The 54,737-nt window shown below is 70.5% G+C and carries 59 protein-coding genes (2 of these 59 cut by a window edge); 31 read left to right on the top strand and 28 right to left on the bottom strand.

What is annotated here, in order from left to right; all coding sequences use genetic code 11:
- The 3 genes in view from IEY88_RS05780 to IEY88_RS05770 are tightly spaced (each overlapping or abutting the next) and all read right to left on the bottom strand, a layout consistent with a single transcriptional unit that may run on beyond the window.
- Positions 1-426 carry the 5' portion of an acyl-CoA dehydrogenase family protein gene (locus IEY88_RS05780; RefSeq protein ID WP_189153440.1) on the bottom strand. Its footprint begins 786 nt before the window's first position, so 426 of the gene's 1,212 nt are visible here — the first part of the coding sequence; it begins with the start codon at positions 424-426; the stop codon falls past the left edge of the window.
- Positions 426-1,430 carry a phosphotransferase family protein gene (locus IEY88_RS05775; protein WP_189153439.1) on the bottom strand — a complete coding sequence of 335 codons (1,005 nt, stop codon included), beginning with the start codon at positions 1,428-1,430 and terminating at the stop codon, positions 426-428. The genes IEY88_RS05780 and IEY88_RS05775 overlap by 1 nt, the downstream gene beginning before the upstream one ends.
- Positions 1,427-2,083: an HAD family hydrolase gene (locus IEY88_RS05770; RefSeq protein WP_229693110.1), complete on the bottom strand. Its 657-nt coding sequence runs from the start codon at positions 2,081-2,083 to the stop codon at positions 1,427-1,429. The genes IEY88_RS05775 and IEY88_RS05770 overlap by 4 nt, the downstream gene beginning before the upstream one ends.
- Before the next feature lie 145 nt (positions 2,084-2,228).
- Between IEY88_RS05770 and IEY88_RS05765 the strand changes: the two genes are divergently transcribed.
- From IEY88_RS05765 to IEY88_RS05755, 3 genes are all read left to right on the top strand, one after another.
- Entirely contained in the window at positions 2,229-3,728 is a 1,500-nt protein-coding gene (locus IEY88_RS05765) for a carboxylesterase/lipase family protein (RefSeq protein WP_229693109.1), read from the top strand.
- A gap of 3 nt (positions 3,729-3,731) precedes the next feature.
- Positions 3,732-4,991 carry an MFS transporter gene (locus tag IEY88_RS05760; protein WP_189153437.1) on the top strand — a complete coding sequence of 420 codons (1,260 nt, stop codon included), beginning with the start codon at positions 3,732-3,734 and terminating at the stop codon, positions 4,989-4,991.
- A gap of 212 nt (positions 4,992-5,203) precedes the next feature.
- Positions 5,204-6,409, top strand: coding sequence for a GGDEF domain-containing protein (locus tag IEY88_RS05755; protein WP_229693108.1), 1,206 nt, complete (start codon positions 5,204-5,206; stop codon positions 6,407-6,409).
- 50 nt (positions 6,410-6,459) lie between these two features.
- On the opposite strand, the gene IEY88_RS05750 is transcribed toward IEY88_RS05755, so the two are convergent.
- Positions 6,460-7,302: an alpha/beta fold hydrolase gene (locus IEY88_RS05750; protein ID WP_189153436.1), complete on the bottom strand. Its 843-nt coding sequence runs from the start codon at positions 7,300-7,302 to the stop codon at positions 6,460-6,462.
- 10 nt (positions 7,303-7,312) lie between these two features.
- On the opposite strand from IEY88_RS05750, the gene IEY88_RS05745 reads away from it, so the two are divergent.
- A complete protein-coding gene (locus IEY88_RS05745; RefSeq protein ID WP_189153595.1) occupies positions 7,313-7,777 on the top strand; it encodes a PPOX class F420-dependent oxidoreductase in 465 nt (154 codons plus the stop codon).
- Positions 7,778-7,888: 111 nt separating this feature from the next.
- Here the strand turns inward: IEY88_RS05745 and IEY88_RS05740 are convergent, their stop codons facing one another.
- The 3 genes from IEY88_RS05740 to IEY88_RS05730 all read right to left on the bottom strand — a co-directional run bounded on the left by IEY88_RS05740 (position 7,889) and on the right by IEY88_RS05730 (position 10,967).
- Entirely contained in the window at positions 7,889-8,533 is a 645-nt protein-coding gene (locus IEY88_RS05740) for a VOC family protein (protein ID WP_268241211.1), read from the bottom strand.
- Positions 8,534-8,552: 19 nt separating this feature from the next.
- On the bottom strand, positions 8,553-10,553 hold the full coding sequence (locus IEY88_RS05735; RefSeq protein ID WP_229693107.1) for a putative bifunctional diguanylate cyclase/phosphodiesterase: 2,001 nt from the start codon (positions 10,551-10,553) through the stop codon (positions 8,553-8,555).
- 72 nt (positions 10,554-10,625) lie between these two features.
- Positions 10,626-10,967 carry a hypothetical protein gene (locus tag IEY88_RS05730; RefSeq protein WP_030475304.1) on the bottom strand — a complete coding sequence of 114 codons (342 nt, stop codon included), beginning with the start codon at positions 10,965-10,967 and terminating at the stop codon, positions 10,626-10,628.
- 297 nt (positions 10,968-11,264) lie between these two features.
- Here IEY88_RS05730 and IEY88_RS05725 point away from each other — a divergent pair, with 297 nt between their 5' ends.
- Positions 11,265-12,026, top strand: a complete 762-nt coding sequence (locus IEY88_RS05725; protein ID WP_229693106.1) for a glycerophosphodiester phosphodiesterase family protein — start codon at positions 11,265-11,267, stop codon at positions 12,024-12,026.
- A gap of 54 nt (positions 12,027-12,080) precedes the next feature.
- On the top strand, positions 12,081-13,493 hold the full coding sequence (locus IEY88_RS05720) for an MFS transporter (RefSeq protein ID WP_189153433.1): 1,413 nt from the start codon (positions 12,081-12,083) through the stop codon (positions 13,491-13,493).
- Here the strand turns inward: IEY88_RS05720 and IEY88_RS05715 are convergent.
- Together IEY88_RS05715 and IEY88_RS05710 are read right to left on the bottom strand one after the other, a co-directional pair.
- Complete coding sequence (locus IEY88_RS05715; protein WP_189153432.1) at positions 13,490-14,368, bottom strand: hypothetical protein; 879 nt, start codon at positions 14,366-14,368, stop codon at positions 13,490-13,492. The two genes, IEY88_RS05720 and IEY88_RS05715, sit on opposite strands and share 4 nt — an antisense overlap.
- A complete protein-coding gene (locus IEY88_RS05710) occupies positions 14,365-14,712 on the bottom strand; it encodes a PadR family transcriptional regulator (RefSeq protein ID WP_229693105.1) in 348 nt (115 codons plus the stop codon). Before IEY88_RS05710 ends, IEY88_RS05715 begins: the two co-directional genes overlap by 4 nt.
- 995 nt (positions 14,713-15,707) lie before the next feature.
- Here IEY88_RS05710 and IEY88_RS05705 point away from each other — a divergent pair.
- Complete coding sequence (locus IEY88_RS05705) at positions 15,708-16,463, top strand: thymidine kinase (protein ID WP_189153431.1); 756 nt, start codon at positions 15,708-15,710, stop codon at positions 16,461-16,463.
- Positions 16,464-16,701: 238 nt separating this feature from the next.
- The gene (locus tag IEY88_RS05700; RefSeq protein ID WP_030466135.1) at positions 16,702-17,046 is read left to right on the top strand and encodes an RNA polymerase-binding protein RbpA; all 345 of its coding nucleotides are present in this window, start codon (positions 16,702-16,704) and stop codon (positions 17,044-17,046) included.
- A 70-nt stretch (positions 17,047-17,116) separates the two neighbouring features.
- On the opposite strand, the gene IEY88_RS05695 is transcribed toward IEY88_RS05700, so the two are convergent.
- Entirely contained in the window at positions 17,117-17,758 is a 642-nt protein-coding gene (locus IEY88_RS05695; protein WP_189153430.1) for a TVP38/TMEM64 family protein, read from the bottom strand.
- 30 nt (positions 17,759-17,788) lie between these two features.
- Between IEY88_RS05695 and IEY88_RS05690 the strand changes: the two genes are divergently transcribed.
- From IEY88_RS05690 to IEY88_RS05675, 4 genes are all read left to right on the top strand, one after another.
- Complete coding sequence (locus IEY88_RS05690) at positions 17,789-18,613, top strand: aldo/keto reductase (RefSeq protein ID WP_189153429.1); 825 nt, start codon at positions 17,789-17,791, stop codon at positions 18,611-18,613.
- An 8-nt stretch (positions 18,614-18,621) separates the two neighbouring features.
- Positions 18,622-19,209, top strand: coding sequence for an SMI1/KNR4 family protein (locus tag IEY88_RS05685; protein ID WP_189153428.1), 588 nt, complete (start codon positions 18,622-18,624; stop codon positions 19,207-19,209).
- Between the two features lie 3 nt (positions 19,210-19,212).
- Positions 19,213-19,647, top strand: a complete 435-nt coding sequence (locus tag IEY88_RS05680; RefSeq protein WP_189153427.1) for an SMI1/KNR4 family protein — start codon at positions 19,213-19,215, stop codon at positions 19,645-19,647.
- A 191-nt stretch (positions 19,648-19,838) separates the two neighbouring features.
- Positions 19,839-20,264 carry an MgtC/SapB family protein gene (locus tag IEY88_RS05675; protein ID WP_229693104.1) on the top strand — a complete coding sequence of 142 codons (426 nt, stop codon included), beginning with the start codon at positions 19,839-19,841 and terminating at the stop codon, positions 20,262-20,264.
- On the opposite strand, the gene IEY88_RS05670 is transcribed toward IEY88_RS05675, so the two are convergent.
- The 3 genes from IEY88_RS05670 to IEY88_RS05660 form a co-directional block, all read right to left on the bottom strand.
- A complete protein-coding gene (locus IEY88_RS05670) occupies positions 20,261-20,569 on the bottom strand; it encodes a DUF1540 domain-containing protein (RefSeq protein ID WP_089951850.1) in 309 nt (102 codons plus the stop codon). The two genes, IEY88_RS05675 and IEY88_RS05670, sit on opposite strands and share 4 nt — an antisense overlap.
- A gap of 108 nt (positions 20,570-20,677) precedes the next feature.
- A complete protein-coding gene (locus IEY88_RS05665; RefSeq protein WP_189153426.1) occupies positions 20,678-21,463 on the bottom strand; it encodes an amino acid ABC transporter ATP-binding protein in 786 nt (261 codons plus the stop codon).
- Positions 21,460-22,929 carry an ABC transporter substrate-binding protein/permease gene (locus tag IEY88_RS05660; protein ID WP_189153425.1) on the bottom strand — a complete coding sequence of 490 codons (1,470 nt, stop codon included), beginning with the start codon at positions 22,927-22,929 and terminating at the stop codon, positions 21,460-21,462. The genes IEY88_RS05665 and IEY88_RS05660 overlap by 4 nt, the downstream gene beginning before the upstream one ends.
- A gap of 67 nt (positions 22,930-22,996) precedes the next feature.
- Between IEY88_RS05660 and IEY88_RS05655 the strand changes: the two genes are divergently transcribed.
- Entirely contained in the window at positions 22,997-23,776 is a 780-nt protein-coding gene (locus tag IEY88_RS05655; RefSeq protein ID WP_189153424.1) for an alpha/beta fold hydrolase, read from the top strand.
- Here IEY88_RS05655 and IEY88_RS05650 read toward each other — a convergent pair.
- A complete protein-coding gene (locus IEY88_RS05650; RefSeq protein WP_189153423.1) occupies positions 23,760-24,512 on the bottom strand; it encodes a class I SAM-dependent methyltransferase in 753 nt (250 codons plus the stop codon). The genes IEY88_RS05655 and IEY88_RS05650 overlap by 17 nt on opposite strands.
- A 96-nt stretch (positions 24,513-24,608) precedes the next feature.
- Between IEY88_RS05650 and IEY88_RS05645 the strand changes: the two genes are divergently transcribed.
- The 3 genes from IEY88_RS05645 to IEY88_RS05635 all read left to right on the top strand — a co-directional run bounded on the left by IEY88_RS05645 (position 24,609) and on the right by IEY88_RS05635 (position 27,149).
- Positions 24,609-25,193, top strand: coding sequence for an NADPH-dependent F420 reductase (locus tag IEY88_RS05645; RefSeq protein WP_189153422.1), 585 nt, complete (start codon positions 24,609-24,611; stop codon positions 25,191-25,193).
- Positions 25,190-26,212: an LLM class flavin-dependent oxidoreductase gene (locus tag IEY88_RS05640; protein WP_189153421.1), complete on the top strand. Its 1,023-nt coding sequence runs from the start codon at positions 25,190-25,192 to the stop codon at positions 26,210-26,212. Before IEY88_RS05645 ends, IEY88_RS05640 begins: the two co-directional genes overlap by 4 nt.
- A gap of 145 nt (positions 26,213-26,357) precedes the next feature.
- Complete coding sequence (locus tag IEY88_RS05635; RefSeq protein ID WP_268241210.1) at positions 26,358-27,149, top strand: glycoside hydrolase family 20 zincin-like fold domain-containing protein; 792 nt, start codon at positions 26,358-26,360, stop codon at positions 27,147-27,149.
- A gap of 72 nt (positions 27,150-27,221) precedes the next feature.
- Here IEY88_RS05635 and IEY88_RS05630 read toward each other — a convergent pair whose 3' ends face one another.
- Positions 27,222-28,334, bottom strand: coding sequence for a glycosyltransferase (locus tag IEY88_RS05630; RefSeq protein ID WP_189153419.1), 1,113 nt, complete (start codon positions 28,332-28,334; stop codon positions 27,222-27,224).
- Positions 28,335-28,405: 71 nt separating this feature from the next.
- Here IEY88_RS05630 and IEY88_RS05625 point away from each other — a divergent pair, with 71 nt between their 5' ends.
- From IEY88_RS05625 to IEY88_RS05615, 3 genes are all read left to right on the top strand, one after another.
- Positions 28,406-29,851 carry a phenylacetate--CoA ligase family protein gene (locus IEY88_RS05625; protein WP_189153418.1) on the top strand — a complete coding sequence of 482 codons (1,446 nt, stop codon included), beginning with the start codon at positions 28,406-28,408 and terminating at the stop codon, positions 29,849-29,851.
- 134 nt (positions 29,852-29,985) lie between these two features.
- The gene (locus IEY88_RS05620) at positions 29,986-30,408 is read left to right on the top strand and encodes a peptidase inhibitor family I36 protein (RefSeq protein ID WP_229693103.1); all 423 of its coding nucleotides are present in this window, start codon (positions 29,986-29,988) and stop codon (positions 30,406-30,408) included.
- A gap of 198 nt (positions 30,409-30,606) precedes the next feature.
- Positions 30,607-31,512, top strand: coding sequence for an ArsR/SmtB family transcription factor (locus IEY88_RS05615; protein ID WP_229693102.1), 906 nt, complete (start codon positions 30,607-30,609; stop codon positions 31,510-31,512).
- Positions 31,513-31,613: 101 nt separating this feature from the next.
- Here the strand turns inward: IEY88_RS05615 and lnt are convergent, their stop codons facing one another.
- From lnt to IEY88_RS05590, 5 genes are all read right to left on the bottom strand, one after another.
- Positions 31,614-33,095: an apolipoprotein N-acyltransferase gene (gene lnt / locus IEY88_RS05610; protein ID WP_229693101.1), complete on the bottom strand. Its 1,482-nt coding sequence runs from the start codon at positions 33,093-33,095 to the stop codon at positions 31,614-31,616.
- Complete coding sequence (gene mptB / locus IEY88_RS05605; RefSeq protein WP_229693100.1) at positions 33,082-34,545, bottom strand: polyprenol phosphomannose-dependent alpha 1,6 mannosyltransferase MptB; 1,464 nt, start codon at positions 34,543-34,545, stop codon at positions 33,082-33,084. The genes lnt and mptB overlap by 14 nt, the downstream gene beginning before the upstream one ends.
- A gap of 67 nt (positions 34,546-34,612) precedes the next feature.
- Positions 34,613-36,172, bottom strand: a complete 1,560-nt coding sequence (locus tag IEY88_RS05600) for a sigma-70 family RNA polymerase sigma factor (RefSeq protein ID WP_189153416.1) — start codon at positions 36,170-36,172, stop codon at positions 34,613-34,615.
- Positions 36,173-36,264: 92 nt separating this feature from the next.
- On the bottom strand, positions 36,265-37,035 hold the full coding sequence (locus IEY88_RS05595; protein WP_189153415.1) for an SDR family NAD(P)-dependent oxidoreductase: 771 nt from the start codon (positions 37,033-37,035) through the stop codon (positions 36,265-36,267).
- A 46-nt stretch (positions 37,036-37,081) separates the two neighbouring features.
- Positions 37,082-37,663, bottom strand: a complete 582-nt coding sequence (locus IEY88_RS05590) for a TetR/AcrR family transcriptional regulator (RefSeq protein WP_189153414.1) — start codon at positions 37,661-37,663, stop codon at positions 37,082-37,084.
- A gap of 54 nt (positions 37,664-37,717) precedes the next feature.
- Here IEY88_RS05590 and IEY88_RS05585 point away from each other — a divergent pair, with 54 nt between their 5' ends.
- Both IEY88_RS05585 and IEY88_RS05580 read left to right on the top strand, forming a co-directional pair.
- The gene (locus tag IEY88_RS05585) at positions 37,718-38,740 is read left to right on the top strand and encodes an alpha/beta hydrolase (RefSeq protein ID WP_189153413.1); all 1,023 of its coding nucleotides are present in this window, start codon (positions 37,718-37,720) and stop codon (positions 38,738-38,740) included.
- The gene (locus IEY88_RS05580; RefSeq protein WP_308425956.1) at positions 38,737-39,213 is read left to right on the top strand and encodes a GNAT family N-acetyltransferase; all 477 of its coding nucleotides are present in this window, start codon (positions 38,737-38,739) and stop codon (positions 39,211-39,213) included. The genes IEY88_RS05585 and IEY88_RS05580 overlap by 4 nt, the downstream gene beginning before the upstream one ends.
- On the opposite strand, the gene IEY88_RS05575 is transcribed toward IEY88_RS05580, so the two are convergent.
- Complete coding sequence (locus tag IEY88_RS05575) at positions 39,206-40,045, bottom strand: helix-turn-helix transcriptional regulator (RefSeq protein WP_189153412.1); 840 nt, start codon at positions 40,043-40,045, stop codon at positions 39,206-39,208. The two genes, IEY88_RS05580 and IEY88_RS05575, sit on opposite strands and share 8 nt — an antisense overlap.
- Positions 40,046-40,146: 101 nt before the next feature.
- On the opposite strand from IEY88_RS05575, the gene IEY88_RS05570 reads away from it, so the two are divergent.
- Complete coding sequence (locus tag IEY88_RS05570) at positions 40,147-40,908, top strand: SDR family oxidoreductase (protein ID WP_189153411.1); 762 nt, start codon at positions 40,147-40,149, stop codon at positions 40,906-40,908.
- A 61-nt stretch (positions 40,909-40,969) separates the two neighbouring features.
- Here IEY88_RS05570 and IEY88_RS05565 read toward each other — a convergent pair whose 3' ends face one another.
- On the bottom strand, positions 40,970-41,260 hold the full coding sequence (locus tag IEY88_RS05565; protein WP_189153410.1) for a putative quinol monooxygenase: 291 nt from the start codon (positions 41,258-41,260) through the stop codon (positions 40,970-40,972).
- A gap of 87 nt (positions 41,261-41,347) precedes the next feature.
- On the opposite strand from IEY88_RS05565, the gene IEY88_RS05560 reads away from it, so the two are divergent.
- The 6 genes from IEY88_RS05560 to IEY88_RS05535 all read left to right on the top strand — a co-directional run bounded on the left by IEY88_RS05560 (position 41,348) and on the right by IEY88_RS05535 (position 45,493).
- Positions 41,348-41,851: a winged helix-turn-helix transcriptional regulator gene (locus tag IEY88_RS05560; RefSeq protein ID WP_189153409.1), complete on the top strand. Its 504-nt coding sequence runs from the start codon at positions 41,348-41,350 to the stop codon at positions 41,849-41,851.
- Complete coding sequence (locus IEY88_RS05555; RefSeq protein ID WP_189153408.1) at positions 41,848-42,510, top strand: GNAT family N-acetyltransferase; 663 nt, start codon at positions 41,848-41,850, stop codon at positions 42,508-42,510. Before IEY88_RS05560 ends, IEY88_RS05555 begins: the two co-directional genes overlap by 4 nt.
- Positions 42,511-42,514: 4 nt before the next feature.
- The gene (locus tag IEY88_RS05550; protein ID WP_189153407.1) at positions 42,515-42,871 is read left to right on the top strand and encodes a 5-carboxymethyl-2-hydroxymuconate Delta-isomerase; all 357 of its coding nucleotides are present in this window, start codon (positions 42,515-42,517) and stop codon (positions 42,869-42,871) included.
- A 127-nt stretch (positions 42,872-42,998) separates the two neighbouring features.
- Positions 42,999-43,313 (top strand): nitroreductase family protein, encoded by a 315-nt coding sequence (locus IEY88_RS05545; protein WP_373294021.1) that lies wholly within the window; start codon positions 42,999-43,001, stop codon positions 43,311-43,313.
- Positions 43,314-43,580: 267 nt separating this feature from the next.
- Positions 43,581-44,723: an MFS transporter gene (locus IEY88_RS05540; protein WP_229693099.1), complete on the top strand. Its 1,143-nt coding sequence runs from the start codon at positions 43,581-43,583 to the stop codon at positions 44,721-44,723.
- Entirely contained in the window at positions 44,720-45,493 is a 774-nt protein-coding gene (locus tag IEY88_RS05535) for a hypothetical protein (protein WP_189153406.1), read from the top strand. The genes IEY88_RS05540 and IEY88_RS05535 overlap by 4 nt, the downstream gene beginning before the upstream one ends.
- Here IEY88_RS05535 and IEY88_RS05530 read toward each other — a convergent pair.
- A complete protein-coding gene (locus IEY88_RS05530; protein ID WP_229693098.1) occupies positions 45,462-46,568 on the bottom strand; it encodes an acyl-CoA dehydrogenase family protein in 1,107 nt (368 codons plus the stop codon). The two genes, IEY88_RS05535 and IEY88_RS05530, sit on opposite strands and share 32 nt — an antisense overlap.
- Before the next feature lie 55 nt (positions 46,569-46,623).
- Between IEY88_RS05530 and IEY88_RS05525 the strand changes: the two genes are divergently transcribed.
- Entirely contained in the window at positions 46,624-48,207 is a 1,584-nt protein-coding gene (locus tag IEY88_RS05525; protein WP_229693097.1) for a CoA transferase, read from the top strand.
- Complete coding sequence (locus IEY88_RS05520; RefSeq protein WP_229693096.1) at positions 48,204-49,835, top strand: AMP-binding protein; 1,632 nt, start codon at positions 48,204-48,206, stop codon at positions 49,833-49,835. The genes IEY88_RS05525 and IEY88_RS05520 overlap by 4 nt, the downstream gene beginning before the upstream one ends.
- Here IEY88_RS05520 and IEY88_RS05515 read toward each other — a convergent pair.
- The 5 genes from IEY88_RS05515 to IEY88_RS45255 all read right to left on the bottom strand — a co-directional run bounded on the left by IEY88_RS05515 (position 49,825) and on the right by IEY88_RS45255 (position 54,306).
- The gene (locus IEY88_RS05515) at positions 49,825-50,604 is read right to left on the bottom strand and encodes a metal ABC transporter substrate-binding protein (RefSeq protein WP_189153405.1); all 780 of its coding nucleotides are present in this window, start codon (positions 50,602-50,604) and stop codon (positions 49,825-49,827) included. The two genes, IEY88_RS05520 and IEY88_RS05515, sit on opposite strands and share 11 nt — an antisense overlap.
- Positions 50,605-50,607: 3 nt before the next feature.
- Positions 50,608-51,411: a metal ABC transporter permease gene (locus tag IEY88_RS05510; protein WP_189153404.1), complete on the bottom strand. Its 804-nt coding sequence runs from the start codon at positions 51,409-51,411 to the stop codon at positions 50,608-50,610.
- Complete coding sequence (locus tag IEY88_RS05505; protein ID WP_229693095.1) at positions 51,408-52,061, bottom strand: ABC transporter ATP-binding protein; 654 nt, start codon at positions 52,059-52,061, stop codon at positions 51,408-51,410. Before IEY88_RS05505 ends, IEY88_RS05510 begins: the two co-directional genes overlap by 4 nt.
- 222 nt (positions 52,062-52,283) lie before the next feature.
- Positions 52,284-52,895, bottom strand: coding sequence for a TetR/AcrR family transcriptional regulator (locus IEY88_RS05500; protein ID WP_189153403.1), 612 nt, complete (start codon positions 52,893-52,895; stop codon positions 52,284-52,286).
- A gap of 10 nt (positions 52,896-52,905) precedes the next feature.
- The gene (locus IEY88_RS45255) at positions 52,906-54,306 is read right to left on the bottom strand and encodes a fatty acid desaturase (protein WP_189153402.1); all 1,401 of its coding nucleotides are present in this window, start codon (positions 54,304-54,306) and stop codon (positions 52,906-52,908) included.
- A gap of 135 nt (positions 54,307-54,441) precedes the next feature.
- On the opposite strand from IEY88_RS45255, the gene IEY88_RS05490 reads away from it, so the two are divergent.
- On the top strand, positions 54,442-54,737 hold the 5' portion of the coding sequence (locus IEY88_RS05490; protein WP_189153401.1) for an AIM24 family protein. It continues 376 nt past the right edge of the window; 296 of the gene's 672 nt are visible here — the first part of the coding sequence; its start codon is at positions 54,442-54,444; its stop codon lies beyond the right edge, outside the window.

Below are 54,737 nucleotides of genomic sequence, written 5' to 3'. Positions count from 1 at the left end.
GACCTCGGGTTCGGTCATGCAGAACGCGGAGCGGATCTCGCCGTCGAGCAGCGGCTGCAGCCACTGCTTCTTCTGCTCGTCGGTGCCGAACATGGTCAGCACTTCCATGTTGCCGGTGTCGGGCGCGGCGCAGTTGAGGGCCTCGGGGGCGAGGTGGGGGCTGCGGCCGGTGATCTCCGCAAGGGGCGCGTACTGCAGGTTCGTCAGGCCGGCGCCGTGTTCGGGGTCCGGGTGGAAGAGGTTCCACAGGCCTTGGCGGCGGGCCTCGGCCTTGAGCTCGGAGAGGATCGGCTGGCGTTCCCACGGGTCGGCGGCGTCGTGCAGTTGCTGTTCGAGGACCGCTTCGGCCGGGTAGACGTGCTCGTCCATGAACGTGAGGAGCTGGGCGCGCAGTTGTTCGGTCTTGGCGTCGTAGGCGAAGTCCATTAGAGCTCCTTGTGGGCGGCGGCGAGTCCCTGCCGCACGAGGGGAACGGTGAACGCGCCGAGCTTTTCGAAGCCGGCGCCGACGGTCTTGCCGCTGGCGAAGCGGAAGTGGATGCCTTCGACGATGACGGCGAGCTTGAAGTAGCCGAAGGCGATGTACCAGCCCAGGCCGGAGGTGTCGGTGCCGGTGGCGGCGGTGTAGCGGGCGACGAGCTCGTCGGCGGTGAGGAACCCGGGCAGGGAGGTGACGCCGCCGGTGATGGGGTCGTTGTCGGCGCCGAGGCCGGCCCAGTAGACGTAGAGCAGGCCGAGGTCGGCGAGCGGGTCGCCCAGGGTGGCCATCTCCCAGTCCAGGACGGCGCTGATGGCGAGCGGCTCCTGGGTGACGAGTGCGTTGTCGAGGCGGTAGTCGCCGTGGATGATCGCGGCGCGCGGCGAGTCGGGGACGGTGCCGGCGAGCTTGTCGCGCAGTTCGTCGACACCGGGCAGGTCACGGCTGCGGGAGGCGTCGAGCTGCTTGCCCCACCGCTTGACCTGCCGGGCCATGAACCCCTCGGGGCGGCCGAAGTCCTGCAGGCCCACGGAGGCGGGGTCGACGGCGTGCAGTTCGGCGAGCACGTCGACGAGGCGTTCGGACAGGGTGCGCGCGTCGTCGGGGGTGATCCACGGGCATTGGGACCGTTCGCGCAGGGCGGCGCCGGGCATCTCCTGCATGAGGTAGAACGGCGCGCCGATGACGGAGGTGTCCTCGACCAGCAGTTTCGCGCCGGGCACGGGGACGTCGGTGTCAGCGAGGGCGGAGATGACGCGGAACTCGCGGGCCATGTCGTGCGCGGTGGCGAGGACGTGTCCCAGCGGCGGGCGGCGCAGGACCCAGGTCTGGGTGCCGTCGCTGACGCGGTAGGTGAGGTTGGAGCGGCCGCCGCGGAACAGCTCGCCGGTGAGCGGGCCCGTGCCCAGGTGTGTGGCCAGGGCCTGCAGGTCGAGGCCGGGAAGGTCGGTCACAGGTTCACTCCGAGGGTGGCGAGGTGGGCGCGGGTGGTCTCGGCACTCGTGTGGCGGAAGGCGTGCATGCCGACGGCCTGGGCGGCTTCGACGTTGACGGGCGCGTCGTCGAAGAACACCGCCCGCGCGGCGGGCACGCCGACCCGCTCGAGGGTGTGGTGGTAGATGCGCTCGTCGGGTTTGCGCAGGCCGACGCGTCCGCTGATGACGACGGTGTCGAACAGCTCGAGCAGCAGGTCCTTCGGGTAGCCCTCGCCCCAGCTGTTGGACAGCAGCGCGGTGCGCAGGCCGGCGGCGCGGGCCTTGCGGACGAGCTCGACCATCGCCGGGTCCGGGGTGGCGCCGCCGAACATGCGCTTGAGAAGCCCGGTCTCGTCGATGCCCGCGCCGCTGGTGGTGATCAGCTCGGCGGCGAGCAGCCGTTCGAACTCCGGCACCGTGAGCTCGCCGGTCTCCAGGCGGAACACGGGGTTGCCCGGCAGGGCGTCGCGGCCGAGCCAGTCGCGCATGATGCGGCCGTAGACGTCGCGGTCGATGGCCTCGGCGTGCAGCCAGGCGCCGACGAACTCGGGCACGGAGACCGTCAGGACGCCGCCCCAGTCGAAGATCAGCGCGTCGACCAGGGGCTGCTGCGGAAGCGTTGTGTCACCCACGACCAGGAGGGTACCGACCGGTCGGTATGTCGGCAACCGGTGCCCGGCCCGTCCACCTTTCGATGTACCGCAGAAATCGTCTTTGGGTGGTTTTCGGGCACGCCGGATCTCGATACGTTCGAGTCCGAAGGGGGTCTGACAACTCATGACACGGATAGCGACGGCGGCATTGGCCGCCGCGATGACGCTCGCCGTCATCACAGCACCGGGTGCGCTGGCCGAGGGCGGCGGACCGGTCGTCAGGACCGACAAGGGCCTCGTGCGCGGGGCGGTGACCGAGCAGGTGCGGACGTTCGGGAACATCCCGTTCGCCGCGGCGCCGGTGGGTGAGAACCGGTGGCGGGACCCGCGGCCGGTGACGGCGTGGCAGGGCGTGCGGGACGCGACGACACCCGCGCCGTTCTGCGCGCAGAACTCACAGCTGGGCCAGCCGTCCTCGCAGGTCGAGGACTGCCTCTATCTCAACGTCACCACTCCGGCCTCCAGTGCGCGCAAGGCGCGGCCGGTGATGGTGTGGATCCACGGCGGCGGGTTCACGGCCGGGGCGGCGTCGATGTACGACGCGACGTGGCTCGCGGCCAAGAACGACGCCGTCGTGGTGACGGTGAACTACCGGCTCGGGGTGTTCGGGTTCTTCGGCCACCCCGGCCTCGCGGGGTCGGGGGCGTTCGGGCTCGCCGATCAGCAGGCGGCGCTGCGGTGGGTGCAGCGCAACGCGCGGGCGTTCGGTGGCGACGCGCGCAACGTGACGGTGTTCGGTGAGTCGGCCGGTGGGCTGAGCGTGTGTGCGCAGCTGGCGTCGCCGCGGGCGGCGGGGTTGTTCGCCAAGGCGATCATCCAGTCCGGGCCGTGCGGGCTGGCACTGCCGGCGACCGGCGCGCAGGGCGAGTTCACGCACGTGTGGCGCTCGCGTGCCGACACCGAGAAGGCAGGCACCGGGACGCTGGGCTGCGCGGACGTGGCGTGTCTGCGGGCCAAGCCGGTGTCGGAGCTGTTGGCGGTGCACGAGCTGTTCGCGTCGCCGTCGTTCGACACGGCGGTGCTGCCGATCGACCCGGTCGTGGCGCAACGCACGGGCCGCACGCACCGAGTGCCGACCCTGGTGGGGACGACGCACGACGAGATGACGTTGTTCGCGCCGTTGTTCTGGCCGCAGCCGGTCCCCGAGACCTCCTACGGCGACCAGCTGGCCGGGCTGTTCGGCGCGGACGCCGCCAAGGTCGGCGCCCGCTACCCGGTCAACGGCAACGGTGACGCCCGCGACGAGATCGCCCGGCTGCTGACGGACCGGTCGTGGGCCTGCACCTCGCAGGTGACACGCGAGCAGCTGGGCCGGCACAGCCGGGTCTCGGGCTACGAGTTCTCCGACCCGGACGTGCCGATGATCTTCCCGGGCTTCCCACCGTTCCCCGGCGGCTACAAGGCCTACCACGGCTCTGAGCTGCTGATGCTGTTCGACATGGGCCAGACGCTCACGCCGGCGCAGCGGAAGGTCTCGGACTACATGATCGCGGCGTGGGGCCGGTTCGCGCGCACCGGCGACCCGGGGTGGCGGGCCGCGGTGCAGTCACTCGCGCCCGGCTCGACCGGCCCGGCCGATTTCGCCCGGGATCACCAGTGCGGGTTCTGGTCGTCCATCCTGTAGCGCATGCCCGGCTACCGCGACCTCGCTCGCGATCGCGAGTTCCGCGCCCTGGTGGGGGCGCACGTGGTGTCGGTGGCCGGGGACCAGTTCGCCAGGGTGGCGCTGACGGTGCACGTCTACGACCGCACCGCCAGCGCCACCCTCACCGCGCTGACCTACGCGCTGACGTTCCTGCCGGACCTGATCGGCGGGCCCCTGCTCTCCGGGCTCGCCGACCGGTTCGCCCGCAAAGAGGTCATGGTCGCCGCCGACCTCGTGCGGGCGGCACTGCTGCTGCTCATGGCCGTGCCGGGACTGCCGCTGTGGGTGCTCGCGGCACTCGTGGTCCTCGTGCAACTCGCGGGCGCACCGCACGGGGCGGCACGGGCCGCGGTGCTGCCGCACATCCTGCCCGACGAGCGCTATCCGCTGGGCCAGGCGGTGATCGGCACCCTCACCCAAGCAGCACAGGTCGCCGGGTTCGTCTGCGGCGGCGCCCTGGTCGCCTGGCTCGGACCAGGCCCGGTGCTCGTCGCGGACGCGGTGACGTTCGGGGTCTCGGCGTTGCTGATCGGCCTCCACCTGCTCGACCGGCCCGCACCGGCACGCGCGCACGTGCGGGCGTGGCCGACGGACCTCGTCGGCGGCACGCGGCTGGTGTGGGGTGACCGGCGGCTGCGAGCACTGGTCGCACTCGCCTGCGTCTCGGGCTTCTACATCGTCGGCGAGGCCCTCGCGGTGCCATACGCCGCGAGCCTGGGAGCAGGGCCGGCCGCGGTGGGCCTGCTCTTCGGCGCCTACGCGGCCGGGGCGGCCGCGGGCATGCTGGTGGTCGCACACCTCGGCGAACGACTGCAGCTACGGCTCATGCCGTGGCTGGCCATCGCCGCGTGCGCGGTTCTCGTCCCGGCCGCACTGCGGCCGGGACTGGTCATCAGTACCGGGATGTTCGCGCTGTCCGGAGCGGCCAGCGCCTACCACCTGGTGGCGAACACGCGGTTCGTGCGCGCCGTACCGGACGAGTCACGGGGGCAGGCGTTCGGCCTGGCCGTCACCGCGCTGCGCGTCTCCCAGGGGATCGGGGTGGCGCTGGCGGGGCTGGCGGCCGAGACGATCGCCGTGCACCGGGTCGTCGCCGCCGCCGGAGCACTCGGGGTGCTCGCGGCAGGCGGTGCGGCGTACCTGTGGCGGCTCAGCGACGCCAGTCGGTCGGACGGGCCCAGTCAGTCGGGCGGTTCCAGTCGGTCGGGCGAACGGGACGGCCGGCGGCGGAGACACGGTTGATCATGACTGCTCCTATGGGTGTTCGTTGTGCGGGTAGTGCAAAGGTTTTTGGGGTGCGAACTGTGAGGACTACTCACGGTGAGGTCCCCCACATGGAGCCACGACTTTGCGTGACCCGGTAGCTACAGTGGTTGGTTCCTGGACGGTGGTGTGGGGGTGGCAGCGTGCCTTGGCTCGACCCGCGCCGGTGGAAGTTATGGTCGCTTCCTCCTGTGGTGCTGGCCTATGTCGCGACGGTGGTTGTTTCGGCGACCCTCGTCACGCTCGCCACCGCATGGCGTACCCCTGCCGAGGCCTTGAACTGGACGTGGTTCCTGCTGCTCGCCGGTGGTGCGGTCGTGCACCTCGAAGCGGCACGCGGAATCGAACGAATCCGCGAAATCGGCGCCGAGGGGTCACCACACGCCCACATGCAGTCCGTGTGGCTGTTCGCGGGCGTGCTCGTACTACCGATGCCACTGCTCGTGGCGCTGATCGTCATCAGCTACACGCACTCGTGGTTCCGGGTCTACAAGCGGCGGGCCGTCCTGTTCCGCAAGGTGTTCTCCGCGGCCACTGTCGTCCTGGGCAGTGCCGCGGCGCAACTCGTGCTGGCGTGGTTCCCCGACCGTGCTGTTGACGTTGACGGCCCGCTTGGCCTGTTGGCATTGGTTACGGCCGGATTCCTCTACTGGTTCATCAACTACGCGCTGGTCGTCACCGCGATCTTCGTGACGAACCGCCAGAACCCCGTCCGCACGGCCCTGGGCAACGCCTCCGACGTGCTGATCGTGCTCGCCTCCGTCGGCCTCGGCTCCGGGTTCGCGATCATCCTCAACTGGCGGCCGTGGCTCACACCGATGCTGCTGCTCACGGTCCTGGCCCTGCACATGGGCCTGCTGCTGCCGCAGTTCCGCGTCGCCGCCCGCACCGACTCCAAGACCGGCCTCGTCGACGCCACGTTCTGGCACGACGTCGCCGAACGCGAACTGCAGCGCGCCCGCCGCCTGACCTCCACCGTCGGCGTGCTGATCATCGACCTCGACCACTTCAAGCTCATCAACGACACCTACGGCCACCTCGCCGGCGACCGGGTGCTGCGCGCCGTGGCCGACGCGCTCAAACACTCCGTGCGCTCCTACGACCTCGTGGGCCGCTTCGGCGGCGAAGAGTTCGCCGTGCTGCTGCCCGGCGTCAGCAACAGCGAGGTCCGCGCCACCGCCGAACGCATCCGCTTCGAGATCGCGAGCCTGCACATCGTCGTGCTCGACCGCCTCGGCGAGAGCCAGGTCGTCGCCGGCCTCACCGCCTCCGTCGGCGCCGCCGTCTTCCCCGACACCGCGACCGAGCTCAGCCCACTGCTGCTGGCCGCCGACGAGGCCCTCTACCAGGCCAAGAGCAACGGCCGCGACCGCGTCGCCACCGCCCAGGTCTTCTGAGCACCAGGTCTTCTGACCGCACCGAGTCTTCTGGACACCAGGTCTTCCGGCTAGCGGGCGAGGAACGCCTCGACCTGCGCCGATACCCGCTGCGGATCCTCCACCCACGGGTAGTGCCCCACACCCTCGTGCACGTACAACGTCACGTCCGGGAACAGGTCCGCCAGCTCCACGCACCGCCGCACCGGCGAGATCGGGTCCTCCGAGCACGCGTACACCAGCACCGGGTGACCGAACTCCGCCAGCGCCCGCCGCAACACCCCCGGCACGAACGCGCCCTCGGCGTTGTAGCCCAGCGCCACCGGGTACTTCCACTGCCCCAGCTCCGCCTCGGCGTGCGCGCGGGCCCGCTCGTCCCACCGCGCGTACAGCAACGGCGACGCCGCCACCCGGTTCTCCACCGAATCGTCACCGGCCGCGGTGCGGGCCAGCGCCGTCGTCGCCGCCTCGAACCACGGCTCACCCACACGGGAGGCGAGGAACTCGTCCCAGTCGCTCTGCTCCGGCGACAACCCCACACTGCGCAACGCCGGCGTCAGCAACACCAGCTTCCCGACATGAGCGGGGAAGTCCGCGGCATACCCCATCGCGATCCCCGCGCCCGCCGAATGCCCCAGCACGTCCACCACGTCCAGCCCCAGATGCCGGCGCAGCACCTCCACGTCCCGCACCAGCATGTCCCGCCGGTACGTGAACGGATCCGCCGGCTCGTCCGACGCGCCCGTCCCCCGGTTGTCCAGCACCACCAGCCGCCGCGACGCCTCCAGCCCGCCCAGCGTCCCCAGGTACTCCGAAGCCCGGCCGGGACCACCCGCCAGCACCAGCAGCGGAACCCCCTCACCCAGTTCCCGGTAAGCGAGTTCAGTGCCGTCGAACGAGGTGAAGCGTGCCATGCTGCACATCATGCCGAAGATCGCCACGGCCGACCTCGTCGACCGGCCGCAGCTGCTCGAGTTCCTCGCAACCCGCCACCACGGCGTCCTCATCACCCACCGCTCCGGCGACGCCGGACTCCAGGTCTCCCCCGTCGCCTGCGGCGTCGACTCCCAGGGCCGCATCGTCGTCGCCACCTACCCCCAGCGCGCCAAGGTCCGCAACGCCCGCCGCGACCCCCACGTCACCATGTGCGTGCTCTCCGACGACTGGAACGACGCCTACGTCCAGATCAACGGCACCGCCGAGGTCCTCGACCTGCCCGACGCCCTCGACGACTTCGTCGAGTACTACCGCTGCATCGCGGGCGAACACCCCGACTGGGACGAGTACCGCGCCGCCATGCTCCGCCAGGGCAAGTCCCTCATCCGCATCACCATCGACACCTGGGGCCCCATCGCCACCGGCGGCTTCCCGCCCGAACTGGAGGCGTGAGCGACCCCCCCACCCCCCCACCCCCCCACCTCGGCGGCGACACGACGTACCTGCACTCAGGCCCCAGCGCCGCCACCGGTCTCGCCATCGCGTACCGAGACCCGAGACCCGCTAGCTAGACCACACGCCACCCCAGCCAGCCGGCTTCTCCAACAGCACGCACGAACCGCCGTGCGGACCCTCGATCGACGCCACCAACCCCGTCGGCACCGTCGTGGGCTCCAGCAGCACACGACCGTCCCACACCGACACCCGCGCACACGCCGCCACGACGTCGTCCACCGCGAAGTACACCTGCCAGCCCTGCGCACGAGACGTCGTCAAACGCCCCGCCACCGCACGAGGATCCCCGTGCCGCGCCGAAGTGAACACCACGAAGTCCTCACCCTCCGGCCGGCTCTCCCACCCCAGCTCCGCGGACCAGTAATCGTCCTGCGGCGACTCCGTCATCAACTCCACCCAGCACGGCTCACCCACGCGCGGCGGCGGAGCCCACGGACCGTGCAACACCCTGCCACCGTCCACAGAGGAATTCGCCCTCAGCTCCCGCGCCTCGTCACCACCGAAGAACACCCGCCAACCCTGTTCCCCCGCAACGACATGCGCCGCCAGCCGATCACCCACGAAACCCGAGAACGACCCACCCGGCTCCGCGATCACCGTCCACCCGAGCACACCGGCGAAAAAATCCACCGACACCTCAGGCTCGGCAACACTCAACTCGAGACGACGAAGACCACAAGACGACACAGGCATCCCATCGGGCGGGCGTGGATCAGGAGCGCGCCCCATCCTCTGCTCCGACCACCTGAGACGACAATGCGCCATTCGGCGGCATGCGCTCCGCACTCACCACATCACGCAACGGCACCGGCCGGCCCAGGTGGAAACCCTGCCCCACCCGCACCCCCAGCTCACGCAAAGCGTCCACCTGGGACGGACGCTCCACCCACTCCGCCACCGACGACAACCCCAGCCCGTTCGCGATCTGCACGATCCCCGACACCAGCACCGCGTCCGCCGCGTTCGTCTCGATGCCCTTCACGAACTCACCGTCGATCTTGATGCCCGTGATCGGCAGGTGCTTCAGGTGCACGAACGACCCGAACCCCGAACCGAAGTCGTCCAGCGTGATCCGGCACCCGAAACCACGCAACTGCGTCGCCAGCGTCACCGCCGCGTCCAGGTTCGTCACCGCCGCCGTCTCCGTGATCTCCAACCCCAGACGACCCGGCGCCACCCCGGCCGACCCGAGCTTGTCCAGCACGAAATCCCCGAAATCAGGATCCTCCAGCGTCCGGCCCGACACGTTCACGTTGAACCGCAACCGCGGATCCGGCCGCGCCACCAACGCGTCGATCGCCGTCGTCAACACCCACCGGTCCACGTCCAGGATCAGGTTCGACCGCTCCGCCACCGGCAGGAAGTCCGCCGGACCCAGATACGGCTCCTGCCCGTCCTCCAGCCGCAGCAACAACTCGTGCCCCAGCACCGCGCCGGTGTGCAGATCCACCATCGGCATCCCGTACAGAGCCAGACCCCCACCAGCCAGCGCCGCCCGCAACCGGTCCAGCACACTGACCCGCTTCACCGTGTCCGCGTAATGGTTCGGCTCGTACACCGTCACCCGGTCCCGGCCCGCCGCCTTCGACGCGTACAACGCCAGATCCGCGTTCGCCAGCACCAACTCCCACGAATCACCCGGACCGAACTCCGCCAGCCCCGTGCTCACCGTGATCCGCGCCGGAGTACCGATCCCCGCCAGCGGAAAACCCGCCACCGCGTCCCGCAACCCGTCAGCCACCAGAGACGCGTCCTTCGGCGACGCCCCCGGCAACACCACCGCGAACTCATCACCACCCAGACGAGCGATCAACCTGTCACCCAAACGGGACTGCAGCGCACTCGCCAACATCCGCATCACCCGGTCACCCACCGCATGACCACGCAGATCGTTGACATCCTTGAAGTTGTCCAGATCCAGCACCAGCAACGCACCGGAACCATTGTTCGCCAGCTCCTGCTCCAACGCCCGCGTCAACGCCCGCCTGTTCGGCAACCCCGTCAACGGATCCTGCTCGGCCATCCTCACGAGCTCGTCATGCACCCGCGACGACTGCGTCACGTCGTGCGCCGTCCCCAAAGCCCTCAACGGCGTGCCGTCGTCCCCCACGACGACCTCACCGAAGCACTCGAACACCCGCTCCTTGCCGTCCGGCCGCAACATCCGATGCGTGTACGTGAACACCGAACCCGTCTTCAGAGCCGCGTCCAGCGTCTCCTCGATCATCGGCAGATCGTCCGGGTGCACCAGCTGCGAGTACATCTCGAAGTCGAACGCCGTCCCCGCCGCGAAACCGAACATCTCCAGCAACGTGTCCGACCACGTCACCCGGTCCTCGCGGATCGACCACTCCCACGTCCCCATGCGACCCAGAGCCTGCGCCCGCCGCAACGCGTCCGCCTCCTGCGTCACCGTCAACTCACGATCACGCCACGCCGACACGTCCACGACCTCGTACATCAGGTCGTCACCCAGCCGCGAACACCGCACCTCGAGCCACTTCGGACCCGGCACCAGCACTTCCCGCACCGGCGCCGGCACCTCGGGCACCCCCGGCAGCAACGCGGGCAACGACCGCCCGTACGCCTGCTCCACCGGAACCCCCAGCACAGCACCCAACGCACGGTTGCACCACAACAGGTTCCCGCGCGAATCCGTCACGGCATAGCCGACACCCGCTCGGTCCAGCACCGTGCGGCAGTAGGAGGTCACGCGCGTCATGATCGTCCGATCACCGGACGTAAGCAACCCGCTACGCCGGTCAGTTCGCTGTTGTGCGAACGGCTATCGCAGCCGCTCCAAACCCTTCGCCGACTCCACCAGCTCCGCCGCCAGCTTCCTCAGCTCCTCGTTCTCGGCCCCGTCCTGCGCCGCCGTCACCACGTCCTCCGCGGCACACCGCAGCTGGAACAACCTGTCCTGCAGGTCCGCCAGCTCCGCGGTGCTGAGCACCACCGCGTCCTCCGGCAGACCACCCCGCTGCAACGCCGCCCTGCGCTCGTACGCGCGCTGACGACACGGCTGCGCGCAGTACCGCCGCGGCCGGCCGATCCGCCCGCTCCCGGGCAACCGCCTCCCGCACCACGCACAGTGCCTGGGCTCATCCGCCTCCATGGAGCGCTCCATGGCGCGCGACGGTAGCGAATGGTGGCGGGTGGTCTCCAGCGACGCGCCAGAAAGCCCGACCTTCGTAGGGAACCGGACAGTACCCGGCGGGCCGTTCGTGGCGCTTTTGGGTGGGGTTTGATCAACTTCCGTCGCTTCCCGCCCGCTCCTGTGCGAGTTCGGGCCGCAGTTCGCGCTGGGACGAACAGCCGATGGGTTTGACTTCAGGCAACACTGAAGCGATAGAGAAAAAGAAGATAGTGTGTCGCCACCCACTGTCCACCCCTGAGCCACTGCCGGAAGGCAGACTCACCCCACGTGACCCACCCCTACCTCGCAGGCCCGCGCCCCCGCGCCTTCGCCCACCGCGGCTGGCACGTCGACGACCTCACCGGCATGGAGAACTCCCTGAGCTCCTTCCGCCGGGCCGTGCAGGAGGGCTACCGCTACATCGAGACCGACGTCCACGCCACCGCCGACGGCCACGTCGTCGTCCACCACGACCACACCCTCGACCGCACCACCGACGCCCGCGGCATCGTCTCCGAACTCCCCTGGACCGACGTCAAACGCGCCAACGTCGGCGGCCGCGAACCCATCGCCCGCCTCGCCGACGTCCTCGAAGAACTCCCCGACACGTTCTTCAACATCGACGTCAAGTCCGAGAACGCCGTCGAACCCATCATCACCCTGCTGCGCAAAGCCAAGTCACTGCACCGCGTCTGCCTCGCCAGCTTCTCCGACAACCGCCTCGCCCGCCTCCGCAGGATCGCCGGACCCCAACTCCTCACCTCCATGGGCCCCCGCTCCGCCGGCGCCCTCTGGGCCGCCGGACGCCTCCCCCTCGCCGGACTCGCCGTCCGCGGCCAGGTCGCCCAGGTCCCCGTCAGCCAGGGACGCCTGCACATCGTCGACCGCCGCTTCGTCCGAGCCGCCCACCGCAGATCCCTCGAAGTGCACGTCTGGACCATCGACGACGCAGCCGACATGCGGGCACTTCTCGACCTCGGCGTCGACGGCCTCGTCACCGACAGGCCCGACGTCCTGCGCGAAGTTCTCCAGTCGCGCAACAGCTGGTAACAGGTTGGGCAGCCGATCATCGACCGTGTCGGCGGACAAGTACAGTCCGCCGACATGAAGAGCAAGGGCGACGACGCCACCGACGTCGACAACGCCGGGCGCCGCAAGAAAGAACAACGCGGCTGGGTCTGGTACGACGTGGCGAACTCCGTGTTCCCCACGTCGGTGATCACCGTCTTCCTCTCGCTGTACCTCACGAGCATCGCCACCAACGCGGCCAAGGCCGACACCGCGCTCAACGGGACCAACCCGTGCGCGAACGACAACGCCTTCGCCAACTGCGACGTCACGATCCTCGGACTGCAGTTCCCCTCCGGCTCGCTGTGGGGCTACCTGCTCTCCATCGCGACCGTCGTGCAGGTGATCGTGCTGCCCGTCATGGGCGCCATCGCCGACCGCACCCAGAACAAGAAGAAGATGCTCGGCTTCTTCGCCTTCACCGGCTCCGCCGCCACCATCGCGCTCGCCGCAGTCGAAGGCACCAACTGGAAGCTCGGCGTCGTCTTCTTCATCCTCGCCAACATCTGCTACGGCTCCAGCGTCGTCGTCTACTACGCCTTCCTGCCCGAGATCGCGACCCCCGACGAACGCGACGCCGTCTCCAGCCGCGGCTGGGCCTTCGGCTACCTCGGCGGCGGCGTCGCCCTCGCCATCCAGCTCGGCATCACCCTGTCCGCCGACTCCCTCGGCATCACCTCCGGCGACGCCGCGCGCATCGCGTTCGTCATCTCCGGCATCTGGTGGGCCGCCTTCACGATCATCCCGCTGCGCGCCCTCACCGAGCACCAGCGCCCGCACGGCGGCGAACAGGGCGCCTCAGTCGTCTCCGCCGGCTTCAAGGAACTCGGCACGACCCTGAGGCAGGCCAAGGCCTTCCCGCTCACGCTCGCGTTCCTCGGCACCTACCTCATCTACACCGACGGCATCGCCACCGTCGCCAATGTCAGCGCCCAGTACGGCAGCGTCGAGCTCAAGTTCACCCAGCAGACGCTGATCACCGTGATCCTCATCGTCCAGTTCGTCGCCTTCATCGGCGGCGTCCTGCACGGCTACGTCGCCAAGCGCGTCGGCGCCAAGAAGACGATCCTCGGCTCCCTCGTCGTGTGGATCGTCGTCATCACCGCCGCGTTCTTCGTCGAAGCAGGCGACGAGACCTCGTTCTACCTCGTCGCCGCCGGCATCGGCATCGTCCTCGGCGGCACCAACGCCCTGTCCCGCAGCCTCTTCAGCCAGATGGTGCCGCCCGGCCGCGAAGCCCAGTACTTCTCGCTCTACGAGGTCGGCGAACGCTCCACCAGCTGGCTCGGCCCACTGGTCTTCGCCGGCGTCGGCCAGGCCACCGGCAGCCTGCGACCCGCCATCCTCGCCCTGATCATCTTCTTCGTCGCGGGCTTCATCCTGCTGATCTTCGTGCCCGTCCGCCGCGCCATCAAGGCCGTCGGCAACGAAGAACCCGCACTCGTCTAAGCCACCCGCGGCGCCGCTTTCGGGCGGCGCCGCACCGGCAACACCACCGCCAGCACGAGCAGGACCGCCAGGAAACCGGCCGGCACCAGCAAGTTGCCCGAAGGCACCACCAGGTACAGCAACGACACCAGCTGCAGCAGTGCGAACAACGACAACGCCCGCCCCAGCACGAAGTCACCGCGCACGAACACCACCACCCGCACCACCACGGTGATCAACGCGACCGCGAACAGCCCGGTCGCCGCGGACAGCCCGCCGACCACCCCGACCAGCACCGCTCCCCCACCCCACCACACCAGCCTGCGCGCCGGCGGAACCGGCGCCTCCCGGTGAAAACCGAGACACAGGCACACGAACGTCACCAGCGACGGCAACTGGACCATCCCCCACCACACCGCGTAGCCGGAATCCTCCAGCGAACCCACCGCGATCACCACGAGCGACAACGGCACCGCCGCCGCGACCTTCGCGAGCGTGCGCCGCCCGCCCAGCAACGCCGCGAACGCCACGACCGGCGCCAGCTCCAGGAACCTCCACCACGGCTCCTGCGGCCCGGCCACGAGGCCCACCACCGCCGCCATCGCGTAGAACAGCCCGAGCAACAACCCGAGCATCCCCAGCGCCCGCACGACCTCGCCGCGCCACACCACCCTCGCCGGCACACCCGTGAACGCCGCCCCCGCCGCCAGGTGCGTGCGCACCGCGAGCCCGAGCACCGCCCACGTCTCCCCCCACCCCGGCCAGCTGTGCTCGAGGTCGAGGTCGTCGTCCCGCTCGGCCAGGAAGATCCCGACCATCTCCTCCTCGCGGTCCCGCCGATACCACCGCGGCAACACCTTCAGCAGCGCGCGGTACCGCCGCTCCAGATTCCTCACGCCCGACCCACCCACGCCTGCACCCCTCTCCCCCGCAGCACCGCGCTGGCCGCCCGCACGTTGGCACTCAACCGCGCGACCTCCGCCTGCAACGCCCGCACACCGGAGTCGGTGAGCTTGTAATAGCGCCGCAGCCGGCCCTGGTGCACTTCTTCTTTGTCGCGTTCGGCCAGCCCGTCGGCTACCAGCCGGTCCAGCACGCCGTACAACGTGCCCACCCTCAGCACCATCCGCCCCTCCGACAGCTGCTCGACCGCCTGCACGATCGCGTACCCGTGCAACGGCTCTTCCGCCAGTGCGGTGAGCACCAGGAAGCTCTGCTCGGACATGACCCGACCACTCATGTCTCGGAATATATCGCGGCGCGAGCTATATCGGGAAGCGGAACGACAGGGTGGAGTTGGTTTTAGTCGACACTGAAGGTATCGAGTAGGTCGAGTGATGGCGATGGTGCAATCGGTTCGTGGCGCGCTATTGGACGAGCGGCGTTGGGCGGTCGCGCGAGCACTGGTTCGAAGCTGCCGACGGGACCAGCCGGCACTACCCGGCAGCGAACTGTGCAACTCCCCTGCCTGCCACGCCTCCACCCACCGCACCCCATGCCCCGCCGCCTCGCCACTCACCGCCCCCGCCTTGCCGCGGCACCTCTGCCCTGCCGCACCCCTGCCCTGCCGCACCCCTGCCCCGTCGCACCCCTGCCCCGTCGCACCCCTGCCCCGTCGCACCCCTGCCCCGTCGCACCCCTGCCCCGTCGCGCTTCTCCCCTGCCGCACCCCTTGCCGTGACCCACGCGTTGCCCGCTGCACCTACCGCCGCCACCCTCACCGCCCCGCCACCCTCACCGCCCCGCCACCCTCACCGCCCCGCCACCCTCACCGCCCCGACTAGCCGTTGCACCCCTGCTCCGCCGCACCTCTTGCCCTGCCGCCCCGCCGAACTCACCGCTCCGCCTTGCTGCGGCACTCCTGCCCCGCCGCGCCTCTCCCCTACCGCACCTCTGCCCGCTGCACCTACCGCCCGCCGCGCCCTTGCCCCACCGCCGCGACTTTCCGTCGCACCCCGCCCACCGCAGCAGCTCGACCCGATCCCGAGACGAGACGTCTCATCTCGCGTCCCTGCAATCCTCCCCCGATCACGACGCCTCACCACCCTGAGTCGACCCGCTCCTCAGTCAACACTGAAACTATCGAGTGACCCGATCCCAGAAGATGTTTGAGGCGCCCCCACAGCGGCTATGTCGTCGGAAAACGGCTGGTCGCCCGCGACTCGCCCGGCGCCGGAGGGAGACAGACCGTGGGGATTCCTCATGATCGGGATCCAGGCACTAGGGTGACCCGCCGTGGACGCCCTTCCCGATCCGACAGACGCCCTTTCCGCTGTACCTGTCGCTGGTTCCCGGCGCTCGACGCCGGTGGTCGGGCACCTCAAGTTCTTCTTCGGTCCCATGGACTGCGGCAAGTCGACGCTGGCGCTGCAGATCGACCACAACAACTCCCGCCAGGGCCGGCGCGGGCTGCTGCTCGTGCGCCACGACCGGTCGGGGCGGCCGCAGATCTCGAGTCGCATCGGCATCACGCGCGAAGCCGCGGAGATCCGCGACGACGATCTCCGCCGGCTCGTGCGGGCGGAGTGGGCCGAGGGCCGGCGCGTGGACTACCTGATCGTGGACGAGGCGCAGTTCCTCACTCCCGGACAGGTCGAGCAGCTGGCGGAGCTCGCGGACGACGTCCAGGTCGACGTCTACTGCTTCGGGCTCGCCACCGACTTCCGGGGCGAGATGTTCCCCGGATCGCAGCGGTTGTTCGAGCTCGCCGACGAGTTGAAGGCGATCCAGGTCGAGGTTCTCTGCTGGTGCGGGGTGCCGGGACGGTTCAACGCACGGGTGCGGGCCGGCCAGGTGATCCGGGCCGGGGACACCGTTCTGGTCGCCGACACGGCGACGGACACGGAACAGCACCGATCGGGTACAGAGAGCAACGGTGTGGGCGACACCACGGAAACTACTGTGCGCTATCAAGTGCTTTGCAGGCGTCACTTTAGGTTGGGCGACCTAGGCCCTGACGTCGCACAAAGTGGTCAGCTTCGGTTGGCATAGGCGACTACCCACCGGGTCCGTTGGGCCATTAGAGTGATGCATGAGCGCAGGAGCTTGATAACGCGTCACGATCCTGTGGCGATCGCATCCATTAGTAGGAAGCCTTCGTTGACGAGTGAACGACGTCACTGTGGGCGACCATGAGAGCGAGCCGGAAACAAACGGAGCAATCCGGGCGTTGCACACGGTGAGCAAGAAGCCTGGGCCCCGGCCCTGAGCCGAGCGAAAGGACACCGCCATGGCCGACCGCGTTTTGCGTGGAAGCCGGCTCGGAGCAGTCAGCTACGAGACCGACCGAAACCACGATCTCGCTCCGCGCCGGGCAGCGCGGTACGCCTGCCCGAAGGGACACGACTTCGAGGTCCCCTTCTCCGACGACGCCGAGTTGCCGCCGACCTGGGAATGCCGCCTCCACGGCACCGAGTCGAAGATCATCGACGGTGTCGAGCCGGAGGTGAAGAAGGTCAAGCCGCCGCGCACGCACTGGGACATGCTCCTGGAGCGCCGGTCCATCCCCGAGCTCGAAGAGCTGCTCGACGAGCGCCTCGAAGAGCTGCGCGGACGCCGGACCCGCACGGCCTGATCCACACCAGACGCGTCAAGCCGTCCCGGTCTCCCGCCGGGACGGCTTTTTGCGCACCTCGTAAAGGCCTCTAGGAGGCCCGTACGGCCGATGTGATCAAGTTCCGGCCCCACCACAGGCCCACAGCCGCCAGCACGGCCCAGATCGCCAACGCGACGATCGAGCGCGGTGAGCCGAGATCGCTCAGCGCGTCCCCCAGCACCGCGGCGAGCACCGTCGAGGGCACCAGCCCGAGCGCCGTGCCGAAAGCGAAGTGCCTGCCGCGCACGGACGTCACGCCCGCACCGTAGTTCGCCAGTGTGAACGGCAGGACGGGCAACAACCTGATCACGAGCGTCGCCTCGACTCCCCGGCGCGCGAAGACCCGTTCCAGGACCTGCAGCCGCTCCCCGAGCCAGCCCTTCACCGTGTCGCGGCCGAGCCCGCGGGCGATCGTGAACGCGATCAGCGCGCCCGCCGTGAACCCGGCGATCGCCAGCGCGCTCCCCCACCCCACGCCGAACAGCAGTCCCGCCGCCGTGGCGAGGACCGGTTTCGGGAAGAACACCGCCGTGCCGAGCGCGCACACCGCCACGAACACGACCGGCGCCGCATTCCCCGCGCCGTCGACCAGGGCACGCAGCTCGGTGCCGTCGGGCAGGTCGACGAGCTGCGCCGCGACCGCCAGCGCGACGACGAGCAGCAGCAACACGATCAGGCCCGCACGTCGCATCAGACCAACGTACCCGGCAAGCTGGAGCGCATGACCGTGCTGCTGCCCTCCGGCGAGACCGTCCCCGCGCTCGGCATGGGCACCTGGATGATGGGCGACGACCCGGACCGGCGCGCCCAGGAGCTCACCGCGCTGCGGACCGGCCTGGACCTCGGTCTGACGTTGGTCGACACGGCCGAGATGTACGGCTCCGGCGCGTCCGAGGAGCTTGTGGGCGAGGCCGTCGCCGGTCGGCGCGACGAGGTGTTCCTCGTGTCGAAGGTGCTGCCGTCCAACGCCTCCGCCGCCGGGACGGTGCGCGCATGTGAAGCCTCACTGCGGCGGCTCGGCACCGACCGCCTGGACCTGTACCTGCTGCACTGGCGCGGCGGCGTGCCGCTGGCCGAGACGCTGGACGGGTTCTCGGCGCTGCTGGCCGCGGGCAAGATCCGCCACTGGGGCGTCAGCAACCTCGACCTGGACGACATGCGCGAGATCACCGCGTTGCCGGGCTCCTGCCAGACCAACCAGATCCTCTACAACCTCTCCCGCCGCGGCCCCGAGCACGACCTGCTGCCGTGGCACGCCTCCACCGGCATGCCGGTCATGGCCTACTCCCCCGTCGAACAGGGCAGGCTGCTCGGCGCCCCCGCCCTGGCCTCGGTCGCCGCACGGCACGGCGCCACCCCGGCCCAGATCGCACTGGCCTGGGTGCTGCGACTCCCCCACGTCAACGCGATCCCCAAGGCGAGCACGGCGGAACACGTCCGCGAGAACGCGCGAGCGCTCGAACTCCGCCTCTCCCCCGACGACCTCGCCGAGCTCGACCAGTCCTTCCCTCCCCCTGCTGGGCCGGAGCCGCTCGCCATGCTTTAGTTCCGCGGATGAGCTGGACCGACATCGAGGGCTGGGTCGGCGAGAACGCCCCGGTGCTGCACGCCGCGCTGCTCCCGCCGTCGTCCGCTGTGGACCTCACGGACGCGGAGGAGTCCATCGGGTACGCGCTGCCGGCCGACGTCTGCGCGTGGTGGCGCCGGTTCGGGGGCATCGGCGAGACGTACACGCACTGGCCGCTCATCCCGACGATGTGGCAACCGCACGGCCTCACCACCGCGCTGCGCCTGCGGACGCTGATGTCGGAGGCGATCAGCGGCATCGCCTTCACCACGCTCGGCGAGGAGAAGGACTACGAGGCCGTCGCCCTGCGGGAGCCCGCCGGAACGCCCTGTGTGGACATCTGGCTGCCCGCGTGGCTCCCCGTCGCCGCGGACGGGTCCGGGTGGGAGCTGTTCGTGGACCTGCGCGGCGGGCCGCGGCACGGGTGCGTGATGGAGTGGGACAAGTACAGCGGCGCGGACAGCGAACCGTTGTGGCCCAGCGTCTCCGCGATGTTCGACGACGCTTCGCGGTCGTTGCGCGGCGAGACCGGGCACCGCGTCGTGTTCGAGCGCAACGACTTCTACTGGGCGTGAACCGTGCGCGTCGAGGACACCTGGGCACGGCTGGAGGAACGACTCCGGGTCGGCGCCCCGGCGCTGCACGCCGCGTTGCTGCCGCCCGCCGACGTCCAGATCCCTGGACTGCCACCGGAGCTGGCCGCGTGGTGGCGGGTCTTCGGCGGGGTCGATCGCGCGGCGCTGGGCGACGAAAGCCCGCTCCTGCCGCCGTACTGGCATCCGCTTCCCGCGCAGGCACCGGCTGACGGCCGGGTCGCCATCGCCGTGGACTGCTACGAGCAGGACGAGCTGTTGTTCGTGGATCTCGGCGACGGGCGTGTCTTCTGCGACGAGATGCCGTGGTGGGACGGCGTCGGCGAGATGCTCGAGCGCGTCCTGCGGGTGTTCGAGTCCAGCCGCGACCCGGTGTACCGGCTGTTCCGCTACTCGGACGGCCACATCCGCTGGGAATGAGACGCGCGTCCCACTCCCACACCGGGTTCACGCCCGGACGGGTAGCGTGAGTCCCCGGTCTCAACACCAGCCACGAGGAAGCGAGGTGAGCGACACATGCCAGGCGACAGTAGCCCGCGCAGGTCTTCCCACCTCGCACGCTGGTAGTTCTGGCGTGTGACGCCACCCCTGCACGCAAGGGGAGTCACACGATGCACGTCTTCGACATGACGCTGCGCATTGCCGAGAGCATGGGCCTCGGCGCGTTGATCGGTTTCGAACGGCAGTACCGCTCGCGCATGGCGGGACTGCGCACCAACGCCCTGGTGGCGGTGGGTGCCGCGTTGTTCGTCCTGCTGTCCGCGCAGGGCTTCGACGGCCAGGGCGACCCCACGCGCGTCGCCGCGCAGGTGGTGTCCGGCATCGGGTTCCTCGGCGCGGGCGTGATCCTGCGCGACGGGCTCTCGGTGCGCGGGCTGAACACCGCGGCCACGCTGTGGTGCGCGGCTGCGGTGGGGTCGCTGGCGGGCGCCGGGCTGCACGTCGTCGCGGCGGCCGGCACGGTGGCGATCATCGCGGTCAACGTCGGCCTGCGGGAGCTCGGCCGGGCCGTCGACCGCAAGGACGAGGAGGCCTAACGCGGCTGGTACGTCAGGCAGTTCGCGTGGTGCCCGCCTTCGCCCTGGCCGACCCGCACGCTCTGCGCCGTGCACTCCAGCGAGGCGTTGTGCACGCAGTCGGTGCGCGAACAGGCGCCGACCTGGGCGACGACCTTGTCCAGGCCGCCCTTCGTGCCGAGCGGGATGAACGTGCCGCAGTCGGCCGCTCCGTTGTCACCGCGCACGGTGATCGCGAATGCGTGGCAGCCGTCGTGGTTGTAGGAGCAGTCGCTCACGGTGCAATCGTGGACTGCGGGCATCGCCGGGTTCTCGAGGGTGGTCATGTCCGCTCCTGCCGTGGTGGGAAAAGGTTCGGTGATCCGGACCATGCCACCACGGCAGGAGCGCCGCAATTCGGGAGGAATTAGGCGAGCCTATCCTCAAGAATCATTTCAGCCGTGGTCCAGAACGCGTCGCAGGAACCGCCGGGTGCGTTCCTCGCGGGGGTCTCCGATCACCTGACCAGGCGGTCCGTGCTCCACGATCACCCCGCCGTCGAGGAACAACACCTGGTCCGCGACCTTCTCGGCGAACCGGATCTCGTGGGTGACGATGACCATGGTCCACCCTTTCGAGGCAAGGTCTTTGATCACCGCGAGCACCTCCCCCACCAGTTCGGGGTCGAGTGCGGAAGTGGGTTCGTCGAACAGCACCACGCGAGGTTTCAAAGCGAGCGCACGGGCAATACCCACACGTTGTTGTTGTCCGCCGGAAAGTTGATACGGGTACGAATCAGCTTTGTCCGCGAGGCCCACCTGGTCGAGCAGAGCCCGCGCTTCCGCCACCACCTCCTCCACCGGACGCTTTTGGGCGACGACCGGGCCCTCGGTGAGGTTCTGCAGGACGGTGCGGTGCGGGAAGAGGTTGTGCGACTGGAAGACCATGCCGCTCTGGGCACGCAGGCGCGCGCTCTCGTCTCGGCCCGCCTTGCCCGGTGGCAGGGCGGAGAAGTCGACCGACACGTCGTCGATGCGGACGACGCCGCTGTCCGGGGTGTCGAGGGCGTTCAGCGAGCGCAGGAGCGTGGTCTTGCCGGAACCGGACGGTCCCAGCAGGACGGTGGAGGTGCCGCGCGGGGTGGCGAAGTCGATGCCGCGCAGCACGTCGAGCGAGCCGAAGGACTTGCGCAGTCCGGTCACGTCGACGCGGATGTCGTCTGGGCGGATGTCGTCGGTCATGCGATCACGTACCTGTTCAGCCTGGTCTCCAGTCGTTTCTGCGCGGCGGACAGCGCCACGCAGACCACCCAGTAGTAGAGCCCCGCGAACGAGTACAGGGCGAGGAACTCGTTGCTCTCGGCCGCGGCCAGCTGGGACTCGCGGAAGAGCTCGGTCAGCAGCACGACCGAGCCGAGCGAGGTGTCCTTCAGCAACGACAGCAGCGTGTTCGACAGCGGTGGCACGGCGGTGCGTGCGGCCTGCGGCAACACGATGCGGCGCAACGTCTGCGCGTAGCCGAAGCCGATCGTCGACGCCGCCTCGAACTGGCCGCGCGGCACGGACAGGATCGCCGAACGGATCACCTCGGCCGCGTACCCGGCGACGTTCAGCGAGAACGCGACGACCGCGGCGGTGAACGGCGGGAACTTCAGGCCGATCTGCGGCAGGCCGTAGAAGACGATGAACAGCTGCAGCAGCAACGGGGTGCCGCGGATGATCGAGATGAACGCCCGCGCGAGCCCCGACAGCACCCGGTACGGCGAGATCCGGGCCAGCGCCACCAGGAGTGCCAGCGCCAGGCCGATCGCGAACGACAGCGCGGTCAGCGGGACGGTGACCTTCACCAGGCCCACGAACATCGGCCACGCCGTCGCGCGCAGGATGTCCCACGTACTGCGCTGGCCGCGTCCCTCCGAAAGGTCCGCGGCACCGCCGTTCTCGACGGACACGTCGGCCTTGAAGTATTTCTGCGAGATGCCGCGCAACGTGCCGTCGGCCTTCAGGGCGTCGATCGCCTGGTTGGCCTGCGCCAGCAACGCGGAGTCGGCCTGCCGCAGCGCGAGGACCTGCTCGCTGCCCGCTTGTCCGGCGTCACCGGCGATCTCGACGTCCTTCGAGCCGGTGGTGGCGAGGTAGTCGAGGACGGCGATGTTGTCGTTGACGATGGCGTCGACGCGGCCCTGCTGCAGCAAGGCGGCGGCCTGCGCGAAGCCCTCGACGGCCTCCACGTTCGCGCCGGCGTCGCGGGCGACCTTCGCCCAGTTGCTGGTGCTGGACTGGGCGGTGGTCTTGCCGCTCAGGTCGGCGATCGACTTGATGCGGTCGTCGCCGGTGCGGCGCACGATCACGCCGCGCGAGTAGGTATACGTGGTGGACAAGCCGTATTTCGCGGCCCGTTCGGGGTTGCGCGACACCTGGTTCGCGATGAGGTCGATCCGTCGCGCGTCGAGGGCGGGGAAGATCGCGTCCCACTGCGTCTCGACGAACTCCAGCCGCCAGCCGGCCTTCGCGGCGATCGCCTTGACGACCTCGATGTCGTACCCGGTCAGTTCCTGGGTCCGGGGGTCGTGGAAGGAGAACGGCGGATAGGTGCCCTCGGTGCCGACGCGGACCAGCGGTGGTTGCTCTTGTTGCGCGTTCGCCGGTGCGGGGACGACGATCAACAGCAGCAGGAGCAGCACCGCGCCCCTGAACACTTGTCGCATCGGGGCAGGGTAGAGCGAACCGGGCAGGCGGTGCTGAAGATCCACTATGCGGGACGGGGTGTGCGGCATGACCACGGTGACCACCGCGGAAGGGCAGCTGGTGTCCTACGTGGACCACGGCGGTGACGGCCCGGCCGTCGTGCTGCTGCACAGCTTCCTGATGGACGCGACGATGTGGGCACCGCAGGTCGCGGCGCTCGGCGACCGCTTCCGGCTGATCGCGATCGACGAGCGGGGCCACGGCGGCACGCCCGCGACCGGGCCGTTCGACCACTGGGACGTGGCCCGCGACGCGCTCGCGGTCCTCGACTCGCTCGAGGTGGGCGGCGCGGCGGTCGCGGGCACCAGCCAGGGCGGGTTCGTGGCACTGCGGATGGCGTTGCTCGCGCCGGGGCGGGTCACGGCGCTCGCGTTGCTCGGCACGTCCGGTGAGACCGAGGACGAGCAGATCTCCGCCGCGTACCAGCAACTCGCCGAGGTGTGGATCGCGCAGGGGCCGGAGACGGTGATCGAGGCGGTCGCGAAGATCTGCCTGGGCGAGTACGACCCGTCGGCCTGGACGCCGAAGTGGAGCGCGGTCGAGCCCGAGCGGCTGCGGCTGATCATGAACGCCCTGGTCGGCCGCGAGAGCGTGCTCGACCGGCTGCCGGAGATCGGCGTGCCGGCCCTCGTGCTGCACGGCACCGCCGACCTCGCCTACCCCGTCGCGAAGGCCGAGGCCCTGGTCGCTGCGCTGCCCGAGGCCGAGCCGCTCGTGCTCGTCGAGAGCGGCGCGCACTTCCTGAGCCTCACGCACGCCGCGGACGTGAACCCGCACCTGGAGCGGTTCCTCAGCGCGACCCTCTGACGGCCCACGCCTTGGCGGTGAGTTCGATCGGACCGTGCTCGGGCAGCCGGGAGCGGAGCAGGTCGCGGACGGCGCCGAGCTGCTCCGGGGGCAACGTGGCCGCGTAGGCGGGCGCCGCGCCCGCGCCGCCCAGGAACGGGCTCCAGAAGTCGTCGAAGTCGCGGAACACCGTGGGCACGACGATGCCGGTCACCTCGACGTCACGCAGCCCGGCGCCGGCCCACAGCGCGCGCAACGGGCCGGGCGCGCTCACACTGCTGAAGCGCAGGCCCTCGTCGCGTGAGGCCGCGGCGGGGTCGACGTCCTTCGCGGCGTCCCAGAACAGCCGCATCATCCGCATCCCGCTCGTGTAGTCCCACAGGTACGAACCGACGTACGGCGCGGCCTGTGCGAACTCCCCGACCGCCTGGACCACGTCCGGCACGAACGTGAGGACGAGCCCGCTGACCACGACGTCGGCAGTGCGTCCACCCAGGTCGGTGGCGGTGCCGGCCTCGAACGTCGCGCCCGGCACGCGTTGCCTCGCCAGGTCGAGGAATCCCTCCGACGGGTCGATGCCCGTGATCGCGGCCGGCTGCGCGTGCGCCAGCACGGTCCCGGTCAGCGCGCCCGTACCGCAGCCGACGTCGAGCCACGTCCGGCCGGGCGGCACGCCCAGCCAGCGCAGGAACTCGACCGCGACCGGCCTGCTCCACCGGCCCACGTAGCTCTCGTAGGCGTCGCCGAAACTCCACATGGCGTCGACGGTAACCCCGAGCGGACCCCGCGGAATTAAACGGGGGCTGGTCCGGTTAAGCTGGGTGATACGTCAACTAGCGAGGTCGGGTGGGCCATGAAGATCGCTGTTCTGGGTGCGGGCCACGTCGGTCCCGTCATCGCGCGGCTCGCCCTGGCGGCGGGCTACGAGGTGGGGATCGCGGGCTCCGGTGACCCGTCGCGGATCGAGATGATCACCGACTTCCTCGCACCCGGCGCCGTCGCGCTGTCGGCCGCCGACGCGGTCGCGGGCGCGGACCTCGTCGTGCTGGCGATCCCGTGGCACCGGTTCCCTGCGCTCGAGCCGGGGATGTTCGCGGGCAAGGTCGTCATCGACTCGATGAACCACTGGCCGCCCGCCGACACTCCCCTCGGCACGAGCGAGCAGGTGGCCGCGCGGCTGTCGGGCGCGCGAGTCGTCAAGACCCTCAACCACGTCGCCTACCAGGACATGGAACCCGCGGGCGGGCGTGCGGTCGGCGTCGCCGGTGACTCGCCGGACGCCGTCGCGGCGGTCGCGTCGTTCCTGGGCCGCATCGGGTTCGACCCGGTGCCGGTGGGGTCCCTGGCCGCGGGACGGCTGCTGGAACCCGGCGGCCCGGTGTTCGGCGTCGCGGCACGCAGGCAGGAATTCGAGAACTTCGTCAAGGAGCAGTCATGACCACCACGTTCGGGCTCGACACGTTCGGCGACGTCACCCACGACGCCTCCGGCACCCCGCTGACGCACGCCCAGACCATTCGCAACCTGGTCGAGCAGGGCGTGCTGGCCGACCAGGTCGGCCTCGACTTCTTCGGCATCGGCGAACACCACACCCCGGACATGCCGTTGTCCGCGGCCGACGTGGTGCTCGCCGCCATCGCCGCCCGCACGTCGTCGATCCACCTCGGCTCGGCGGTGACGGTGCTCAGCTCGGACGACCCGGTGCGCGTGTACCAGCGGTTCTCCACGCTCAACGCCGTGTCGGGCGGCCGCGCGGAGATCATCCTGGGCCGCGGGTCCAGTGTGGACTCGTTCCCGCTGTTCGGGTACGACCTCGCGGACTACGAGGACCTGTTCGAGGAGAAGACGCACCTCTTCGCGGAACTGCTCAAGGGCGGCCCGATCACGTGGCAGGGCAAGACCCGCGCGGCGCTGCACGAGCAGGACGTGGTGCCGTACACCGAGCCGTTCCCGACGTGGATCGGCGTCGGCGGCAGCCCGCAGTCCGTCGTGCGCGCGGCCTCCTACGGCTTCTCGCTGATGCTCGCGATCATCGGCGGCCACCCCGGCCGCTTCGCCCCGTTCTCGGAGCTCTACAAGCACGCGCTGGAGAAGTTCGGCCGCGACCCGTTGCCGATCGGGATCCACTCCCCCGGCCACGTGGCGGAGACCGACGAGCAGGCCCGCGAGGAGTTCTGGCCGCACTACCTCGACCTGATCGGCCGGCTCGGCAAGACGCGCGGTTTCGCCACGCCGACGCCGGAGTCGTACGCGCACGAGGTGGGGCCGCACGGGGCGTTGTTCGTCGGCTCGCCGGAGACCGTGGCGGAGAAGATGGCGCGCACCATGAAGAAGCTCGACGCGAGCCGGTTCGACCTGAAGTACGGGATCGGCGGGCTGTCGCACGAGTCGCTGATGCGGACGATCGAGCTGTACGGGACGAAGGTCGTGCCGTTGGTGCAGGACATGCTCGCCTGAAGCGGGGCCGCTCACGCGGTGCGTGTTCGACCGGTGCCGACGCGCAGTGATGTGACCAGCACTACAGGCGCGGAAAGCACGTTCCGCGCCTGATCGCCGGAACTCACCTGATACACCCAGCGTTAGTTCGCTGGAGAGGAAACCGGTGATTGTTCCCATGCCCTCGAGCGCGCCCCGTCGCACGGGCTCGTTCGTCCTGACCGAAGACGTGACCGTCCGGGTGACCGGGCAGGCGCGCACCGCGGCCGCGATGCTGCGCGAGCACGTCTTCCGGCAGACCGGCTACCTGCTGGCGGAGTCGCCCGACGGAATGCTGATGGTGTCGCACGACCCGGCCATGCGCGGGCTCGGGCCCGAGGGGTACGCGCTGCTGGTCAGCAACGACGCGATCATGCTGCGCGCGGGCACCCAGGCAGGGCTGCGGCACGGCGTGCAGTCGTTCCGGCAGCTGATGACCGGCGACGGCACGGTCCGCGCGGCCGACGTGCGCGACTCCCCCGCGTTCGCGTGGCGCGGTGTGTCGAGCGCACTGCTGCCGCCCGCCGAGATGCGCAGGACGATCGACCGGATGGCCGCGTACAAGCTCAACGTGCTGCACGTCTTCCCCGACGGCGACCCGGACGCGCTGCGCGACCTGGTCGAGTACGGCCGCGACCACGGCATCACCGTGGTGCCCGAGCTCAGCCCGGCGACGGTCGAACTGCTGGAGCTGTTCCCGAGCCGCTGGGTGCACATCGGCACCGCGAAGCTGACGACGAAGTTCGCCGGGTTGCTGGAACGGCACGGCAAGCTGCCGGTGCGCTGGCACGCCGGGGACGCGGACGTCCTGGGCCCGCACGGGAAGCTCGCCGAGGGCGACGACGTCCTGCGCGCCATCGCGACCGCGGGCTGGGTGGGCGAACTGCACACCACCTCCGCCGTCGCGCCCGCCTGGTAGCTCGGTCACGGCCTGCCGCACGTGTTCGGCTCCGGTTCGGCACGTTGCTCGACGTGGCGGCGGGCGCCGGGGTCAGGCCCTCCCCCGCACCAGTTCCGCGAGCGCCTGAACGACGGCGGCCGGGTCCGGCATCCCCGCGATCTCGGACCTGACCCTTCCCGCCACCTCCCGCGCGGCCGGGTCGTCGAGCAGACGGCCCGCCGCCGCGGTGACGGCGTCCGCGGTGATCTCCGGCCCGACGAGCTTCGCGCCCGCACCGGTCTGCGCGAGCACGTCGGCGTTGACGAACTGGTCCGCGCCCTGCGGCAGCACGAGCTGCGGCAGACCGGCCGCCAGGGCGCCGAGCACCGTTCCGGTTCCGCCGTGGTGCACCACGAGAGCAGCCCTGCGCAGCACCTCCGCCTGCGGCACGAACCCCGCGACCCGCACGTTGGCCGGCACGTCCCCCAGCGGCGCACCCGGACCCAGCGCCACGAGGACGGTCACCGGGAGCCGCGCGAGGCCGTCGACGGCCTGCCGCAACACCTCCGTCGCGGTGTACGAAACCGTGCCAAGAGTCAGGTACACCAACGGTTTCGTGCTGTCGACCTCCGGCATCGGCACGTCCAGGTCGAACGCGGCCGGCCGCATCCGCAGCACGGTGGGCAGCGCCGCGACGACCGGGTCGCGCACGGTGTCCGGCCACAGGTCGACCACGACGTCGCCCAGCATCAGGTCGGCGGGCGCCGCACCGTCCCACAGCCACGCCATCTCCCCCGCGGCCATCCGCTGGATCTCGGGCGGCATCGAGCGCCCGATCACGTGCGAGACGAACGGGATCCCGGCATCGCGCGCGGCTTTCGCCGCACCGACGTCGCTCTGCTCGTAGACCACCAGGTCGGGCTTCACGCGCGGCAGCAAGGCGCTGAGGTCCGCGACCGTGGCGCGCGGGAGGACGTCCGCGAACATCGTGATCAGCAGGCGCGGGACGTCGGCGTCACCGTGCCGCCTGCGGGCCTCCGCCTCGGCCTCGGCGACCGAGATGCCGGACGCGTGGGCCTCGAAGCCCAGTTCGCGCGCCTTGCCCACGAAGCCCGGACCGGTCGCGAACACGACCTCGTGGCCGGCCTCCCGTGCCGCCCTGGCGAGCGGGACCAGCGGGAACAGGTGGCCGTAGGCGGGGCGGCACGAGAAGAGGATGCGCACCCCGCCGAGGCTAACGATCTTCCGGTTCCAGCGGTGCCGAAAAGGAAATCCGGATCGATACGCTCGGAGCCATGGACAGCAGCCGCCGGAACCGCGTGCGCCAGGCGTTCGACGACTTCTTCGCACCCGCCGAACCGAAGTCGCACAGCTGGGTGCTGGACCTGTTCCAGCACACGGCCGCGACCGTGCCCGCGTACCGGAAGCTGTTGCGGGACAACGGAATCGCGCCCGAGTCAATCCGGACGTTCGACGACTTCCAGCGGTTGCCGTTGCTGGACAAGGCAAGCTACCACGAGCGGTACCCGTTGCCGGAGCTGTGCCGCGAGGGGAACCTCGCCGGGTGCGACATGATCGCGGTGTCGTCCGGGTCCAGTGGCAGGCCGACGATCTGGCCGCGCGGCGTCGAGGACGAGCTGCACGTGGCGCGGCGGTTCGAGCAGGTGCTGGTGGACGGGTTCCACGCGGACGAGCGCAGCACGCTGGCCGTGGTGTGCTTCCCGCTGGGCACGTGGGTGGGCGGGCTGTTCACGCAGGCGTGCGTGCGGCACCTCGCGGCCAAGGGCTGCCCGATCACGGTGGTGGCGCCGGGGAACAACAAGGCCGAGATCCTGCGGGTGCTGCCGGAACTGGCGCCGCACTTCGAGCAGGTCGTGCTGCTGGGCTACCCGCCGTTCGTGAAGGACGTGGTCGACACCGGGCTCGCGGACGGTGTCGACTGGGCCGCGTACCGGATCAAGCTGGTGCTGGCGGGTGAGGTGTTCAGCGAGCAGTGGCGCGACCTGGTGTCGCGGCGCGCCGGCATCGCGGATCCGGCGGCTGACGTCGCTTCTCTTTACGGCACAGCGGATTCCGGTGTGCTGGGCAACGAGACCGCGCTGTCCGCGTCGATTCGCCGGTTCTTCGCCGACCACCCGGACCGGGCGCGCGAGGTGTTCGGCGACTCGCGGTTGCCGACGCTCGTGCAGTACGACCCGGCCAGCCGGTTCTTCGAGGTGCACGACGGCACGCTGGTGTTCACCGCGGACGGCGGGATTCCGCTCATCCGGTACCGGATCGCCGACGAGGGCGGGGTGCTCGGGCACGCCGAACTGCTGGAGCACTGCGCGCGGCACGGTTTCACTCCCCCGCCGGGGCCGGAACTGCCGTTCGTGTTCCTGTTCGGGCGGTCGCTGTTCACCGTGTCGTTCTTCGGCGCGAACGTCCATCCGGAGAACGTGACCGTCGGGTTGGAACAGCCGGGGATCAGCGACGTGGTCACGGGGAAGTTCGTGATCGAGTCGGTCGAGGACGAAGATCGCGATCGGCTGTTGCGGATCACCGTCGAGACCGCGCCGGGCGCCACGGCGGACGCCGGGGTGATCGCCGAGTCGATCAAGGTCCAGCTGCTGCGGCTCAACAGCGAGTTCGCGCACTACGTCCCGGCCGGGCGGCAGCTGCCCGAGGTCGTGCTGCGGCCGCACGGCGATCCCGAGCACTTCCCCGCCGGAGTGAAACACAGGTACACGCGACGAGCGTGAAAAGCGCTTTTGCACCACGGAGCAATAGCTTTTCCAGACTTCCCCGCTCTGCTTAAAGTGGCGTCGGCAGAAATCATTGTGGGACTGGGGAGGAAAATCCTTTGAGTTTCGTCCGACGTATTGTGCTGGCATTGATGCCGCTGACCATGCTCTTCACCCTCGCGCTCGCTGCCCCGAGCGCACAGGCGGAGGCTCCGGTCACCGAGGCCGCCGCCGTGGGGGCGGCGTACGACGCCGAGACCGGCGAGGCTCTCGCGGCCTGGGCCTGCAACACCGGCAACGTCTGCTTCTGGAACGACTTCGGCGGCACCGGCAAGCGCTGCATGTGGGACGTGGCCGACTCGGACTGGGCCTCGGGGACCTACAAGTGTTCTTGGTACGACACTGAGGTCAAGTCCGTCTACAACCGCGGCACGTCCTCCGCCAAGGGCGTCAGGTTCTACCGCGACACCGGCTACAACGGCTCGATCGGCTGCACGAAGCAGGGCAAGAAGGGTGACCTCGCCGGCACCTACAAGATCCGCTCGCACCAGTGGGTCAGCACCAGCTGCGGCTGATCCGGCCCTAGCAACGAGAACCGGTCGCGGGACCTGGTCCCGCGACCGGTTCTCGTTGCGCGAAATGGCGGATCGACACGCCCAGTAGCATTATGCGCGGTGACCTGGCCTGGGGAGGTTGCTGTGTTGCGCATCCATTTTTCCGAAGGTGATCTGGAGCGAACGCAGGTAGCAGAAAGGGTGGATCCGCTCTGGGAAATGGTGTTCAGCTGGCTTCGGCTGACCGAGTTGGACAGCGGGTTGTTGTTGCAGCCGTGGCTGCGGCACATCCGCCGCAACGGCGACCGGCAGGTGATCACGTCCGGCGTCCGCATGCTGTCCGTGCTCGCTCCGCTGGGGCCGTACTTCCCGGACTTCCTCACACCACCCGAGGGTGCGCAGGGACTCGGTAGCGCGCTGGCCGCGATCCGGTCCACACCCCAGCACCGGTTGCGGGAGGAGTTCGGGCGGCTGGAGGACGTGCGGCCGGTTCCCGAGTGGACGCGTCCGCTGGCGGCGGGCGACGGCGAGTCCCTGGTGGAGCTCACCGAGGCGCTCACCCGGTACCACCGCGCGGTCATCGAGCCGTACGGCGACCTGATCGACGAGGCCGTCGAGACGGATCGCGTGCACCGCAACGGACTGGCGTGCACCGTGGAGGGCTTGCTGCGGGGCATGTGGCCGTTGATGAACTGGCGCGCACCCGTGCTGGAGGTCCAGTACGCGCACGACCGCGACCTGTACCTCAACGGGCGCGGGCTGCGGCTGGTCCCGTCGTACTTCTGCCGCCGCACACCGGTCGCGTTCGCCGACCCGGGACTGCCGCCGACCGTGGTGTACCCGTTGCACCACGACTGGACCTGGCAGCGGCAGCTCGCGAGTGGACGGCGTGAGCAGGGCGCGCTCGCGGCGTTGCTCGGCAACACGCGGTCTGCGGTGCTGGCGGCGGTGGGTGCCGGGGCCACGACGACCGAGCTGGCGGAACGCCTCGGGGCGTCACCGTCGTCGGTCAGCAGGCACACGACGGTGCTGCGGGAGGCAGGGCTGCTGACGACGGAGAGGCAGGGGCTTTCCGTGCTGCACCAGCGAACGCTGCTGGGGTCGGCCCTGCTCGGCAAGAACTGAGTTCGCGCGAGACCGGAGCGCCGGAGAGGTGGTTGTGGTCGTGGGCGTGCGTCCCGGACTCCCTCGGGAGCTGGGAACGCACGCCCGTCGCGTGCGGTGGCTCAGTCCTGACCGGCCTGAAGGCTCGTGGCCCGTCGTGCTCGCTGTCGCGACCACAACCCGGCCACGCACGCGGCCAGTGCCAGACCGGTGAGCAGGACGTGGACGGCGCCGCCGAACCTGGTCGCGAACGTCAGGTCGGTGCGCAACGGCACGGTGTCCACCATCAGGTCGTCGGTGAACATCCCCGTCGACCGCACGATGCTGCCGTCCGGCCGCACGACGGCGCTCACGCCGCTGATCGCCGCGACCACGACGGCGCGGCCGTGTTCGATCGCGCGCAGGCGGGCCATCCCCAGCTGCTGGTAGGTCATCTCGCCGCGGCCGTACCAGGCGTTGTTCGTCGGCACGACCAGCAGCTGCGCGCCGTCCGCGGCGCTCTCGCGCAGCACGTAGTCGTAGGCGACCTCGTAGCAGATGCCGATGCCCACGCGTGTGCCCGCGATGTCCAGCACGCCCGGTTCGGTGCCCGCGTCGAGGTCGGGCTGGTCGGCGAACGGGGTGAAGACCCTGGCGAGCGGGCGCAGCGGGATGTGCTCGGCGAACGGGACGAGCTCCTGCTTCGCGTACGACGGGCCCGCGCCGGTCTCCGGGTCCCACGCGATGACGGAGTTCTGGCCGTTGCGCAGGGCGCTGACCAGGGTCGGCACGCCGAGGTCGGCGATGGCGGCGTCGAGCACCGGGTCGCGGTCACCGGTCCTGGTCGCGCTTTCCGGCCACACCGCGAGGTCCGGCCTGGGCAGTGCGCCGCCGCGGACCAGCGCGGCCAGTTCGGCGGTCTTGCGCAGGTGGTTGTCGCGCAGGGTGGCGCCCTCGGTGAGCAGGCCGAGGCCCAGGTCGGGGGCGTTGCCCTGCACGACGGCGACGGTCCGCCGGCCGGTCTGGGCCTCGATCGAGATCAACGGGCTCACGGCGAGCGCGGCGACGATCGGCACCAGCGCCCAGGCACGCGTCCAGCGGGGGAACCAGGCGGCCAGGCCGAAGCCGGTGAACACCACCGCGAACGTCACCAGCGGCGCGCCACCGATCACAGCGAGACGCGCGAACGGGCCGTCGACCTGTCCGAACGCGACACGGCCCCACGGAAAGCCGTTGAACGGGATCAGGCCACGCAGGGTCTCCTGCAGCACGAACAGCAGCGTCGCCCACACCGGTGCCGCGGGCAGCCGGTTGACCAGCGGGAACAGCGCGCAGACACCACAGATGAACAACGCCATCAACACGCTGAGCACCAACCAGGGCCACGGCCCGAAGTCGTTGCCCAGGAAGTGCTGGATCCACCACAGGTGCGGGAGGAAGAACGCGAGCCCGAACGCGAACCCGAGGCCGGCGCTGCGACGAGCGCCCGCACCCTTCAAGGCCAGCCAGAACACCACGAACGCGGGCACGGCGAGCCACCAGAGCGTGCGCGGCGGGAAGCTCAGGGCCAGTGCGCCGCCGGCCAGCGCCGCGGCGCCGTAACGGGCGAGGTCAGGCTTGCGCAACGGACACCCTCGCCCGGCGCAGGACGAGGTACGCGCCACCGGCCAGGGCGATCCCGACGACGTAGGCGCCGACCAGCTCCGGCACACGGCCCGCGAAGTTGCCCGCGAGCGGCGGCACCAGCAGCGCGAACACCCCGGCGAGCACGGCGACCCGGCTCCGCCACGTCCCCACCGGCAGGCACGCGGCCAGCGGCAGCACGGCCCACAGCAGGTACCACGGCTGGATCACCGGCCCCAGCACCACGATCAGGCTCATCATCATCCCCAGCGACGTCACCTCGGAGATCCGTCCGCGCAGCTGGCGGCCCAACAGCACCGCCATCCCGCACAGGATCAGCACGAGCCCCGCGATCCGTGCCGAGGAAATCATCGCTTGCCCGGCTTCCGGGCCGAACACCGCACCCGCCAGATAGCCGGGCCAGTTCGTCGGAGCCATCCAGCTGTTCACCTTGGACGGTGTGCCGAGCGCCCGCACCCAGCCGAAACCGGACCCGCCTGCCAGCGACGTCACGACCGACACGACCCCCAAGGCCACGACCATCGCGAACCCGGCCGTGACGAACCGGACCCAGCCACCGCCCAGCCTGCGCGCGAGTGCCGTGCCCACGATCGCGAGCGCCACCAGTGCGGGCAGCTTGACCTGAGCCCCCAACCCGATGAGCACCACACCTGCCGTGTACGGCCACCACTTCAGATCGGGCAGTGACTGCAACGCGACGACAGTGCCGGACAGCATGAGGCCGAGCATCAACGCGTCATTGTGGACACCGCCGACGAGATGCCACAGCACCAACGGGTTCATGACACCCAGCCACAACGCCGTGCGCTCCTCGACACCCGCCATCGCCGCGAGCTTCGGCACCGACCACACGACGAGCAGCAGGCCGAGCACGGCGACCAGCCGGTACAACCCGATGCCAAGGACGGGGTTGCCGCCGGTGATCTCGGTGATCGCCCGCTCGACCGTGGTGAACAGCGGCCCGTACGGCGACGGCGTCTCACGCCAGTAGACGCCGACCCGTGCCACCGCCTCCGCGCTCGCGCCCACCGCCGGGCTGACCACGTTGGGGTCGAGACCGTTCGCGGCCACCTCGCCCTGGGCCAGGTAGCTGAAGACGTCCTGGCTGAACAGCGGCGGGGCCACCAGCAGCGGCCCGCACCACCACGCCAGAGTCCGGCGCAGCCACCGCGGGTCCGGCCTGGTGCGTCCCAGCAGCGCCCACGCGAGCACGACCAGCCCGGCACCCGCGATCGCGACCCCCAACGCCACCGCGCCGCCGGTTCTGGCGCTCGTGGCCCACACCCCGGCGGTGAGCAGGAGCGCACCGCCGAAACCCGTCCAGCGCAACAGTTCCGGGGTGCCGGCGGTCGTGGTGGTGGCGACCGCGGTCGGCCAGCGGTACGTGACGGTCTGCACGGTGGAGACAGTGCTTTCCGGACAGATCGTCACGCGTCCGACTGTGGTCGCGTTCTCACGTACTACTTCAGGATGATCTTTTTTAAACCCCGGTCTTCGCTCAACTTCCGGCGAAGTCGTGCGTCATCCACACGGTTCCCTTGGCGTCGCGGATCACCACGATGCCGATGCGGGTGGACGACCTGCTCAGGATGTTCTTGCGGTGGCCGTCGTTCGGCGGCTTCTCGTCGATCATGCCCTGGGTCAGGCCGAGCGCCATCTTGGAGATCGCCTCGACGTTGTCCTTGACCGGGCCGCCCATGCCGACGTTCTCCGCGACCGAGCTCCACTTCACACCCGCCGCGGTGCTGCGCTCGCCCAGTCCGCTCTCGCCGGCGCACTGGTGCGACAGGCCGCAGCCGTTGCTCATCATCGCCCTGGTGTGCCGGTCGGCCGCGGTGACCAGCGCCGGGTCGACCGCCAGCGGCGCCAGGCCGGCCTTGGCCCTGGTCTCGTTGATCAGCGCCAGGACGCGCTCCTCCGGCGTGGCCACGCGCGGGGGCTCGGGCGGCGTTGTCGTCGTGGTGGTCGTCGTCGGCGTGGACGACGGTGCGCTCGAGGACGCGGCCGTGGTCTCCGGCGCCTGTGCGGAGGAGGTGCTGAGCGCGATGCCCTGGGTGGTGTTCGGCCCGGCGACGGCGGCCGGCGGGTCGGACGGCAGCAGCACCATCGTGCCGACCACGCCGACGAGCGCACACACCGCCGCGGCGCCCGCCACCGCGAGCACCGGCTTGGCGGTGAGCTTCGCGAACGCGCCGACCGGTTCGGCGAGGTGGGTGGGCGCGAGCCCGGAGGCGAGCGCCACGGTCTCCGGCGTGACGTCGGCGAGGCTTTCGAGCAGCCGGGGCAGGTAGGCGGCGGGGACCACGAGCAGCGCGGCGCCGGTGAGGATGCGTTCGACCGGCATCGCGTCGTCCACGCCCCGCCCGCAGCGGCCGCACTCGTCGACGTGCCGCAGGAGCCGCTTGCGCCACAACGGGCTGGGCTCGCCGCTCCAGCCCTGCGCGGCCCGGTCGAGGCCCGCGCACCGCGGTTCCACCGACAACGCGCGCACCAGGTGCCGGATCGTCTCCAGCCGGCCCTTCAGCCTGCCGACCCGCACCGTGACCGCGTGCGCGCCGAGGTCGAGCGCGTCGGTGACCTCGGCCCTGGTGAGCTGCCCGACGCGTTCGAGCGTCCACAGCGCCAGCAGCTCGCGGTCGGCCGGGTCGAGCCAGCGCGCGGCCTCGTCGACCTCACGGCGTTGCTGGGCGAAGTGCAACCGGGACAACGCGGTCTCCACGAACTCGGCGCCGGGATCGGCGCGGTCGTACTCCTCCAGCGAGGCCGGGGCCAGATCGCGGCGCCGGTAGTGCTCGCGGACCTGGTTGATGGTGACGGCGACCAGCCACGACCGGAAGCGGTCCGGCTCCCGCAGCGCGTCGATGCCGCGGATCACGCGGACCATCGTCTCCTGCACCACGTCGTCGACCTCGGAATCGGCGTGCAACGCCCGACCGGCGACGTTGTAGACCAGCGGCAGAGAACCCGCGATCACGGCGTCGAGCGCCGTCCGATCACCGGCCCGCGCGGCCTGCACCTGCTCCGCGTCCACCTGCCCCAGCCACTCCCGACCCGTCACTTCCGCACCCTTCGCCGACTGTTCCTGCACGCCATGGGAGACCGGCGAGTCTCACCTCAGGTCACAGAAACAGGGCCGTAAGGTGACTGGGGTCACACTGCGACCACCGCCACGCCCGTGCGGCCGCCGTCGACGTCCAGCACGATGCCGTGCACGAACTCCGCCTCGTCCGACGCCAGGTAGACGGCGGCCGACGCGATCGCGTCCGGGTGCCCGGACCGGCCGGCGGGCGTGCCGCGCATCATCACGTCGGCGATGTCGCGGGTCTGGGCGTCCCAGCCCGCCGAGGCGATGACGCCGGGTGAGATGGCGTTGACCCGGATGCCCTTCGGACCGAACTCCGCGGCCCACGCCCTCGTGAGCGTCTCCATCGCGCCCTTGCTGGTGCTGTAGATCGCCCCGCTGGGGACGCCCAGCCGGGTGATCCACGAGCCGAGGTTGAGGACCACGCCGCCACCGGCGCCGATCATCGCGGGGGCGAGGGCCTGCGTCAGGAAGAACGGGGCCTTCACGTTGACGCCGAAGACCCGGTCGAAGGTCTCCTCGTCGGTCGTCGGCGTGGACGACGGCGGGTAGATGCCGGCGTTGTTCACGAGGATGTCGACGCGGCCGCCCAGCAGTGCGGAGGCCTCGTCGGCGAGGGCCTTGCTCAGGGCGGGGGTGCCGTCGAGGTCGGCGCGGGCGAAGTCGGCCTTGCCACCGTCGGCGCGGATCTCCGCGACCACCTCCGCTCCCCTGGTCTCGTCACGGCCGGAAACGACGACGTGCGCGCCCTCCCGGGCGAAGGCGACCGCGATGGAGCGGCCGATGTTGCTGGTGGATCCCGTGATGAGGGCCGTCCTGCCCTGCAGTCGCTGTGTCATGTCCTCGACGCTACGAGCACATTTTTGGACCTGCAAGTCCAGAAAATTAGCCGCGCAGATGCTCGAGCAACGTGTCCAGCACCGCCTCCAGGTGCGTGACGCTGCCGGTGTTCAGGAGAACCAGGACCCCGCCCTGCACGCCCGCGATGAACGCGGCGGAGACCCGGTCGGGGTCGAGGCCCTCCCGCACCAGCCCGGCCGCCTGCATCTCGGCGATCCCCTTGCGCACGTGGGACTGCCACTGGTTCAGCAGCGTGGCGATCACCTCCTGCGCGCCCGGCGTGCCGCCGACCTGCCCCATCAGCGTGCCGAGCGGGCAGTGGCGCCCCTGCGCGCGGTACCGGGCCACGACGGAGTCGCGCCACCGCTCCCAGGCGGCCCACGAGGTGAGCGCGCCGAGGTGCGGCTGCTGGTCGTCGAGCACGCGACCGGCCTCGTGCCGGGCCACGGCGAGGAAGAGCTCCTCCTTGCCGTCCGGGAAGTAGTGGAAGATCTGGCTCTTGCTGGTGCCGGTGATCGCGCGGATGTCGTCCAGGGTCACGCCCGCGGGCTCGTCACTGCGCAGGTAGGCCGCGGCGCCCTCGATGATGCGCTGCCGGGTGGCGCGCCCCTTCGTCGTCAGTGCCATGACGTCGAGACTAGGTTTTCTGGACCGTCGAGTCCACTGTGGTTGACTGGGCCCATGCTGCCTTGGGAGGGACCGCTGGCCGGCCGGCTGGACCGGCACACGATCGACTCCGCGCTGCTGCGCGACAACCCGCTCGGCGACCCGCACGAGCGGCCGCTGTGGGTGTACGTGCCGCCGGGCTACGACTCCGGGACCGGGCGCTACCCCACCGTCTACGTGATCCAGGGCTACACCGGGCACGTGGCGATGTGGGCGAACCGGACGCCGTTCCGCCGGCCGTTCATCGAGACGGCGGACGAGGTCTTCGCCCAGGGGGCGCCGGGTTGCGTCGTCGTGTACGTCGACGCGTGGACGTCGTACGGCGGCTCACAGTTCGTCGACTCCCCCGGCACCGGCCGCTACCACTCCTACCTGTGCGACGAGATCGTGCCGTGGGTGGACGCGCACTACCGCACGATCCCGGACCGCGAGTCCCGGGCCATCTCGGGCAAGTCGTCGGGCGGGTTCGGCGCGATGATCACGCCGATGCTGCGGCCCGACCTGTTCGGCGCACTGGCCACGCACGCCGGTGACGCGCTCTACGAGCTCTGCTACCTCGCGGACTTCGGCAAGGCCGCACGGGCGTTGCGCGGCTACGACCACGACGTCCGCAAGTGGTGGGCGGACTTCCAGGGTCGCACCGCGTTCACGAAGCCCGAGGACATGGACCTGCTCGGGATCCTCGGTGTGGCGGCGTGCTTCTCCGCCGACGACGACGGCACGCCGCGGCTGCCGTTCGACCCGGTGTCCGGGAGGCCTGTTCCCGAGCTGTGGCAGCGCTGGCTCGACTGGGACCCGGTGCGGATGGTGGCCGGGCACGCGGACGCGATCCGCTCGCTGCGGGCCGTGTGGATCGACGCGGGCACGAGGGACGAGTACTTCCTCGACCTGGGCGCGGAGGCGTTCCGCGAGGAGATCGCGGCGGCCGGGCTCCCGGACGAGCGAGTCCACTTCGAACTGTTCGACGCGGGCCACGGCGCGATCGACTTCCGGTATCCGCTTTCCTTGGCGTGGCTGGCAGATAGGCTCGCTCGATGATCGCTGACGTCACGCTGCGCCCGGTCGAGGAAGCCGACTTCGACGCGTTGTTCGAGTTCATGCGGGACCCGGAGTCGGTGGCGATGGCCGCGTTCACCGCGGAGGACCCCGACGACCGCGCGGCCTTCGACGCGTGGCTGCGCCGCAACCTCGCGAACCCCGAGACCACGAACCGGGTGATCGTCGGCGACGGCCGGGTCGTCGGGAGCATCGCGAGCTTCGTGATCGAGGGCGACACCGAGATCACCTACTGGGTCGACCGCACGGTGTGGGGTCAGGGCGTGGCGGGACGTGCGGTCTCGTTGCTGCTGCGGGAAGTCACCGTCCGGCCGGTGCACGCGCGGGTCGCCAGTGACAACGCCGGTTCGCTGCGCGTCCTGACGAGGGCGGGCTTCGAGGTGGTCGGCACCGACAAGGGGTTCGCGGCGGCGCGGAAGGCCGAGATCGAGGAGACAGTGCTCGTCCTCAGCTGACGAACTTCTCCGTGCCCAGCACACCGAGCAGCTGGATCTTGTCGAACGCCTCGGTGCGCGGTGGCGCGGTCAGCACCAGCAGCGCCTGCGACTGGTCCTCGGTGAACAACGCCTGGCAGTCGACCTCGATCTCGCCGAGCTGGGGGTGGATCAGCACCTTGTGGTCCTCGTAGCGCTTCGAGACCTCGTGCCGTTCCCACAGCTCGGCGAACTCGGTGCTCTCCTTCCGCAGCGCGCGAACCAGCTCGCCCGCCCGTGAGCGCGGGCCCATCGAGGCGTAGGCGGCGCGCAGGTTCGCGACCTGGGTGCGGCTCTGCCGGTCGCGGTCGTGCTCGGGGTAGATCAGGCGCTCGTCCGGGTCGGTGAACCAGCGGTAGATCCCGCTGCGCGCGTGGCCGGTGAAGCGCGACGAGTCGCCGTACAGCGCCTCGGCGAACCGGTTCTGCACGAGGACCTCGGCGAGGTTCGACAGGATCAGCGCGGGCGTGTCGTTCAGCCGATCCAGCACCCGTTGCAACGCCGGTGCCACGTGGGTGCCGGTGGTCTGGGGCGACGGGGCGTTGCGCCCGGCGACGCGGAACAGGTAGTCGCGTTCGTCGTCGCTCAGCCGCAGCGCGCGGGCCAGCGAGGCCAGCATCTGCTCGCTCGGCTGCGGACCGCGTTGCTGCTCCAGGCGCGTGTAGTAGTCCGTGGACATGGCGGCCAGCGCCGCGACCTCCTCGCGCCGCAACCCCGGTGCCCGCCGGCGCGCGCCCACCGGCAGCCCGACGTCCTCCGGCCTCAGCTCCTCCCGGCGACGCCGGAGGAATCCCGCGAGCTCCACCCGATCCATGCACCCCAGTATCCGGGCTCCGGCGCCGCGAAACAGGGACCGCCGATCCCCCGACAAGGGCTCTCTGCCGCGACCGCCGAGATCGGCAGAAGCTCGGTGCCATGGACATCACCGGAAACACCGTCTTCATCCCCGGCGCCACCAGCGGCATCGGCCTGGCGCTCGCCCTCGCCCTGCGGGAGCGCGGCAACACCGTGGTCGTGGGCGGCAGGCGCACCGAACTGCTCGACCGGATCGCCGCCGAGCACCCCGGCGTCGAGACCGTCCGCGTCGACACCGCCGACGCTGCGAGCGTCGAGGCCGCGGCCAAGGACGTCATCGCCCGCTTCCCGTCGGTCAACGTGCTGATCACGATGGCCGGCGTGATGCGTGCCGAGGACTGGACCCGCTCGTCCTTCCTGGAGTCCGCCGAGAACACCGTCGTCACGAACGTCCTCGGCCCGATGCGCCTGATCGCCGCGTTCGTCGAGCACTTCCGGTCCCTGCCGGACGCCACGATCATGACCGTCTCGTCCGGACTCGCTTTCGCGCCGTTGCGGATCACGCCGAGCTACAACGCGTCCAAGGCCGCGATCCACATGCTCAGCGAGACCCTGCGCCTGCAGCTCGCGGACACGTCGGTGAAGGTCGTGGAACTGGAGCCACCGGCCGTGCAGACGGACCTGATGCCGGGCCACGCGGAGAACGAGCACGCCATGCCGCTCGACGAGTACGTCGCCGAGGTCATGGACATCATCGAGACGCAGCCCGGCGCCCGCGAGATCCAGGTCGAGCGGGTGAAGTTCCTGCGCTACGGCGAGGCGCGCGGCGACTACGACCAGGTCGTCGCCGCGCTCAACGCCACGGACCCGCACGGCGAGTGAGCCGGGAGATTCCCGGGGCAGGCGTCGGCCGAGTTCGGTGTCCGCGTGCGTTCGGTCGTCATCAGGCGGCCACGTTGCCCTTCATGAGCCACGTCGGACCCTCGGCGTACGCGCCGGCCTCGGCGAAGAAGGCACCGAAGTAGGGGCCGCTCGCGTGGGCGTTGAACGCGTCGACGTCGGCATAGGTCTCGTTGAGGTAGAAGAGATCCGGGTTCTCCTCGTCCGCGATGACCTCGAACCGCAGCGAACCGGGTTCGTTCGCGAGGGAGTCCTCCGCGGTTCTGCGGGCGGCCTTGACGAAGTCCTCGCGGTGTTCGGGCTGGACGGTGAACGACACCAGGAACTGGTACATGGCGGTGACCTCTCTTGAGGGGTAGTTCATTCACTGAACTCGCCGAACCGCAGCACGGCAGTTCGGTGAATGAACTACAGTGGCGTCATGGCACTGCCCAGCACCTACGCGGACCGCAACTGCTCGCTGGCACGATCGCTGGAGATCGTCGGCGAGCGGTGGACGTTGCTGATCGTCCGCGACGCGTTCTTCGGGATCCGCCGCTTCGGCGACTTCGCCACCCAGCTCGGCATCCCCCGCGCCGTCCTGACCAACCGCCTGAGGTTCCTCGTGCAGGAGGACGTCCTCGAGCACGTCGACGGCGAGTACCTGCTGACGTCCAAGGGCGTCCAGCTGTGGCCCGTCCTGCGGGCGATGATGGCGTGGGGCGACGAGCACTACTCCCCCGGCGGCGACAAGCGCACGTTCTGGCACGAGGCCGACGGCGGCCGTCTGGACGCTTCGAGCCGCTGTTCCTCCTGTGGCGCGGAGGTCCCGCCCTCCGACACCCGCATCGAGCCGGGCCCCGGCTTCAGGCCCGGCACGGCCGGCCCCGATCCCGTCTCGGCGTTGCTCAACGCCCCGCGCCGGCTGCTGGAGCCGCTCTCGTGAACCCGCTCGACAACGCGCCCCACTCGGCTCTGACAGGACCGCACGCGCACTTCGCCGAACGCAAGGGCAATGTGCTGCGCTACCCGGTCGACGTGTCGCCGTTCGTCGCGCTGCCATCCGAACCGGCCGACGCCGACTGGCTCGACCTCGCCGTGTTGGCACCGCACGCCGCCGTGACCGGCCTCGAACCACCGGACGGCTGGCAGGTCGACAACCGGCTGCCCCTGCTGCAGTACGTCGCCGACGGCATCGCCGCGGCGCCGGAGCCCAAGGCCGTCCGGCTCACCGCGGCGGACGTCCCCGAGATGATGGCGCTGGCCGAGCTCACCCGGCCCGGCCCGTTCCTGCCGCGCACCATCGAGATGGGCACCTACCTCGGCATCCGCCACGACGGCCGGCTGGTGGCGATGGCCGGGGAACGGCTGCGCGTGCCCGGCCACACCGAGATCAGCGCCGTGTGCACGCACCCGGACGCGCGCGGGCAGGCGTTGGGGACGCGGCTGCTGCTGGCCGTGGCGCACGGCATCCGGGAGCGCGGCGAGACGCCGTTCCTGCACGTGCTCGCGTCCAACACCGGTGCCGTCCGGCTGTACGAGAGGCTGGGCTTCCGGCTACGCCTCGAGACAGAACTGTTGATCGTCACCGCGCCGGTAGCGTGAGCGCATGCCACAGATCACCGTCGAGTACTCCGCCGAACTGAGCGAGGGCTTCGACCGCCGCGGCTTCGCCCTCGCCCTGCACCAGGCCGTCTCGCCGCTGGTGGGCTCGGAGGTGGCGGCGTTCAAGACGCGGTTCCGCCGGATCGAGGAGTCCGTGATCGGTGACGGCTCGCCCGCCGCGATGATCCACGTCCGGGTGGGGTTGCTGACCGGGCGGCCGGTGGAGCTCAAGCAGGAGGTCGGGCGGACGGCACTCGGGATCGCCCGGGACCACCTCGAGCCGGTGGAAGGGCTGCCGACGCAGGTCACGCTCGAGGTCTACGACATGGACCGCGAGCAGTACCAGAAGGTCGTCCTGTGACATAAACGCCGCACTGACCTGCGGAAATGCGACCCTCGCAGGTCAGTGCAGCTCCGTTTCAAGTTCGGCAGGTCCGCGTCCACCAGGATTTCGTCGCGTTCGACCACGCGCCCGGCGACGAGCACTGGTGTCGCCCGGCGGTGACGCGCGCGCCGCGCTGTTCTGCTATCTCGATCGCGACATGGGCTCGCCTCAATGGTCTGACGCGGGGATGTACCTGCAGACCGTGATGCTGCTCCTGCGGGCAGAGGGGCTGCACAGTTGCCCGCAGATGGCATGGGCGAAATTCCACAGGTCGGTCGCCGAGGTCGTGGCGCCACCCGACGACCTCGTGCTGTTCTGCGGACTCTCGATCGGCTACCAGAACGCCTCCGCGACGGAACCCCGCACGGGTCGAGCGCCGCTCGCGGAGACCGTGTCGTTCGTCGGCCAACTTCCGTGAACCCCAGAAGCGCCACCGGTCTCGGGCAGAGACCGCACGCGCCACGCTCTCGACGTCTCCGGGTCCGGAGCCACCACCGGGCACCGGCGCAACGCTCGACACCTGGCCACGCCTGGAACGGCTGCGCCGCCTGCACAACGCGGCGCTCGTGCTCTGGAACGCCATGATCGTGGCGCCCGTGCTGGCCGCGTTCTGGGACTACTGGGCGAGCCTGGTCTGATCAAGACTTGCCGGAACTCCCCAGCCCTGCCATCCGACCACTGAGGCGTGAGGACCGTCGTGACCGCGGTGTCCACGGCCGCGATGGCCGTGTCGATGCTGCAGCTGTTCGTGCTGGGAGCGTTGGGTCCGGTGCTGGTCTCCGAGCTCGGGGTGACCGAGTGGCAGCTCGGCGGCCTGGTGGCGGCCGGGTTCGGGGTGGCGACGCTGCTGTCGTTGCCCGCCGGGTCGCTGGTCGACCGGGTGGGGCCGCACCGCAGCCTGATCGGGTTGTTCGTGGTGAGCGCGGTGGCGTTGACGGTGCTGGCGGTCGCCGGATCGGCCTGGTGGATCGCGGTGGGAGTGGCGCTCGGTGGCATCCCGCAGGCGCTGGCGAACCCGGCGACGAACAAGGTGGTCCTGGCCTCCGTCGCACCGGAGCACCGCGGGTCGGTGACCGGGTGGAAGCAGTCCGGGGTGCAGCTCGGCGCGTTCGTGGCGGGTGTCCCGCTCGCGTCCGCGGCGGCGGTGGTCGACTGGCGCTGGGGTGTCGGGGTGCTGGCGGTGTTGTGCCTGGCCGGGGCGGCTGCGACCGCGCGGCTCACGGTGCCCGCGCCGCCGGTCAAGAGCGGTTCTGGTGACGGCGTCGGTGATCGCGTGCGCGCGTTGGCGGCGTTCTCGCTGGCGCTCGGGTTCGGGCTGGCTTCGGTGAACACGTTCTTCGCCCTGTACGGCGTGGCGCGGCTCGACCTGTCCGCGCCGGTGGCCGCCTGGCTGATCGCGGTCATGGGCCTGGTCGGCATCGCGGGCCGGGTGTGGTGGAGCGGGGCGGCGGGCAGGGCGGACGATCCCGCCGCGGTACTGCCGTGGCTGGGACTGGGTGCCGTCGTCTCGGTAGCGGTGGTGGCACTCGCGGACGGAGCCCACTGGCTGGTGTGGTTCGGCGCCGCGGGGATCGGGATGTTCGCGGTGGCGGGCAACGCGGTGTCGATGGTCGCGGTGATGCGGGCGGTGCCGCAGAAGCTCGCCGGACGGGCGGCGGCGGTGGCGTCGGCCGGGTTCTTCGGAGGGTTCGCCGTGGGGCCGCCGGTGACCGGACTGGTGGTGAGCCAGGCCGGCTACGCCTGGTCGTGGGTCGCGGTCGGTGCGGCGTTCGCCGTGGCGGCCGGAATCGCGTTCCTGGTCACGCGGCGCACGGCGGTGACGGTGTGAGCGACTGGGCACACGACCTGGTGCGCCGGATGTGCGAGCACGTCGACGAGGCCGAAGCCGAAGCGGGACAACGGTTTCCGCTCTACCTGCACGAAGGGCGCTGGAAGACCTCCGCACGCGGGTCGTGGACCGGGGGGTTCTGGGCCGGTCTGCTGACGTTGCGCCGGCTCGCCACCGGAGTAGGCGACGTCGAAGCGGTGCGGGACCGGTTGGACGTGTGGGCGGACGCGGACACGGTGCTGCGGGGCATGATCTTCTGGTACAGCAGCGGCGCGGAGCGGTTAGGCCTCATCGCGCCACGCTCGAGCACCGCGGAGGTGGCGGACAGCCTCGCGCGCGACTTCGATCCGGGCCTCGGCGCGATCCCGTGGGGTACCGCGCTCGCCCTCGACGGCCCTGCCGTCCGCGCGGACGGTGCCGCAGGAGTCGTGCCCCTGCTGGAGGCCCACGGCCACCACGACATCGCCCGCCGGCACCGAGACGCGCACCGGAGCCTCACCCCCGACTGGCCGCGGGGCAAGGCCTGGCTGATACTCACCGATCCCGGCAAGGATTGGACAACGTCCACTGAGGACAGTTCTGCCGTCGCGATCGCCGCCGTCGCGTTGCTGAAGGCTGGCCGGCGGGACGAGGGCGCACGACTTCTCCGCACCTTGCCGCAAGGCGCGGAGTACGACGGCAAGGCCGGCCTGAAGGTCGTGTGGGGCGACTTCTTCACGTTCCTCGGCGCGGCCATGGTCACCGGGCTGGTGGCGCCTGACGTCTGGTGAGCAGCCGTCGCCCGGTAGTGGTGACGTGCAGTTCGTCCGCGCCGTCGAGGATGCGGGCGGACCGTGCCACCCGCAGCAGCCGGGGCAGACCCGTTGCGGCGGTGAGCCCTTCCGCCCCGTAGACCTGGATCGCGGCGTCGACAGCGGTGTGCAACGCACGTGCGGCAGCGACCTTCGCGAGACTCACCTCCACCGGCGCACGTTCACCCGCGGCGACCAGTGCTGCCGCCTCGCGGGCCAGCAACCGCGCTGACCGCACCTCCAGCTCGGCCTCGAAAGCCAGCCGCTGCACCAGTTGGCGGTCGGCCAGCGCTCCGTCGCCCACCACGCGCGACACGGCACGGTCCGCGAGCAGGTCGAGGCATCGTTGCGCCTGGCCGATCCACCGCAACGCCCGCAGGGTCCGTCCCAGCGCGAGACGTTCACCGGCCAGCCGCATGCCGCGCCCCTGCTCCCCCACCAGGTGTGTCGGCGGCACCCGAACCGCGTCGAACGAGATCTCGTGCTGCCCGCCCGCACCGAGGACGTCCAGTTCCCGTTCGACCCGGAACCCGCCCGCGGGCACGGCGACGACCGAGAAGGCGTCACCGGTGCGTGCCACGACCAGCACCAGATCCGCCCGAGCCGCGCCGCTGGTGAACCACTTGCGGCCCGAGACGGTCCACCAGCCGTCCGCGCGCCGTTCGGCGGTGGTCCGCAGGCCGGACGGGTCGGAGCCCGCGACGCCGGGTTCGGTCATCGCGTAGCTCACGTGCACCCGGCCGGCCACCAGGTCGGTCAGCACGGCGTCCCGCAGTTCGGGGTGGGCATGCGCGGCGAGCATCCGCACGTTCAGCAGGCTGGACGAGCCGACGACGTCCGGCCCGTGGTCGCTGCGCCCCTCGTCCTCGGCCACCGCGAAGTAGTCGGCCAGGGATTGGCTTCCCCCGCCCAGTTCGGCCGGGAGCGGCCGAGCCCAGAGTCCGGCGTCGCGCGCGAGCTTGCGCAGCTCGAGGCCGCCGCCCGCGTCGAGTTCGGACTCTGCGGGGATGACGACCTCGTCCACGAACTGGCGCAACCGACTGTCACCTGTCACATACACATCACATCATCGTGGGAACCCAGATGGCTCTGCGTCCGACCTTTGGGTCATGACGGAAGCCACAGCAGTGCAAGCCTCGGTCCTGGAGGGCGCGATCGCGTCGGTCTCGGGCACGAGCGCGGCGGCACGCCTGATGCGCGCCCATCTCCACGCGTTGGGAGCGGAGGTCCGCGACGGTTCCACGCAGAACGCCGCCGGGGCGGTGGTCACCCTGCGCAGTGGTGACCGGCACGAGGTGATCGTCGACTGGGCCGGACCGGTGACCGTCCCGGGTCTGCGCGACGAGGCGACCGTCCAGGCCGCGTGCGGCGTGATGCACGTGCACGGCAGGCGTTCCGGCTCACCTCGTGGCATCGGGGTCGACTACTGCGGCACGGCGGCGGGCGTGCTCGGGATGACCGGGTTGCTGGCGGCGATCCTGCGCGGCGAACCCCGCGTCCGGACCAGCGTGGCCGAAGCCGCCCTGCTGACGATCTCGCAGTACCTGGCCGCCGCGGGGGCGGACGAGGCAGAGGCGGTCGACCTGCGGCCCGGTGGCCCGCCCTTCGTCAGCGCGGACTGGGTGCGGTTCGAGGTCGAGGCGCTGGTGCCCGAGGTCTGGGCGGCGTTCTGGACCGGCCTCGGCACCGACAGCACGGCGATCCGCGGCGGCTGGAAGCCCTACCAGTTCCGGTATGCGACGGCGACCGCCCCGGTCCCCGGGGAACTCCACGCCGCGACCCGGACCGCCACGTTCACCCGGATCACCGAGGTCGCCGCTGCCAGTGGGGCGAGCGTCTGCACGTTGCACTCCCCGATCGACCCCATCGCCTCACCGTGGTGCATCCGTCCCACCGAAGGCCTGGCCACCCGCACGAACGGCACGGACCTCGTGGTGTTCGAGGCAGGCCGGCGGATCCAGGCCCCGATGGCCGCGCACCTGCTGGGCCTGCTCGGAGCCACGGTGATCCGCGTCGAACCACCAGGCGGCGATCCCCTGCGCGGCATGCCACCGATGTGTCAGGACACCTCGGCACGCTGGCTGGCTCTCAACCGCGGCAAGGGCTCCGTCGAGGTCGACCTCAAGGACCCGGCCCACCGGCAACGGCTCCGCGGCCAGCTCACGAACGCGGACGTGTTCCTGCACAACTGGGCGCCGGGCAACGCCGAGAAGTGGCGGCTCGCGGCACCCGACCTGCCGGACGGCGTCGTCTACGCCTACACCTCCGGCTGGGGCGGCGGAGACCTGCCGGACGTCCCGCTCGGCACCGATTTCATGGTCCAGGCGCGTACCGGGCTGGCCGAGCTCGTCCGTCCGTCCGATGAGGACCCGGCGCCGTCGCTGATGACCCTGGTCGACGTGCTGGGCGGTCTGATCGGCGCCGAGGCCGTGCTCGCCGGTGTGCTCACCCGAAACCTGACCGGCCGCGGAGTCGCCGTCGAGAGCAGCCTGCTCGGCGCCGCGAGCGCGTTGCTCGCCGGCACGACCGGCCGTCCCGCTCCCGGATTCCGCGTCCCCGTCGACGGCCGCGTCGACGGTGTGGACGTGGTCACCGATCTCGCGGCCCTGCCGGGTGATCCCCGCTTCGCCGCCGTTCTGGGCCGCGACGACCGCGGCTGTCCCGCACTCGTCTCTCCGTGGAGGTTCCAGTGACCCTTGCCGCAACGCCCGTCGTGAAGCACCTGGCCGACTTGGTGCCCTACGAGGTCCGGCGCGGCTGGGCCGCGAACGGCCTCTACCGCGACCGCGATCTGCACTCGCTGTTCAGAGAGCACGTGCTCGCTGGTCCTGGCCGCACAGCGATCGTCGACGCGGACGGGGACGTCAGTTACGCCGAGCTGGATTCGATGGCGCGGTCGCTCGCAGTGGGTCTTGCGGGCATGGGCGTGGAGCAGGGCGATGTCGTAGGCATCCAGTTGCCGAACGGCAGGCTTGCTTGTGCGTTCGACCTCGCGATCGCCGCGCTGGGCGCGATCTCCCTGCCGTACCCGGTGGGTCGTGGCGATCGAGAAGCCGCGAGCCTGCTCAGCCGTTCCGGCGCGGTCGCCGTGGTGACCACGACGTTCTACGGCGACTACCCCTGCGCCCAGCGCACCCGCGCGCTGGCGGGCGAACTGCCCGAACTGCGGACCGTCATCGCGGCGGGTGACGGTCCGGTGCCGGCGGGCTGTGTTCCGGTGTCGGCGTTGCTGGCCGCCGACCCGGCCCGGTTCTCCCCCGCCTCACCCGACCCCGACGGGCCGGCGCGGATCCTGGTCACCTCCGGTTCGGAGGCGGCGCCGAAGATGGTGCTGTACTCCCACAACGCGCTGGTCGGCGGCCGCGGGCGGTTCATCGGCGAACTGATGGGGAGCAACCCGGAGCTGCGCAACTACGTGATGGTGCCGCTCGCATCGTCCTACGGCAGCAACGGAACGTCGGTCACGCTCGCGGTGCACGGCGGCACTTTGGTGCTGATGCCCAAGTTCGACGTCACAGCGGCGTTGGCGATGATCGAACGCGCCCGGCCGACGCACGTGCTGGCGGTGCCCACGATGCTGCGGATGATCATCGACAGCCCCGAGCTGGGGCAGTTCGACACCTCCAGCCTGCGGGTGGTCGCATTGGGAGGTGCCGCCCTAGACGCCACGACCGCCGCACGCGTCCGCGAAACCCTCGGCTGCACGGTGGTCAACGTCTACGGCTCGGCCGACGGCGTCAACTGCCACACCGCACTGAACGACCCGCCCAGCCGCGCCGACACCGCAGGGCGCCCCAACCCCTCCGTGGCCCGGCTGCGGATCGTGGACGACTCCCTGCGCGACGTCCCGCCCGGCGACGTCGGTGAGATCGTCTCGCTCGGCCCGATGTCCCCCCTCTGCTACGTCGGCGCACCGGAACTGAACGAGCGCTACCGCACTCCTGACGGCTGGGTCCGCACCGGCGACCTCGGCCGCATCGACGCGGACGGCTACCTGCACGTGGTCGGCCGGCGCAAGGACGTGATCATCCGAGGTGGCATGAACATCAGCCCGGCAGAGGTCGAAGCCCTGCTGTCCACACACCCCGCGGTGCGGGACGTGGTGTGCGTGCCGGTGCCGGACGACGTGCTCGGCGAACGACTGTGCGCCTGCGTCGTGGCCGATCCGGCACCGACGCTGCACGACCTGACCGCGCACCTGGCGGCGCAGGGCCTGGAGCCGCGCAAGTTCCCCGAACGCCTGGTCGTGGTCGACGCGCTCCCGCTCGGCGCGGCGGGCAAGGTCGACCGCCGCGCCGTGCAGGAACTGGTCAGCCCTTGAGCACCTTGGTGATCTCCTCGGCGTTGGTCTTGAAGACGCCGAGGAGGTCGAGGTCCGCACCGGGGTAGTTCACGATCTTGACCTGCTTCGCGGACGAGCCGGGCAGCACGGTGCCGGTGGACATGTGCACGTTGTCGAACACCAGGTCCGGCTGCTTGCCCGACAGCTCGGCCAGCTGCGCCGGGGTGACCGGCTGCGGGCCGAACGTGCCGACGACCTCGGCGCCGGTGATCCCGGCCATGTAGGCGACGAACGCCTGGCTGACCACCTTCGGCGCCTTGCCGCCGGCGAAAGCGCCACTCACCTGCGTCTTGACGTCAGCGAGCGTGGTGTCGAACTTCTTCAGCCACTCCTCGGCGGCCGGCGTCGTGCCGAGAAGGCCTCCCAGGCGCAGCACCTCGGCACGCACTACCTCCGGCGCGTTCTCGAGCTTGAGCATCTCGACCTTGGCGGAACCGCCCGCGGCTTCCTTCAGCTTGGGCGCGAACCCCTCGAACTCCGCGTACAGCACCAGATCCGCGCCGGCGACCGCGGCGAGGTCGGACGGCTTGGGGTCGTAGTCGGCCGCGTGCGCCACGGTCGCCGGAACGACGACCTTCACGTCCGTCGCGCCCGCGGCCTTCGCCAGCGCGGCCTCCCACGCCGTGGCCGCGACGACCTTCTTGCCCGCCGGGGCGTTCGAGGACCCGTTCGGCGCCGCGGGCTGCGCACCGCCACCGCAGGCGGTCAGCGCGAACACCGCGCCGAGCACGACGAGCTTGATCTTCACTGGTCAGGTTCTCCTCATCGGTAGCAGCTGGGCGAGCAGGGCGATCACGCCCGCCAGCAGAACGAGCACCGGACCAGGTGGCTGGTCCAGCACGAGTGCGAGCATCAGGCCGCCGACGGCGACCACGAGCCCGATGCCGATGGACGCGACGACCATGCCGGTCAGGCCGCGTCCGATGCGCCGCGCGGCCAGTGCGGGCAACAACGTCAGCGCGTCCACGAGCAACGCGCCGGTCAGCTTGATCGCCCCGGCGATCGACACCGCGATCACCACGAGCAACGCCATCGTCAACGGACCGGTGCGCACGCCGGAGCAGGCGGCGAGCTCCCGGTCGTGCAGCAACAACGACAGATCCCTGCGACGCCACCAGAACAGCGCCGGGATCGCGACCGCCAGCACGCCGAGCACTGCGAGATCAACCGGCCTGGTGGACAGGATCGAGCCCCACAGCAACTCGAACGCCCCGTTGGCGTTCACGCCGGAGATCGACAGCACCAGCAACGCCACGGCGATCGCGAGGCTCATCAACAGGCCCATCGCACCGGACAAACCCGCGGAGGTCGTGGCGAACGGCGCGAGCCCACCGCCTGCCAACGCACACAGCACAAGCGCCCACAGCAAGGGGTCCGTGCCGGTGAGCAGGCCGATGGCGCTGCCGAGCAACGCCACGTGCATGATCGCGAACCGGACGGGATAGATGTCGAGGCCGACGATCAGCACCCCGACCGGCGGCAACGCGATCGCACCGAGCAGCAGGCCGAAACCCGCGCGCTGCACCGGAACCAGCGCGAGCAACTCCGCGATCACGCGACGTCCCGCAACCGTCCGGCGGCCATCTCGACGACTTTGTCGCACGCCTCGGCGACCGCACGGTCGTGGGTGGCCACGAGCAGGGTGACCGGCAGTTCGGTGAGCACCGCTGCCGCTTCCTCCTGCCCTACGAAGTCCAGTGCGGCAGTGGGTTCGTCGGCCAGCAACATCCCGGCACCCGCCGCGACAGCACCCACCGCCCGTGCGAGCCACGCCCGTTGTGCCTGGCCGCCGGACAGCGTGTGCACCCCGCGCGACTCCAGTCCCTCTAGCCCCAGCCGCGCGGCCGCCTCCCGTGCCGCCACACCGTCACCACTGCTGTCGAGGAGTTCGCCCAGCAGCAGGGGAAACCGGCCGGTCGACCGCAGCTGCGGAATCCACGCCACCTCGGTGCGCCGCTTGCGCCACTGCGCCGCCGACACCGCCCGCTCGCCACCGACCTCGACCACTCCGTCGGCGACGGGCTGAAACCCCAGCACCGCGCGCAGCAGCGTCGACTTGCCGGAGCCGTTGGTACCGATCAGCGCGACCCGCAGGCCGGCGGGTACGTCAAGATCCACGGAGTGGACGGCGGGATGCCTGCCGTAGCGGCAGTGCACTCCCTTGAGCAGCAGAGACAACGCAGTCACGTGCCACAGGTCGTTCACCCGGCCGGGGTAGTTCCCGGCAATCTCAGCCGACTTCCCCGGCTCCCTGATCCGGCTCCCTGATGCGGCAGCTCACGTAATTGTGTCGCAACGGCCGAACATCGGGGAACCGACCGGGGATCGATGCCGGCAGGGCTTCAGCCAGTTCGGAGCGCGGAACCGCACTGTTTACACGACGAGCCGGTCCGCCACTGTGTCGAGCACGCTCACCAGTGGTGTTCGTCAGCTGAAGCGCAGCGGTTTGCGCGCGGGCTCCTCCAGCACACGTGACGCCAGCCACGCCAGGCCGTCCGCGGTGCCGGCCGGGGTGCCCGCCGGCTGGACGACGTGACTGAGGACGGTCCTCGTCATGAGGTCGATCAGCACCTCGACCTGCTCGCCCGTCAGGCCCGTCCGGTAGGACTCGACGCGTGCCGCGAGCATCGCCTTGATCTCGACGAGCAGCGTTTCGGCCTGGGTCGTGAGCAGGGGCACCAGCTCGGTGTCGGCGCCGTGCGTCGCGGAGGCGATCGCGCGGACCAGCAGGTTGCCGCGGGCGAGTTCGAGGACGTCGCGGACGGCGTCGTGGATCGCCTCGACGAGGTCGTCCGCGTGGCGGTCGAAGGCGGCGCTGATGGCGGTGAGGAACCGGCCGAGCTCGTGCGCCAGCATCGCGTCCGCGAGGGAGTTCTTCGAGCCGACCTCGTTGTAGACGGTCTGCCTGCTGACGCCGGCCTGCTCTGCGAGCCGCGTCATGGTGACCGCGGCCCAGCCGTCGCGGGCGGTCATCTCGATGGCCGCCTCGACGATCGGCTGCCGGCGGCCCGAGGCCGCTGCCGGAGATGTCCCACCCATGCGCCTGATCCTAGGCCGATGTCACGCGGCCCGGCGCGACGAAGTCGATCTTCTCGCGCACCCCGCAGTCCGGGCAGCACCACGAGTCAGGGATGGCGGCCCACGGCGTTCCGGCGGGGAAGCCCTCGCGCGGGTCGCCCGTCGTCTCGTCGTAGACGTACCCGCAGCCGGGGCACATGCCGCCCGCGGTCGCGTCGCCACGGCTGTCGGCGACGACGTCGGAGCCCGAGTCGGTGCCGCCGTAGCGGGCGAGCACCTTCGCGCGCTTGCCGGGCTGGATGTTGGCGCGTCCGATGTCACCGCCGAAGTGCCCCTGCACCCGCGGGTCCATCACGCGGCGCCACAACGGTGGCACCAGGGCCAGCAAGATCATGCCCGCGTACCCGGTGGGCAGCACCGGCGACTCGGCGAAGTCGCGCAGCGTCTGGTAGCGCCGGGTCGGGTTGGCGTGGTGGTCGCTGTGCCGCTGCAGGTGGTAGAGCAGGACGTTCGTGGCGATGTTGTTGGAGTTCCAGCTGTGGCTGGGATCGACCCGCTCGTAGCGGCGGCGGCCCGGCGCCCCGACCATCTGCCGCAGCATCCCGTAGTGCTCCATGTAGTTCACGACCTCCAGCAGCGAGAAGCCGATCACCGCCTGGATCAGCAGGTACGGCACGATGCCGACGCCGAGCCACGCGATCAGCGCCGCCCACAGCACCGCCGACATCAGCCACGCGTTGAGCACGTCGTTGCCCGGCCGGTATGGGTGCCGGTCGCGCCGCGCGTACCGCTTGCGCTCGAGCCGCCACGCCGACTTCACCGAGCCGAGGACGGTGCGCGGCCAGAACCGGTAGAAGCTCTCCCCCACCCTGCTGCTCGCCGGGTCCTCCGGGGTCGCGACCCGCACGTGGTGGCCACGGTTGTGCTCGATGTAGAAGTGGCCGTAGAAGCTCTGCGCCAGCGCGATCTTCGACAGCCAGCGCTCGTGGCTCTCCTTCTTGTGCCCCAGTTCGTGCGCGGTGTTGATGCCGATGCCGCCGATGCACCCGATCGACACCGCGAGCCCGATCTTGTCCACAACGGACAGATCACCGCGCGCGATCAGCCAGAACGCCACCACGAACCCGACGTACTGGATCGGCAGGAACAGGTAGGTGATCCAGCGGTAGTAGCGGTCGTTCTCCAGCCGCTCGATGACGTCGTCGGGCGGGTTGCTCCGGTCGAGCCCGGCGACGAGGTCGATCGCCGGGACGATCAGCAGCACCACGATCGGGCCGATCCAGAACCACACGCCCCAGCCCGTCGCCGCGTGCATCCCGATCGCCAGGAACGCCAGGGACGGCACGACCAGTCCCAGCAGCCACAGGTACCGCTTGCCGTCCGTCCACCGCTCGGTTGAGCCGACGGGCACCGTTGCCTTCATGTCGCTCATGCCACGCTCCTCTGGAGGTTGACAGAACGGTAGGACACGTAAAGCTGATTTGACAATAGGCGGATGTTTGTAAAGCCCTGGCCGCGATCTCACCCCACCGGTGCACGAACCCAAGATCACCTGCATCATCTGGGCATGCGCAGCTCACTGTTCAACCACCAGGAACGGTCCGTCGAGCCGGGAAGCTTCCAACTGCAGAACGAACGCATGCTGAAGGTGGACCTCACCGGCAGCGGCGGGTTCTTCTTCGCCAAGCAGGGGTCGATGGTCGCCTACCAGGGCGACGTCGACTTCGCCTACGAGGGCGCCGGCGGCATCGGCAAGCTGTTCAAGAAGGCCTTCACCGGTGAAGGCATGTCGCTGATGAAGGTGTCGGGCAGCGGGGACGTGTTCCTCGCCCAGGACGCCGACGATATCTTCGTGCTGTACCT

This window comes from Lentzea pudingi, assembly GCF_014646255.1.
Taxonomy (GTDB): Bacteria; Actinomycetota; Actinomycetes; order Mycobacteriales; family Pseudonocardiaceae; genus Lentzea; species Lentzea pudingi.
This window is presented reverse-complemented; position numbering and strand designations above follow the sequence as displayed.

Excerpts from the sequence above, each read along its gene's own strand:
- IEY88_RS05570 (WP_189153411.1), top strand. The coding sequence starts at position 40,147 with ATGGACATCACCGGAAACACCGTCTTCATCCCCGGCGCCACCAGCGGC.
- IEY88_RS05685 (WP_189153428.1), top strand. The coding sequence starts at position 18,622 with ATGAGCTGGACCGACATCGAGGGCTGGGTCGGCGAGAACGCCCCGGTG.
- IEY88_RS05690 (WP_189153429.1), top strand. The coding sequence starts at position 17,789 with ATGACCGTGCTGCTGCCCTCCGGCGAGACCGTCCCCGCGCTCGGCATG.
- IEY88_RS05665 (WP_189153426.1), bottom strand. The coding sequence starts at position 21,463 with ATGACCGACGACATCCGCCCAGACGACATCCGCGTCGACGTGACCGGA.
- IEY88_RS05660 (WP_189153425.1), bottom strand. The coding sequence starts at position 22,929 with ATGCGACAAGTGTTCAGGGGCGCGGTGCTGCTCCTGCTGCTGTTGATC.
- IEY88_RS45255 (WP_189153402.1), bottom strand. The coding sequence starts at position 54,306 with ATGAGCGACATGAAGGCAACGGTGCCCGTCGGCTCAACCGAGCGGTGG.
- IEY88_RS05640 (WP_189153421.1), top strand. The coding sequence starts at position 25,190 with ATGACCACCACGTTCGGGCTCGACACGTTCGGCGACGTCACCCACGAC.
- IEY88_RS05720 (WP_189153433.1), top strand. The coding sequence starts at position 12,081 with ATGAAGAGCAAGGGCGACGACGCCACCGACGTCGACAACGCCGGGCGC.
- IEY88_RS05575 (WP_189153412.1), bottom strand. The coding sequence starts at position 40,045 with ATGGATCGGGTGGAGCTCGCGGGATTCCTCCGGCGTCGCCGGGAGGAG.
- IEY88_RS05595 (WP_189153415.1), bottom strand. The coding sequence starts at position 37,035 with ATGACACAGCGACTGCAGGGCAGGACGGCCCTCATCACGGGATCCACC.
- IEY88_RS05730 (WP_030475304.1), bottom strand. The coding sequence starts at position 10,967 with ATGGAGCGCTCCATGGAGGCGGATGAGCCCAGGCACTGTGCGTGGTGC.
- IEY88_RS05740 (WP_268241211.1), bottom strand. The coding sequence starts at position 8,533 with ATGCCTGTGTCGTCTTGTGGTCTTCGTCGTCTCGAGTTGAGTGTTGCC.
- IEY88_RS05750 (WP_189153436.1), bottom strand. The coding sequence starts at position 7,302 with ATGGCACGCTTCACCTCGTTCGACGGCACTGAACTCGCTTACCGGGAA.
- IEY88_RS05525 (WP_229693097.1), top strand. The coding sequence starts at position 46,624 with ATGACGGAAGCCACAGCAGTGCAAGCCTCGGTCCTGGAGGGCGCGATC.
- IEY88_RS05590 (WP_189153414.1), bottom strand. The coding sequence starts at position 37,663 with ATGGCACTGACGACGAAGGGGCGCGCCACCCGGCAGCGCATCATCGAG.
- IEY88_RS05710 (WP_229693105.1), bottom strand. The coding sequence starts at position 14,712 with ATGAGTGGTCGGGTCATGTCCGAGCAGAGCTTCCTGGTGCTCACCGCA.
- IEY88_RS05500 (WP_189153403.1), bottom strand. The coding sequence starts at position 52,895 with ATGGGTGGGACATCTCCGGCAGCGGCCTCGGGCCGCCGGCAGCCGATC.
- IEY88_RS05745 (WP_189153595.1), top strand. The coding sequence starts at position 7,313 with ATGCCGAAGATCGCCACGGCCGACCTCGTCGACCGGCCGCAGCTGCTC.
- IEY88_RS05670 (WP_089951850.1), bottom strand. The coding sequence starts at position 20,569 with ATGACCACCCTCGAGAACCCGGCGATGCCCGCAGTCCACGATTGCACC.
- IEY88_RS05675 (WP_229693104.1), top strand. The coding sequence starts at position 19,839 with ATGCACGTCTTCGACATGACGCTGCGCATTGCCGAGAGCATGGGCCTC.
- IEY88_RS05565 (WP_189153410.1), bottom strand. The coding sequence starts at position 41,260 with ATGTACCAGTTCCTGGTGTCGTTCACCGTCCAGCCCGAACACCGCGAG.
- IEY88_RS05650 (WP_189153423.1), bottom strand. The coding sequence starts at position 24,512 with ATGTGGAGTTTCGGCGACGCCTACGAGAGCTACGTGGGCCGGTGGAGC.
- IEY88_RS05560 (WP_189153409.1), top strand. The coding sequence starts at position 41,348 with ATGGCACTGCCCAGCACCTACGCGGACCGCAACTGCTCGCTGGCACGA.
- IEY88_RS05625 (WP_189153418.1), top strand. The coding sequence starts at position 28,406 with ATGGACAGCAGCCGCCGGAACCGCGTGCGCCAGGCGTTCGACGACTTC.
- IEY88_RS05700 (WP_030466135.1), top strand. The coding sequence starts at position 16,702 with ATGGCCGACCGCGTTTTGCGTGGAAGCCGGCTCGGAGCAGTCAGCTAC.
- IEY88_RS05655 (WP_189153424.1), top strand. The coding sequence starts at position 22,997 with ATGACCACGGTGACCACCGCGGAAGGGCAGCTGGTGTCCTACGTGGAC.
- IEY88_RS05620 (WP_229693103.1), top strand. The coding sequence starts at position 29,986 with ATGCCGCTGACCATGCTCTTCACCCTCGCGCTCGCTGCCCCGAGCGCA.
- IEY88_RS05615 (WP_229693102.1), top strand. The coding sequence starts at position 30,607 with ATGGTGTTCAGCTGGCTTCGGCTGACCGAGTTGGACAGCGGGTTGTTG.
- IEY88_RS05585 (WP_189153413.1), top strand. The coding sequence starts at position 37,718 with ATGCTGCCTTGGGAGGGACCGCTGGCCGGCCGGCTGGACCGGCACACG.
- IEY88_RS05765 (WP_229693109.1), top strand. The coding sequence starts at position 2,229 with ATGACACGGATAGCGACGGCGGCATTGGCCGCCGCGATGACGCTCGCC.
- IEY88_RS05645 (WP_189153422.1), top strand. The coding sequence starts at position 24,609 with ATGAAGATCGCTGTTCTGGGTGCGGGCCACGTCGGTCCCGTCATCGCG.
- IEY88_RS05580 (WP_308425956.1), top strand. The coding sequence starts at position 38,737 with ATGATCGCTGACGTCACGCTGCGCCCGGTCGAGGAAGCCGACTTCGAC.
- IEY88_RS05760 (WP_189153437.1), top strand. The coding sequence starts at position 3,732 with ATGCCCGGCTACCGCGACCTCGCTCGCGATCGCGAGTTCCGCGCCCTG.
- IEY88_RS05695 (WP_189153430.1), bottom strand. The coding sequence starts at position 17,758 with ATGCGACGTGCGGGCCTGATCGTGTTGCTGCTGCTCGTCGTCGCGCTG.
- IEY88_RS05550 (WP_189153407.1), top strand. The coding sequence starts at position 42,515 with ATGCCACAGATCACCGTCGAGTACTCCGCCGAACTGAGCGAGGGCTTC.